At 40.6% G+C, this 57,671-nt stretch carries 57 protein-coding genes, 1 pseudogene and 3 riboswitches (2 of these 61 cut by a window edge); of the genes and pseudogenes, 14 read left to right on the forward strand and 44 right to left on the reverse strand.

From position 1 onward, the window contains the following. The 14 genes and pseudogenes from leuB to metX all read right to left on the reverse strand — a co-directional run. Nucleotides 1-237, reverse strand: partial view of a 3-isopropylmalate dehydrogenase gene (gene leuB, locus JI666_RS14345; RefSeq protein ID WP_206893005.1) — the 5' end (the start) only. Its footprint begins 870 nt before the window's first position; 237 of the gene's 1,107 nt are visible here — the first part of the coding sequence; its start codon is at nucleotides 235-237; its stop codon lies beyond the left edge, outside the window. A gap of 16 nt (nucleotides 238-253) precedes the next feature. Then, nucleotides 254-1,795, reverse strand: a complete 1,542-nt coding sequence (locus JI666_RS14350; RefSeq protein ID WP_206893006.1) for a 2-isopropylmalate synthase — start codon at nucleotides 1,793-1,795, stop codon at nucleotides 254-256. Beyond that, on the reverse strand, nucleotides 1,782-2,807 hold the full coding sequence (gene ilvC / locus JI666_RS14355) for a ketol-acid reductoisomerase (RefSeq protein WP_136947991.1): 1,026 nt from the start codon (nucleotides 2,805-2,807) through the stop codon (nucleotides 1,782-1,784). Before ilvC ends, JI666_RS14350 begins: the two co-directional genes overlap by 14 nt. 273 nt (nucleotides 2,808-3,080) lie before the next feature. Continuing rightward, the gene (gene ilvN, locus JI666_RS14360; RefSeq protein ID WP_136947992.1) at nucleotides 3,081-3,602 is read right to left on the reverse strand and encodes an acetolactate synthase small subunit; all 522 of its coding nucleotides are present in this window, start codon (nucleotides 3,600-3,602) and stop codon (nucleotides 3,081-3,083) included. Continuing rightward, the gene (gene ilvB, locus JI666_RS14365) at nucleotides 3,599-5,320 is read right to left on the reverse strand and encodes an acetolactate synthase large subunit (protein WP_414635145.1); all 1,722 of its coding nucleotides are present in this window, start codon (nucleotides 5,318-5,320) and stop codon (nucleotides 3,599-3,601) included. Before ilvB ends, ilvN begins: the two co-directional genes overlap by 4 nt. Before the next feature lie 364 nt (nucleotides 5,321-5,684). Continuing rightward, on the reverse strand, nucleotides 5,685-6,590 hold the full coding sequence (gene ilvE / locus JI666_RS14370) for a branched-chain-amino-acid transaminase (RefSeq protein ID WP_206893008.1): 906 nt from the start codon (nucleotides 6,588-6,590) through the stop codon (nucleotides 5,685-5,687). 334 nt (nucleotides 6,591-6,924) lie between these two features. Then, the gene (locus JI666_RS14375) at nucleotides 6,925-8,130 is read right to left on the reverse strand and encodes a homoserine dehydrogenase family protein (RefSeq protein WP_349769342.1); all 1,206 of its coding nucleotides are present in this window, start codon (nucleotides 8,128-8,130) and stop codon (nucleotides 6,925-6,927) included. A gap of 14 nt (nucleotides 8,131-8,144) precedes the next feature. Continuing rightward, nucleotides 8,145-9,800 (reverse strand): acetate--CoA ligase, encoded by a 1,656-nt coding sequence (acsA, locus tag JI666_RS14380; RefSeq protein ID WP_206893016.1) that lies wholly within the window; start codon nucleotides 9,798-9,800, stop codon nucleotides 8,145-8,147. A gap of 17 nt (nucleotides 9,801-9,817) precedes the next feature. After that, entirely contained in the window at nucleotides 9,818-10,552 is a 735-nt protein-coding gene (locus JI666_RS14385) for an ABC transporter ATP-binding protein (protein WP_206893018.1), read from the reverse strand. A gap of 12 nt (nucleotides 10,553-10,564) precedes the next feature. Beyond that, the gene (locus tag JI666_RS14390; protein ID WP_206893019.1) at nucleotides 10,565-11,398 is read right to left on the reverse strand and encodes an ABC transporter permease; all 834 of its coding nucleotides are present in this window, start codon (nucleotides 11,396-11,398) and stop codon (nucleotides 10,565-10,567) included. 15 nt (nucleotides 11,399-11,413) lie between these two features. Further along, complete coding sequence (locus JI666_RS14395) at nucleotides 11,414-12,415, reverse strand: aliphatic sulfonate ABC transporter substrate-binding protein (protein WP_206893020.1); 1,002 nt, start codon at nucleotides 12,413-12,415, stop codon at nucleotides 11,414-11,416. Nucleotides 12,416-12,437: 22 nt separating this feature from the next. Continuing rightward, nucleotides 12,438-14,206, reverse strand: a pseudogene (locus JI666_RS14400) (PLP-dependent aspartate aminotransferase family protein). A 71-nt stretch (nucleotides 14,207-14,277) separates the two neighbouring features. Next, nucleotides 14,278-14,388: riboswitch (SAM riboswitch) on the reverse strand. A gap of 26 nt (nucleotides 14,389-14,414) precedes the next feature. Beyond that, nucleotides 14,415-15,713: an O-acetylhomoserine aminocarboxypropyltransferase/cysteine synthase family protein gene (locus JI666_RS14405; protein WP_206893021.1), complete on the reverse strand. Its 1,299-nt coding sequence runs from the start codon at nucleotides 15,711-15,713 to the stop codon at nucleotides 14,415-14,417. Nucleotides 15,714-15,728: 15 nt separating this feature from the next. Beyond that, nucleotides 15,729-16,805 (reverse strand): homoserine O-acetyltransferase MetX, encoded by a 1,077-nt coding sequence (gene metX, locus JI666_RS14410; protein ID WP_206893022.1) that lies wholly within the window; start codon nucleotides 16,803-16,805, stop codon nucleotides 15,729-15,731. Nucleotides 16,806-17,035: 230 nt separating this feature from the next. Next, nucleotides 17,036-17,146: riboswitch (SAM riboswitch) on the reverse strand. A gap of 176 nt (nucleotides 17,147-17,322) precedes the next feature. Between metX and JI666_RS14415 the strand changes: the two genes are divergently transcribed. Continuing rightward, nucleotides 17,323-17,742: a TlpA disulfide reductase family protein gene (locus tag JI666_RS14415; RefSeq protein ID WP_206893025.1), complete on the forward strand. Its 420-nt coding sequence runs from the start codon at nucleotides 17,323-17,325 to the stop codon at nucleotides 17,740-17,742. Between the two features lie 69 nt (nucleotides 17,743-17,811). On the opposite strand, the gene JI666_RS14420 is transcribed toward JI666_RS14415, so the two are convergent. From JI666_RS14420 to JI666_RS14440, 5 genes are all read right to left on the reverse strand, one after another. After that, nucleotides 17,812-19,125: an anti-sigma-I factor RsgI family protein gene (locus JI666_RS14420; RefSeq protein ID WP_206893029.1), complete on the reverse strand. Its 1,314-nt coding sequence runs from the start codon at nucleotides 19,123-19,125 to the stop codon at nucleotides 17,812-17,814. Nucleotides 19,126-19,146: 21 nt separating this feature from the next. Then, on the reverse strand, nucleotides 19,147-19,902 hold the full coding sequence (sigI, locus tag JI666_RS14425; protein WP_286170840.1) for an RNA polymerase sigma-I factor: 756 nt from the start codon (nucleotides 19,900-19,902) through the stop codon (nucleotides 19,147-19,149). Nucleotides 19,903-20,242: 340 nt separating this feature from the next. Next, nucleotides 20,243-20,551: a thioredoxin family protein gene (locus JI666_RS14430; RefSeq protein WP_206893031.1), complete on the reverse strand. Its 309-nt coding sequence runs from the start codon at nucleotides 20,549-20,551 to the stop codon at nucleotides 20,243-20,245. 75 nt (nucleotides 20,552-20,626) lie between these two features. Beyond that, a complete protein-coding gene (locus JI666_RS14435; protein WP_136948006.1) occupies nucleotides 20,627-20,956 on the reverse strand; it encodes a toprim domain-containing protein in 330 nt (109 codons plus the stop codon). 137 nt (nucleotides 20,957-21,093) lie between these two features. Continuing rightward, nucleotides 21,094-21,621, reverse strand: coding sequence for a TraR/DksA C4-type zinc finger protein (locus JI666_RS14440; protein WP_206893033.1), 528 nt, complete (start codon nucleotides 21,619-21,621; stop codon nucleotides 21,094-21,096). A 139-nt stretch (nucleotides 21,622-21,760) separates the two neighbouring features. Between JI666_RS14440 and JI666_RS14445 the strand changes: the two genes are divergently transcribed. After that, a complete protein-coding gene (locus JI666_RS14445; protein WP_206893034.1) occupies nucleotides 21,761-22,264 on the forward strand; it encodes a peroxiredoxin family protein in 504 nt (167 codons plus the stop codon). 28 nt (nucleotides 22,265-22,292) lie between these two features. On the opposite strand, the gene JI666_RS14450 is transcribed toward JI666_RS14445, so the two are convergent. From JI666_RS14450 to JI666_RS14490, 9 genes are all read right to left on the reverse strand, one after another. Further along, entirely contained in the window at nucleotides 22,293-22,541 is a 249-nt protein-coding gene (locus JI666_RS14450; protein ID WP_206893035.1) for a YusG family protein, read from the reverse strand. Nucleotides 22,542-22,660: 119 nt separating this feature from the next. Then, nucleotides 22,661-23,047 carry a glycine cleavage system protein GcvH gene (gene gcvH, locus JI666_RS14455; RefSeq protein ID WP_136948010.1) on the reverse strand — a complete coding sequence of 129 codons (387 nt, stop codon included), beginning with the start codon at nucleotides 23,045-23,047 and terminating at the stop codon, nucleotides 22,661-22,663. Between the two features lie 95 nt (nucleotides 23,048-23,142). After that, complete coding sequence (locus JI666_RS14460; protein ID WP_206893036.1) at nucleotides 23,143-23,502, reverse strand: arsenate reductase family protein; 360 nt, start codon at nucleotides 23,500-23,502, stop codon at nucleotides 23,143-23,145. A gap of 209 nt (nucleotides 23,503-23,711) precedes the next feature. Then, on the reverse strand, nucleotides 23,712-25,496 hold the full coding sequence (locus tag JI666_RS14465) for an acyl-CoA dehydrogenase FadE (RefSeq protein ID WP_206893040.1): 1,785 nt from the start codon (nucleotides 25,494-25,496) through the stop codon (nucleotides 23,712-23,714). A gap of 39 nt (nucleotides 25,497-25,535) precedes the next feature. Continuing rightward, the gene (locus JI666_RS14470; RefSeq protein ID WP_206893042.1) at nucleotides 25,536-26,711 is read right to left on the reverse strand and encodes an acetyl-CoA C-acetyltransferase; all 1,176 of its coding nucleotides are present in this window, start codon (nucleotides 26,709-26,711) and stop codon (nucleotides 25,536-25,538) included. Nucleotides 26,712-26,730: 19 nt separating this feature from the next. Then, complete coding sequence (locus tag JI666_RS14475) at nucleotides 26,731-29,127, reverse strand: 3-hydroxyacyl-CoA dehydrogenase/enoyl-CoA hydratase family protein (protein ID WP_206893044.1); 2,397 nt, start codon at nucleotides 29,125-29,127, stop codon at nucleotides 26,731-26,733. A gap of 181 nt (nucleotides 29,128-29,308) precedes the next feature. Beyond that, nucleotides 29,309-30,223 (reverse strand): proline dehydrogenase family protein, encoded by a 915-nt coding sequence (locus tag JI666_RS14480; protein WP_206893155.1) that lies wholly within the window; start codon nucleotides 30,221-30,223, stop codon nucleotides 29,309-29,311. A 902-nt stretch (nucleotides 30,224-31,125) separates the two neighbouring features. Then, nucleotides 31,126-31,392: a YusU family protein gene (locus tag JI666_RS14485; protein WP_206893046.1), complete on the reverse strand. Its 267-nt coding sequence runs from the start codon at nucleotides 31,390-31,392 to the stop codon at nucleotides 31,126-31,128. 45 nt (nucleotides 31,393-31,437) lie between these two features. After that, on the reverse strand, nucleotides 31,438-31,770 hold the full coding sequence (locus tag JI666_RS14490; RefSeq protein ID WP_206893047.1) for a hypothetical protein: 333 nt from the start codon (nucleotides 31,768-31,770) through the stop codon (nucleotides 31,438-31,440). 517 nt (nucleotides 31,771-32,287) lie between these two features. On the opposite strand from JI666_RS14490, the gene JI666_RS14495 reads away from it, so the two are divergent. From JI666_RS14495 to trhA, 3 genes are all read left to right on the forward strand, one after another. Continuing rightward, nucleotides 32,288-33,751: an FAD-dependent oxidoreductase gene (locus tag JI666_RS14495; protein ID WP_286170841.1), complete on the forward strand. Its 1,464-nt coding sequence runs from the start codon at nucleotides 32,288-32,290 to the stop codon at nucleotides 33,749-33,751. Between the two features lie 228 nt (nucleotides 33,752-33,979). Beyond that, nucleotides 33,980-34,162 (forward strand): hypothetical protein, encoded by a 183-nt coding sequence (locus JI666_RS14500; protein ID WP_206893049.1) that lies wholly within the window; start codon nucleotides 33,980-33,982, stop codon nucleotides 34,160-34,162. Between the two features lie 71 nt (nucleotides 34,163-34,233). After that, the gene (trhA, locus tag JI666_RS14505) at nucleotides 34,234-34,878 is read left to right on the forward strand and encodes a PAQR family membrane homeostasis protein TrhA (RefSeq protein WP_206893158.1); all 645 of its coding nucleotides are present in this window, start codon (nucleotides 34,234-34,236) and stop codon (nucleotides 34,876-34,878) included. Between the two features lie 90 nt (nucleotides 34,879-34,968). Here trhA and JI666_RS14510 read toward each other — a convergent pair whose 3' ends face one another. Together JI666_RS14510 and JI666_RS14515 are read right to left on the reverse strand one after the other, a co-directional pair. After that, nucleotides 34,969-35,979 carry a S8 family peptidase gene (locus JI666_RS14510; protein WP_349769344.1) on the reverse strand — a complete coding sequence of 337 codons (1,011 nt, stop codon included), beginning with the start codon at nucleotides 35,977-35,979 and terminating at the stop codon, nucleotides 34,969-34,971. Nucleotides 35,980-36,109: 130 nt separating this feature from the next. Then, nucleotides 36,110-36,883, reverse strand: coding sequence for a GNAT family N-acetyltransferase (locus tag JI666_RS14515; protein WP_206893052.1), 774 nt, complete (start codon nucleotides 36,881-36,883; stop codon nucleotides 36,110-36,112). A 128-nt stretch (nucleotides 36,884-37,011) separates the two neighbouring features. Here JI666_RS14515 and fbpA point away from each other — a divergent pair, with 128 nt between their 5' ends. Together fbpA and hbs are read left to right on the forward strand one after the other, a co-directional pair. Further along, on the forward strand, nucleotides 37,012-37,170 hold the full coding sequence (gene fbpA / locus JI666_RS14520; protein WP_084006575.1) for a Fur-regulated basic protein FbpA: 159 nt from the start codon (nucleotides 37,012-37,014) through the stop codon (nucleotides 37,168-37,170). A 108-nt stretch (nucleotides 37,171-37,278) separates the two neighbouring features. Next, nucleotides 37,279-37,584 (forward strand): non-specific DNA-binding protein Hbs, encoded by a 306-nt coding sequence (gene hbs / locus JI666_RS14525; protein ID WP_286170842.1) that lies wholly within the window; start codon nucleotides 37,279-37,281, stop codon nucleotides 37,582-37,584. A 154-nt stretch (nucleotides 37,585-37,738) separates the two neighbouring features. On the opposite strand, the gene JI666_RS21940 is transcribed toward hbs, so the two are convergent. Both JI666_RS21940 and JI666_RS14535 read right to left on the reverse strand, forming a co-directional pair. Continuing rightward, nucleotides 37,739-38,380 (reverse strand): MOSC domain-containing protein, encoded by a 642-nt coding sequence (locus JI666_RS21940; RefSeq protein ID WP_206893053.1) that lies wholly within the window; start codon nucleotides 38,378-38,380, stop codon nucleotides 37,739-37,741. Between the two features lie 86 nt (nucleotides 38,381-38,466). Then, nucleotides 38,467-38,586, reverse strand: a complete 120-nt coding sequence (locus JI666_RS14535; protein WP_136948021.1) for an FbpB family small basic protein — start codon at nucleotides 38,584-38,586, stop codon at nucleotides 38,467-38,469. A 527-nt stretch (nucleotides 38,587-39,113) separates the two neighbouring features. On the opposite strand from JI666_RS14535, the gene JI666_RS14540 reads away from it, so the two are divergent. The 3 genes from JI666_RS14540 to JI666_RS14550 all read left to right on the forward strand — a co-directional run bounded on the left by JI666_RS14540 (nucleotide 39,114) and on the right by JI666_RS14550 (nucleotide 41,272). After that, entirely contained in the window at nucleotides 39,114-39,995 is an 882-nt protein-coding gene (locus tag JI666_RS14540; RefSeq protein ID WP_206893055.1) for an ABC transporter ATP-binding protein, read from the forward strand. Further along, a complete protein-coding gene (locus JI666_RS14545; RefSeq protein ID WP_286170843.1) occupies nucleotides 39,992-40,711 on the forward strand; it encodes an ABC transporter permease subunit in 720 nt (239 codons plus the stop codon). The genes JI666_RS14540 and JI666_RS14545 overlap by 4 nt, the downstream gene beginning before the upstream one ends. A gap of 108 nt (nucleotides 40,712-40,819) precedes the next feature. Beyond that, the gene (locus tag JI666_RS14550; protein ID WP_206893057.1) at nucleotides 40,820-41,272 is read left to right on the forward strand and encodes an NUDIX hydrolase; all 453 of its coding nucleotides are present in this window, start codon (nucleotides 40,820-40,822) and stop codon (nucleotides 41,270-41,272) included. 135 nt (nucleotides 41,273-41,407) lie between these two features. On the opposite strand, the gene JI666_RS14555 is transcribed toward JI666_RS14550, so the two are convergent. After that, complete coding sequence (locus JI666_RS14555; RefSeq protein ID WP_206893059.1) at nucleotides 41,408-42,832, reverse strand: alanine/glycine:cation symporter family protein; 1,425 nt, start codon at nucleotides 42,830-42,832, stop codon at nucleotides 41,408-41,410. A gap of 288 nt (nucleotides 42,833-43,120) precedes the next feature. Between JI666_RS14555 and JI666_RS14560 the strand changes: the two genes are divergently transcribed. Further along, the gene (locus tag JI666_RS14560; RefSeq protein WP_206893060.1) at nucleotides 43,121-44,224 is read left to right on the forward strand and encodes a hypothetical protein; all 1,104 of its coding nucleotides are present in this window, start codon (nucleotides 43,121-43,123) and stop codon (nucleotides 44,222-44,224) included. A 146-nt stretch (nucleotides 44,225-44,370) separates the two neighbouring features. Here the strand turns inward: JI666_RS14560 and JI666_RS14565 are convergent, their stop codons facing one another. Continuing rightward, complete coding sequence (locus tag JI666_RS14565; RefSeq protein WP_206893062.1) at nucleotides 44,371-44,820, reverse strand: GNAT family N-acetyltransferase; 450 nt, start codon at nucleotides 44,818-44,820, stop codon at nucleotides 44,371-44,373. A gap of 125 nt (nucleotides 44,821-44,945) precedes the next feature. After that, entirely contained in the window at nucleotides 44,946-45,137 is a 192-nt protein-coding gene (locus JI666_RS14570) for a hypothetical protein (protein WP_206893064.1), read from the reverse strand. 204 nt (nucleotides 45,138-45,341) lie between these two features. On the opposite strand from JI666_RS14570, the gene JI666_RS14575 reads away from it, so the two are divergent. Further along, the gene (locus JI666_RS14575; protein WP_414635146.1) at nucleotides 45,342-45,671 is read left to right on the forward strand and encodes a hypothetical protein; all 330 of its coding nucleotides are present in this window, start codon (nucleotides 45,342-45,344) and stop codon (nucleotides 45,669-45,671) included. Between the two features lie 52 nt (nucleotides 45,672-45,723). Here the strand turns inward: JI666_RS14575 and JI666_RS14580 are convergent, their stop codons facing one another. After that, on the reverse strand, nucleotides 45,724-46,446 hold the full coding sequence (locus JI666_RS14580) for a YebC/PmpR family DNA-binding transcriptional regulator (protein WP_206893066.1): 723 nt from the start codon (nucleotides 46,444-46,446) through the stop codon (nucleotides 45,724-45,726). Between the two features lie 262 nt (nucleotides 46,447-46,708). Here JI666_RS14580 and JI666_RS14585 point away from each other — a divergent pair, with 262 nt between their 5' ends. Continuing rightward, nucleotides 46,709-47,776, forward strand: coding sequence for a DmpA family aminopeptidase (locus JI666_RS14585; RefSeq protein WP_206893067.1), 1,068 nt, complete (start codon nucleotides 46,709-46,711; stop codon nucleotides 47,774-47,776). A 42-nt stretch (nucleotides 47,777-47,818) separates the two neighbouring features. Here the strand turns inward: JI666_RS14585 and JI666_RS14590 are convergent, their stop codons facing one another. The 5 genes from JI666_RS14590 to JI666_RS14610 all read right to left on the reverse strand — a co-directional run bounded on the left by JI666_RS14590 (nucleotide 47,819) and on the right by JI666_RS14610 (nucleotide 54,630). Continuing rightward, the gene (locus tag JI666_RS14590) at nucleotides 47,819-48,580 is read right to left on the reverse strand and encodes an SDR family NAD(P)-dependent oxidoreductase (protein ID WP_206893068.1); all 762 of its coding nucleotides are present in this window, start codon (nucleotides 48,578-48,580) and stop codon (nucleotides 47,819-47,821) included. A 234-nt stretch (nucleotides 48,581-48,814) separates the two neighbouring features. Continuing rightward, nucleotides 48,815-49,921, reverse strand: coding sequence for a glycerate kinase family protein (locus JI666_RS14595; protein ID WP_206893070.1), 1,107 nt, complete (start codon nucleotides 49,919-49,921; stop codon nucleotides 48,815-48,817). A gap of 36 nt (nucleotides 49,922-49,957) precedes the next feature. Then, nucleotides 49,958-51,049: a glutamate 5-kinase gene (proB, locus tag JI666_RS14600; RefSeq protein WP_206893072.1), complete on the reverse strand. Its 1,092-nt coding sequence runs from the start codon at nucleotides 51,047-51,049 to the stop codon at nucleotides 49,958-49,960. 297 nt (nucleotides 51,050-51,346) lie between these two features. After that, entirely contained in the window at nucleotides 51,347-52,384 is a 1,038-nt protein-coding gene (locus tag JI666_RS14605) for a ribonucleotide-diphosphate reductase subunit beta (protein WP_206893073.1), read from the reverse strand. A gap of 14 nt (nucleotides 52,385-52,398) precedes the next feature. Further along, a complete protein-coding gene (locus tag JI666_RS14610; RefSeq protein ID WP_206893075.1) occupies nucleotides 52,399-54,630 on the reverse strand; it encodes a ribonucleoside-diphosphate reductase subunit alpha in 2,232 nt (743 codons plus the stop codon). A 134-nt stretch (nucleotides 54,631-54,764) separates the two neighbouring features. Further along, nucleotides 54,765-54,940: riboswitch (cobalamin riboswitch) on the reverse strand. Nucleotides 54,941-55,163: 223 nt separating this feature from the next. Here JI666_RS14610 and JI666_RS21775 point away from each other — a divergent pair. Then, complete coding sequence (locus JI666_RS21775; RefSeq protein ID WP_255436171.1) at nucleotides 55,164-55,292, forward strand: hypothetical protein; 129 nt, start codon at nucleotides 55,164-55,166, stop codon at nucleotides 55,290-55,292. Here the strand turns inward: JI666_RS21775 and JI666_RS14615 are convergent. The 3 genes from JI666_RS14615 to JI666_RS14625 form a co-directional block, all read right to left on the reverse strand. Further along, nucleotides 55,289-56,611 (reverse strand): sensor histidine kinase, encoded by a 1,323-nt coding sequence (locus tag JI666_RS14615; protein WP_206893078.1) that lies wholly within the window; start codon nucleotides 56,609-56,611, stop codon nucleotides 55,289-55,291. The genes JI666_RS21775 and JI666_RS14615 overlap by 4 nt on opposite strands. Continuing rightward, a complete protein-coding gene (locus JI666_RS14620) occupies nucleotides 56,598-57,332 on the reverse strand; it encodes a response regulator transcription factor (protein ID WP_206893080.1) in 735 nt (244 codons plus the stop codon). Before JI666_RS14620 ends, JI666_RS14615 begins: the two co-directional genes overlap by 14 nt. Nucleotides 57,333-57,643: 311 nt before the next feature. After that, on the reverse strand, nucleotides 57,644-57,671 hold the 3' end of the coding sequence (locus tag JI666_RS14625; RefSeq protein ID WP_206893082.1) for a hypothetical protein. It continues 503 nt past the right edge of the window; the window shows 28 of its 531 coding nt (coding positions 504-531); its start codon lies off the right edge, out of view — the gene reads right to left on this strand; its stop codon occupies nucleotides 57,644-57,646.

Genomic DNA, 57,671 nt, shown 5'->3' on the forward strand with positions numbered 1-57,671 from the left:
CCACTTTGGACCGCCTACAGCACCTAGAAGAACAGCATCGCTTTCTTTACAGATGCGAAGCGTTTCATCTGGTAGAGGCTCGCCATCTTGATCAATAGCGTCCCCACCGATTCTCCCTTTGTGAAATTCGAACGTATGGCCAAATCGATCTGCTACGGCACTGAGAACTTTCATCGTTCCTTCCATTACTTCTTTACCAATTCCATCACCGGGTAATACCGCAACTTTTCTCTTCATCCATCAAACCTCCTTGTTATACGTGCGCTTGTTTTTTCACTTGATAACTTTCACGTGCAAGAATGCGATTAATTGCATTCAAGTAAGCAATAGCTGACGATTCAAGCACATCCTGTGCTGTTCCTCGTCCGTTCGACTCCACTCCGTTATAGGTTACGCGTACATGAACTTCAGCAAGAGCATCTCTTCCTCCACCAACGGAGTTAATGCGGTAATCTTGAAGTTTAAGCGTTCCTGGAATCATCTCTTCAAGTGTATTGTAAATCGCTTCAACACTTCCTGATCCAGTGCCAGCTTGCTGCATCATCGTTCCATCTGGGGCTTCAATTGAGATGGTCGCTGTCGGGATATTCGCAGTACCATATTGTACCTGAATGCTCTGAATCTCATATTTCTCAACGATTTCATCCGTTTGAATATCTGTTAATAGGGCGAACAAGTCATCCTCTGTCACTTGCTTCTTCTTATCAGCAAGGTCTTTAAATTCTTTGAAAGCTTCATTGATTTTCGCGTCATCCAATACAAAACCTAGCTCTTTCACTCTATCTCTGAAAGCATGCCTTCCTGAGTGTTTACCAAGTACAAGACTAGTAGATTGAACGCCAATAAGTTGAGGACTGATAATTTCATAAGTTGTTTTTTCTTTTAACATACCATCCTGGTGAATTCCGGATTCATGCGCAAATGCATTCGCTCCTACAACCGCTTTGTTTCCTGGAACAGCCATGCCTGTGAGCTTACTAACAAGATTGCTCGTTCGCTTAATTTCATCAAGTTTCAAACGAGTTTCAGCTTGATAGAAATCATTACGGATGTGAAGTGCTACTGCGACTTCTTCTATGGCAGCATTACCGGCTCGCTCTCCTATGCCGTTAATGGTTCCTTCTATTTGAGTTGCCCCACATTCAATCGCAGCAAGCGAGTTGGCAACGGCCATGCCAAGATCGTTATGGCAATGGGCAGAAAGGTCAACACCTTCAATATTCGGAACGTTATTTCTTAAATAAGTGAACAGCTCTCCGTATTCCTGTGGACTTCTGTATCCCACTGTATCTGGTATATTAATGACAGATGCACCAGCATCAATGACTTCTTTAATAATCTTGGCAAGAAAAGAACGATCTGATCGGCTTGCATCTTCAGCCGACCACTGGACTTTCGGGAAGAATCGCTTTGCATATTTCACAGCTTCCACTGCCGTTTCCACGACTTCGTCCGGCGTTTTCTTAAGCTTATGCGTCATGTGAATGGGAGAAGTGGCTAGAAAAACGTGAAGTCTTGGATCAGCACCGCCTTTCAACGCATCCCAGGCTGCATCAATGTCGCTTACATTCGCTCTTGCAAGTCCGGTTACAGATGCATTTCGAACGGTATCTGCAATGTTTTTCACACCCTGGAAGTCACCACTGGAAGCAGCAGGAAAGCCTGCTTCCATAATGTCGACTCCAAGTCTTTCTAGTTGTTTCGCGATTTCCAGTTTCTCTAATGCATTCAGATTGACTCCGGCTGACTGTTCGCCGTCACGAAGCGTTGTATCGAATACATTAATCTTTCGCACTGGCAACCACTTCCTTCTTCGATTTTGGTTTCACAAACGGCATCATTGCGCGAAGTTCTTTCCCAACCTGTTCAATTGGATGCTGTTTTTCTTTTTCATTGATTGCATGGAACTCGGGACGATTTAATTTATTTTCTAAGATCCATCCTTTAGCGAACTTACCAGTCTGGATGTCTTCAAGAATGTCTTTCATTCGTGCCTTTGTATCAGCATCTACTACGCGTGGTCCTGATACAAAATCGCCCCATTGGGCTGTATCGGAGATCGAGTAGCGCATACCAGCAATTCCATCTTCATACATCAAGTCAACGATTAGCTTAAGTTCATGTAGACATTCAAAGTAAGCAACTTCTGGCTGGTATCCTGCTTCTGTTAACGTTTCAAATCCAGCTTTGACAAGGGATGATAGTCCACCGCAAAGGACAGCCTGTTCGCCAAAAAGATCTGTTTCCGTTTCTTCTTTAAATGACGTTTCAAGAACACCTGCACGTGCACCACCGATTCCTTTTGCGTAAGCAAGTGCCAGTTCTTTTGCGTTTCCTGAAACGTCCTGATAGACACCGAATAGTGCAGGTACACCAGCCCCGTCCTCAAATGTTCGTCTAACTAGATGTCCTGGACCCTTAGGGGCTACTAGGAATACATCAACATTTGATGGTGGTACAACTTGATTGAAATGAACGTTGAATCCGTGTGCGAATACAAGAGCATTGCCTGCACGAAGACCAGGCTCAATTTCTTCCTTATACACTTCAGGTTGATACTCATCCGGAAGAAGAACCATGATGACATCAGCTTCATCACTTGCTTCTTTTACCGTTTTTACATCAAAGCCATCTTGTTCGGCTTGATCCCATGAACGTCCTTTTCGTAATCCAACTGTTACATCAAAACCACTTTCACTTAGATTTAGCGCATGTGCATGGCCCTGAGAACCATAGCCAATGACTGCGATTTTCTTCCCCTTTAGAGTTCCTTCGTTGATATCACCGTTATAATATACTTTTGCCATTTTGATTCATCCCTTCTCGATTTGGTTTAGTGGTTAATTTAGGGTATTTTCGTAAACATTGTTGCCGTGAGAGTAGTTGTTGATTTCCGCTCCAGGATGCTCGCTTTCCGCGGGGCGGGCGGTGAGCCTCCTCGGCGCGCTTGGGCGCGCCTGTGGGGTCTCACCTGTCCCGCTAATCCCACAGGAGTCGAGCACCTTCCGCTCCAATCAACTTTGACATGTGAATTTGTTTACACTATCTCTTCAATAATTAAAGCTTTGCTTATAAAAAATTTAATTTAATATGGAATATTGCTTTATATCTGTAACTGATTTTTGACTTCCTCGTGGGAAGGCTGTGATTCCTGTTCGAACCATTTCCTTAATTCCGTAAGGTCTTAGGAGATCAATAATCGCTTCAATTTTCTCTGAGTCCCCTGTCACCTGTACGGTAATGCTCTCACGACTTACATCAATGATGGATGCACGGAATGGCTCGATAATTCCTGAAATCTCACTTCTGATCTGTGCGTTACTAATGACTTTAATTAAAGCGAGCTCTCGTACTACGATCGCCTGATCTGTAATGTCAGACACTTTCAAAACATCAATTTGCTTATTCAGTTGCTTGATTAGCTGCTCAATTTTCCCGTCTCCGTCTACGTTTACAACAAATGTCATTTTCGAAACACCTTCTGTTTCCGTATGACCAACAGTAATACTTTCGATATTAAACTGCCTCTTTGTCATCAAGCCTGTAATACGATTTAGAACACCGCTTTGGTTGATCACTGTCGCGGTTACGATTCGTTTCATGGTTTCACCCCAATCATCTGATGAAGCCCTTTACCAGGCGCAATCATTGGATACACATTTTCCTTTCCACTAACTCGACAATCGATTAATACGGGATCACGATGTGAAAATGCTTCTTCAAAAACAACTCTAGCTTCTTCTTGGGTTTCTACTTTATAAGACTTAATTCCATACGCTTCACCAAGCTTCACAAAATCAGGTTGAACAGGAAGTAATGAGTGAGAATAACGCTCTTCATAGAAGGCTTCTTGCCACTGCCTTACCATACCAAGTGTGTGGTTATTCATGATGACCACCTTAACTGGTAAGTTCAGCTCTTGAAGAGTCGATAGTTCTTGGAGCGTCATTTGAAAACCACCATCGCCTGTTAGCGCAACAACCGTTTGATCTGGGAATGCTAGCTGTGCGCCAACCGCTGCTGGGAAGCCGAAGCCCATTGTTCCTAATCCGCCGGACGTTACCCATCGATTGGCATCTGTAAAGGCGTAATACTGAGCGGCCCACATTTGATGCTGTCCAACGTCTGTCGTAATAATCGCGTCCCCTTTTGTATACTCATGGACAAGTTCGACAACCTGCTGCGGCAAGAATTCACCTGTATTCGTTTTTTTCCAGAGAGGATAATTCTTACTGTTCTCTGTTAATTGATTTCGCCATTCTTCTGTATCTGGTGTTTCTGAATCAACATCTACTAATTTCCTAAGCGCTTCTCTTGCATCAGAAACGATTGGTATTTGAGTAGGTACGTTCTTACCGATCTCAGCTGGATCTACATCAATATGTGCAACGACTGCATTCTTAGCAAAATGAGCAAGGTTTCCAGTTAGTCGATCGTCGAAACGTGCGCCGATACTAATTAACAGATCACATTCATATAAGGCCATATTTGCTGTATACGTTCCATGCATTCCTCCCATTCCAAGGAAGAGCGGATGCTGTCCGGGATAGCTCCCTAAACCGAGAAGTGTGTTAACGACCGGAATCTTATGTTTCTCAGTAAATGTTAAAAGCTCTTTACCAGCATTGGCATGGAGGATACCAGCACCGGCTAGAATAACTGGTTTCTTTGCCTGACCAACCGCATCTGCAAGCTTTTTAATCTGCAAGATATTCGGTGAAAACGTTGGTTGATAGCCAGGTAAATGAATAGTCGAATCGTAGTCGGGTGAAATCGTTTTATTCGCTACATCCTTAGGAATATCAACAAGAACTGGTCCGGGACGTCCTGTTGTCGCAATGTGAAACGCTTCTTTAATAATTCTAGGGAGGTCTTGAACGTCCCTAACTTGATAATTATGCTTTGTAATTGGTGCCGTTATCCCCATGATATCTGCTTCCTGAAAAGCATCTGTTCCAATGACAGTACTTGCAACCTGCCCTGTGAAAATAACGAGGGGCAACGAATCCATCATGGCATCTGTGATACCCGTTACAAGATTAGTAGCTCCTGGTCCTGATGTTGCAATGACAACACCAGGCTTTCCACTAACCCTTGCATATCCTTCAGCTGCATGGATCGAACCCTGTTCATGTTTTGAGAGAATGTGCTTAATTGGTGATCGATACAACGCATCATAGATTGGAAGAACTGCTCCTCCCGGATATCCGAATAGCACTTCAACATTTTCTTTTTTTAACGAATGAATTAATACTTCTGCCCCGGTCATTTCCGCTGTTACTGCTTCGGCTTCTGGTTTCGCCTTCGCCCGCATACTCATACCCTCCAATGCTTTATTGTCTTGCATTATCTTTGATTAGTAGAAGAAACGTATAATTATAAAAAAGCCTTCTCATCCCTACGCCGCATCTTACGGTCCATAGGGGTGAAAAGACTTCACGGTACCACCCTATTTTGCGACCTATTAAACTAGTCGCCTCATGAACAGCATATGCTGCTCGCTTTGATAACAAGTGTCCAAGAACACTTGGTTGATCCTATCTTACTTGTTTCAGATCAACACTCGGAGGGGATGTCGATTCAGGGGGTAATACCGGCTTCCACCACTACCGGCTCTCTGGTTACTACCAAATCCTGATTCTTTTGCCTCGTCATCGATTTTAAATATTTATTTGTAGACTTTCTTATCCTGCTTGCACATCACGTTTAGATGGGTAAACGCTAACGCCATCTACAGTGACAATGTTTCGAAATGCTCCAAGAAGATCATTAGTTGTTTTACCAGGTTTTCCTTCGCCGATTACACGACCATCTACTTTCACAACCGCAATGACTTCCGCAGCTGTTCCAGTTAGAAACACTTCATCCGCAACATAAACATCATGTCTAGTAAATGTCTCTTCTCTCATGTCATAGCCTTTCTTACTTGCGAGCTCCATGATGGCATTTCTCGTAATGCCTTCAAGTGCCCCAACGTATCCAGGTGGTGTTTTGATTACGTTGCCTTTCACAATAAAGATGTTATCTGCCGATCCTTCAGCAACATATCCTTGATCATTTAACATCAAAGCTTCGCTAACACCAGCAAGGTTGGCTTCGATCTTAACTAGAATGTTATTGAGGTAGTTCAATGATTTAACCTTAGGACTAAGTACATCCGATCGGTTTCTCCTACTCGCTACCGTTACAATATCAATCCCTGATTCATATAGATGCTTAGGGAACAAGGCCAGTGATTCTGCAATAACAATCACTTGAGGTTCCTTACATGTAAATGGATCAAGACCAAGATTACCAACACCACGTGACACTACGATACGAACATACGCATCTTGAAGTTTGTTCTTCTTCAATGTTTCAACAATAATGTTAGTCATTTCCTCCTTGGTCTGTCTGATTTTAAGCATAATCGAATGAGCTGAATCATAAAGCCGGTCTAAATGGTGCTCAAGTCTGAAGACGTTGCCGTCGTACATTCTAATTCCTTCGAACACCCCATCGCCATAGAGGAAGCCATGATCGTATACCGATACTTTGGCGTCTTCTTTTTTCACAAATTCGTTATTAAGGTAGATCCACTGTTCACTCACCTTGTTCACTCCTTTCTGTTTATTAGATAGACGCAGTAAAGCGTCAGGATGTTATTTTAGGACCATTTTTTAAAGTTCGGTCCCTCGTTTGTTTTGTGTGAGTTGTTTGAATACTTTGTTTAATTGAGGATTATATTACGCCGGTTTGAAGTATAGGTCAACACCCCTTTTGAAAGTTTTTAGATAATTTAGATATATCAGTCTTTTTGGAACCGCTTACATTGTTGTCACGCGTGAGATTTCATTCCATAAAATTTTTTATTGTAAATTTTAATAAAGCGCTTACACTATTGGAAATGAAAAAACCCCTCTAACATCTGAGGGGTATGAATACTTATACAAGAGCCAGATTAGATATGTCACTCTTCTCAATCGGCCCTTTGATTGGATATAGCTTTATGAAAGGTTTTTGCTCGAGATAAGATTCAATATCGCTTCTTTTACCGCTAGCATAGTATGCATCTTTTTCTGATAAAGGGAGAAGTTCAATCATTAACCCTTCTGGAATATCACCTAACAACAACCAATCATCAACTTCAGATTTATTTTCCTGTGATCGAGAATAAAAGACACCTTCCGAACTGTTTCGATAGAGACTAAGTAAATCCTCAATCATAGCGCTAGCTGTTGGATAGGCACCAGCACCAGGTCCGTTTAACGTAATACTTCCTGCTAGGTTACCAGATACCTGGAGTGCATTGTTTACACCCGTTATGTGGAAAAATGGATGGGAAGAAGTGACTGCGACTGGCTCCACTGAAATAACCGGTCCATCAACAGTTGAAGTGAGCGAAGCGATATGCTTGATTCGGAAGCCAAGCGCTTCCGCCTTCTTGATATCGGCAGACGTCACTTCGTTAATTCCTTTTCTAATAATTCTCTCCCATTCAGGCTGCTCGCCATAGACAATATCAGAGAGAATGAGAATTTTATAAAAAGCATCCCATCCTTCAATGTCATTCGTAGGATCAGCTTCCGCATAGCCTTTTTCTTTAGCTTCATTAAGCGCTTGTTTAAATGAAATTCCTTCCCGTTGAAGTTCGCTAAGAATGAAATTCGAGGTTCCGTTTAAGATTCCATTGATTTCTTGGATTTGATTGCTCTTCAATCCTTCTCTTAATGTGCTTAGTATCGGAATAGAAGCTGCCACCGCTGCTTCATACCTTAAGCCTACTTTGTGTTTGGTCGCAAGGCTCCTTAGCTCTTTCCCTTTATGTGCTAACAACTCTTTATTTGCCGTTACAACATGGCAACCTTTTTCGATAAATTTAGCTAAATACGTTCGAGCAGGTTCTACACCAATTATCGCTTCAAAGACAACATCAAGCTGAGGTAGACTCAGTAGATCCTCGACATTCGTAGTTAACATGAGCTTGTTGTCTACTTCTCTTTCTAGATCTCCGTCTTTAATTAATATGGCATCTATTGAAACCTTCTTATCAAGCAGGCTTTCTAACTGCTCGCGCTGTTCTTCGATGCTCTCGTATATCCCTTTACCGACTGTGCCGAAACCAATCAGTGCTACATGAAGTGTTTCCACTGACTTCACCTCCATTATTGAATTGATCTTTCTTTCAGTACTCTTCGTAAAATTTTACCGCTGATTTTTGTTTTCGGAAGCTCATCAAGTACTTCTATTTCTCTAGGTGCAGCATGTGCAGCGAGGTTCTTTCTTACGTGCAGCCGAATATCTTGGATAAGTTCATCCGTTTGTTCGTAACCCGTTCGTAACGTGATATAAGCTTTGACAATTTCGCCCCTTAATTGATCCGGTTTACCCACAACGCCTGCCTCAGCTACTGCAGGATGGGTAATGAGCGCACTTTCGACTTCAAATGGTCCAATTCGCTCGCCAGAAGAATTAATCATATCGTCGTCACGACCTTGGAAGAAGATATATCCTTCCTCATCTTGATAAGCAAGATCTCCTGAGACATACCATCCTTCATATGGAAAATAACTTTCGAATTTGTCGGGATTGTTCCAGACGGTTTTCATTAACCCTGGCCATGGTGCTTCAATTGCAAGCTGACCCGTCTGTCCTATCGGCAATTTGTTTCCGGCTTCATCAAGTATCCCGACCTTTACACCTGGAAAGGGTCGCCCCATTGAACCAAGCTTAATGACTTCACCTGGAAAGTTAACAATCAGATGCCCTCCCGTTTCTGTCATCCACCACGTGTCGTGAATTCGCTTTCCCCATACTCTGGATGCCCATTCAATCACTTCTGGATTCAATGGCTCGCCTACACTTAAAATGTGTCGTAACGAATTCAGGTTATAGTTTTGTACTCTATCTTCATTTGCCATTAACATCCGAAATGCAGTAGGTGCACTATACCAAACTGTGACATTCAATTGATCGATCAGGCTATACCATTGATCTGCATCAAATCGTCCTCCAGATATAACAATCGTTGCACGGTTTAACCATGGAGCAAAAAGTCCATACACACTCCCTGTCACCCAACCTGGATGAGAAGTACACCAGTATACGTCCGATTCCTTAAGATCAAGAACCCAATGTCCAGTCTGATAATGATGAACAATAGAGCGGTGAACGTGTAACACACCTTTAGGCTTACCTGTTGAACCGCTCGTATAATGAAGAATTAAACCATTTTCTGGATCAACCCATTCAACTGGAGTAGTTTCATTCCCAACTTCTGTGTTCTCCACTTCCTTTGCTGTAAGAATAAGTCTAAGCGAAGGAATATCTTTCACTGGGACACGTTTCTTTAGCTCCTCATCTGTAAGTAAAACGGTTCCTCCACAGTCGTTAATACGGTCTTTCACTGCTTCTTCCATAAATGCTTCAAATAGTGGAGCGGCAATAGCACCGACTTTAATAACAGCAAGAATGGCGATGTAGCATTCAGGATTTTTGGATAGAAAGATGAAAACTCTTTCTCCTTTTTCTACTCCATGCTTTTTTAATACAGCTGCATAATGATCTGTTCTTGCTTTTACATCATTAAAAGTAATTGATTGTTTCGTGTCTCCATTAACATAATGTAATGCTGTTTTATTTCCATAACCGTTTTCCACATGACGATCAATGCATTCGTAAGCGGCATTCATTTTCCCAGTAGAACGATTGATATAACGGTTCTCTTTATTCTGCCACTCAAATGTAGAGTAGACTTCTTCATAGCTACCTAGATTTGTTTCTAAAGCTTGTGAAGGAATTTGGTTTGTCGGTATGGTCATATGCTGACTCCTCCTGGCTAGTTTACAGGTGTAGTTAATTCTAACCTATTTAAAATATGTTCCTTATACGCGGCTAGCTTTGCGCTCCCGCGAGATCGAGGTCGTGGTTCATCAATAAATAGTTCTTCATCTATTGTTCCAGGCTGCCCTTTAAGGATAATGAGTCGGTCACATAAATAGAGCGCCTCTTCAACATCATGGGTTACGAGTAGAATCGTAGTTTCGTATGCTTCCCAGATCTCTAATAATAAATCCTGTAGTTTCATCTTCGTAAAAGCATCAAGTGCACTAAATGGTTCATCGAGCAATAAGTATTCAGGGGAAGTGACAAGAGCGCGTGCAATCGCAACGCGCTGTGCCATGCCACCTGAAAGTTGTTTAGGGTAGTCACCTTCGTTTCCTTTAAGGCCAACAAGATCCAGGTACCTAGCTGCTTTCTCTTGCTTATCTTTTTTTCCATTTTTCAAGCCAAATGAGACATTATCTATGACCGATAACCACGGCATCAGTCTTGGCTGTTGAAAAATAAACCCTAGTCGTTCATCGACATGTTTGCAAACATGACCATCGAGGAGTACATCTCCACTATAGGACGTATCTAACCCTGATACCGCTCGTAGCAGCGTGCTTTTTCCACATCCGCTTGTTCCTAGAATGCCGATAATTTCTCCGCGCTCTGTACGAAATGAGATATTTTCAATCGCTTTTCTATTCTCGAATTCTTTACTGACGTTCCGAACTTGTAGACTCATCTTAAATCCTCCTCACAGTTGTTCCATCCGATCCTGCCAATGGAGTGACTTACTTTCAACCTTCTTTAATACAGCATCAGTCAGCTTACCAAGGACCGCAAACAGGACAATGCTTGCAATAATAAGTTCAGGAGAGTAGGTGTTCTGTCCAAGAACAAGCAAGTAACCAAGTCCCTGACTCGCTCCCATCAATTCAGCAGCTACTACAAACATCCAACCAAGTCCAAGTCCACTTCTGAGTCCTACTAGAAAAGAAGGAAGTGATGCAGGAAGAATAATTCTTTTAACGAGTTGAAAGCTGCTTAATCCATACATTTTTCCTACTTCAATTAATTGACGATCGACATTCAAGATCCCGCTCACAACATTTAAATAAACTGGGAAGAAAACACCAACTGCAATTAACGTAACTTTCGATGCCTCGGCAATACCCATCCATAAGATAAAAAGGGGAACCCAGGCAAGAGATGGAATGGAGCGAAACGCCTGAATAATCGGATCAAAAAACTGCTCCGCCTTTCGATAAAAGCCAACAAATGAACCTAGTATTAATGCCGCAAAAGACCCTAAGAGAAACCCAAGAAAAATACGATAAAGTGTAATCCCGATATGCCCCCACAGTGACCCATCAGCCCCCAACTCTATGATGGTGTTTACGATTACTGTTGGAGCTGGCAATAAGTATGTTGGGAGAACGTTTAATCGACTTAGTCCTTCCCAGATTACAAGCAATAAAATTGGAAGGGTACTGCCGATAATGGCAGGGTGTACTGTTAGTTTCTTTTTGTTCGGAACCGTCTTAATACGCCTAAGCGGTAATGCTTCTGAATGTCCTTGTCTCGCCATATCCACAGCTCCTTTCTATTTCGTAATGACTTCTTCTGCGAAGGTTTGATCAATTAACTCATTCGTTAATTCTTTTACATCTGCTTTTGCATCAATAATCTCGCTTTCTTGAAGAACGTTACCTGCTGCTATAATTGCCTCTCTCTGCTCTTCTCCTGGTACTGGGTTTGAGAAATCATTGCATTCTAACTGCTTCTTGGCTACATCAACCTGGATATCAGCTTCCTCTGCTAGAAGCTCAGCCGCTTCTTTAGGGTGATCAAGGATCCACTGTCTAGCTTTCTCGTAGGCTTTAATGACACGCTTTACATGTTCAGGGTACTTTTCAGCAAACTCAGTGCGCGTATTCAAGAACCCATATGTGTTCAAATCTGCATTACGATAGAAGAGCTTTGCACCTGTCTCAAGTTCGACCCTTGCCATGTGTGGATCAAGGCCAGCCCATGCGTCAACTTGACCGGTGCTTAGTGCCGAAGCGCCATCTCCGTGCTGGAGGTTAACAAGTTCAATGTCATCCTGAGATAATCCCACTTCATTTAAGGAGCGTAGCAAGAAAATATATGGATCTGTCCCAAGTGTTGCAGCTACTTTCTTACCTTTTAAATCTTCTACACTACTAATGTCAGAATCTTTATTTGTGACGAGTGCTGTCCACTCAGGTTTTGAATATATATAAACGTTTTTAATAGGTGCTCCTTTAGCTTTTGCCATTAATGCAGCAGCACCTGCCGTTGAGCCAAAGTCAACACTGTTACTCGTTAGAAATTCTAATGCCTTGTTGCTTCCCTGACTGAGTACATAATCGATTTTAATATTGTCATCTTTAAATTCTTCTTCTAGAAAGCCAAACTTTTTCACAACTAAGCTAGTTGGTGAGTAGTAAGCATAGTCAACTCGAATTTCTTCTGGTCCAGACGAGTTAGCTTCTGATGATGAACACCCTGCACTAATGAGAACGATAACGGCAAGCACGATGAAACTTAAACTTCTAAAATCAATCCATGGAATTTTTGTCATAATGGTTTCTCCCTCTCCTTATTTAGATCTCACATGCATAAGTTGATATCGTTCCTCTGAGCCTCTGGGCTTCTTTATAGGTGCAACGATTATGAACCACCTGTAAACCAGCATCTGCTGCTATTTGTGCTGCTTTTTCTGAAACGACACCTTCCTGAAGCCAGAACACGCGCGGTTTAACCTCTGCTGCTTCTTTCGCTACTTCAATGGCTGCTTCAGGGCTTCTAAATACTTGAACAACATCTATTTCGTGAGGAATACTACGTAAATCTGGATATGCTTTTTCTCCGAGAATTGTATCAGCCTTTGGATTGACTGGAATGATTTTATAGCCGAGTCTCTGCATCTTACGTGCTAGGCGATGGCTCGGGCGCGCTTCATTACCACTCAGACCCACAACAGCCAGTGTTTTTTGTCTTTGACTTTCTTTCCCATTGATTACTTCTTTTGTGTAAGGACTTTGCAATGCCCACCGAATCTCACCTTCATCATTCACTACAATTCGACTCCCATTCTCAAGTCCAGTCGCTTTTCGAAGTGCTTGATCGAGGTCATTAATTAAATCATCCGCACCCTCTACTCCAACAGATAGACGGATAAGTTCTTCTTTTACCCCGGCTCGTTCCAATTGTTCCTTATTCAGCTGTTGATGTGTTGTACTTGCAGGGTGAATAATTAAGCTTTTAGCATCTCCTACGTTGGCAAGATGTGACCAAAGCGATAGAGCTCTCTACCCGCTGGTTTTCCACCTTTAATTCCAAAGTTTACAACTGCGCCAAATCCATTAGATAGAATCTCTAGCGCATCTTGATGGGATGGATGAGAAGACAATCCAGGATAGCTTACCCAATCGACAGAAGGGTGGTTCTGCAAAAACTCAGCTAGTTTCATTGCATTTTGATTATGTTTTTCGGCTCGCAGATGTAGCGTTTCGAGTCCTTGTAGAAGTAGAAATGCATTAAATGGACTCAGACATGATCCGAAATCACGAAGCAGTTGAACACGAAGCTTTGTGCTGAACGCTAGTGTTGCAAAATCAATTGCATAGCGTATGCCGTTGTAACTTTCATCAGGTTCAATGAACGCTGGATACTTTGAAGAGTTCCAATTAAAGCGACCACCATCAACCACCACGCCACCAATTGAAGTTCCGTGTCCCCCAATCCACTTTGTAGCGGAATGAACAACAATGTCTGCACCTAGAGTTAGCGGCTTGCATGCATATGGAGTAGCAAACGTATTATCCACGATTAGTGGCACACCTGCTTCATGTGCAATATCTGAAACCTTTTCTACATGAAGGACAGATAAGCTCGGATTTCCTATTATCTCGGCAAACACCGCTTTCGTTTTGTCAGTAATGGCTGCTCTGAAATTCTCTGGATCTGTAGGATCCACGAAGGTAACGTTAATCCCATACCTCGGAAGCGTAACGGCAAATAGATTATAAGTGCCACCGTATAAGTTTGAAGCAGCTACGATTTCATCACCTGCGCTAGCGATGTTCATAATAGATAGGGCAATCGCCGCTTGCCCCGAAGACGTTGCAACAGCAGCAACACCTTCTTCAAGAAGAGCCATTCGTTTCTCAAACACATCAACCGTTGGATTTCCTATTCTTGAATAAATGTTTCCTGGTTCATCAAGAGAAAATAGTCTTTCTGCATGCTCACTGTCATGAAATACATAAGAACTTGTTTGATAGATTGGTACGGCTCTAGAACCTGTAGTAGGATCCGGTGACTGACCACCGTGTAGGGATAATGTGTCAAATTGATATGATTGAGTCATTGCTATTCCTCCAATTATTAGTTAAAAGATCTAAAAAATGCCCTCTTCAATAAGAAGAGGGCATTAGCCTCCCCTTATCTCTCAGAATAGTAGCTATTCTGCTGGAGTTAGCACCTTATTAAGCAATGCTTAATGGTTGCCGGGCTTCATCGGGCCAGTCCCTCTGCCTCTCTGGATAAGAGTGATCTATTTAGTTTGTCTATATAAATTAAACGTTCGCTTCGACTCTTGCCTTTACAATAGCTTGATCAAGATCTTCAATAAGATCATCAATGTGTTCAATTCCAACAGAAAGTCGAATGAGATCATCTCGAACGCCTGAAGCTTTTAGTTCATCGGCACTTAACTGCTGGTGCGTTGTACTTGCTGGATGGATAATTAAGCTTTTAGCATCTCCTACATTCGCCACATGCGACCAGAGGTCAACTGCATTAATAATCTTCGCTCCTGTTTCTCGCCCGCCTTTTATTCCGAAAACAACGACAGCTCCAGCTCCCTTAGGGAGATATTTCTGCACAAGCTGATTGGAAGGATGGTTCTCCTCTTCAGGATAGCTCACCCACTCTACTGCATCATGATTCTTCAGATATGAAACTATTTTGCGAGTGTTAGCCACATGTTCCTTCATGCGAACGTGAAGTGTTTCAACGCCAAGAGCGATTTGAAATGCATTAAATGGACTTAATGAAGCTCCTGTATCCCGTAACAGTTGAACGCGCGCCTTCACAATATATGCCGCTTCAGGTAGTGCTTCAGCAAACACAATGCCATGATAGGAGTGATCAGGCTCTATGAACCCTGGAAACTTGGAAGAATTCCAGTCAAATTTACCACCATCAACAATAAGACCGCCCATTGTAGAACCATTACCACCAAGCCACTTTGTTGCAGAGTGAACGACAATGTCTGCTCCATGTTCAATTGGTCTACACAAGTAAGGGGTAGCAAAGGTATTGTCTACAATTAACGGGATTCCTGCTTCATGAGCAATTTCTGCTACTTTTTCAATATCCAGCACGTGAAGTCCTGGATTTCCAATTGTCTCTGCGAAAATCGCTTTCGTATTCGATGTAATTGCATTTCTAAAGGATTCCGGATTTTTCGGATCTACAAAGTTGGTTTTGATTCCGTATTTAGGGAGCGTAGATGCAAAAAGGTTATATGTTCCTCCATAAAGCGTTGAGGCAGAAACAATTTCATCACCACTATTCGCGATGTTTAGAATGGAAGCTGTAATGGCAGCCATGCCACTCGCAAATCCTAGAGCACCGATCCCGCCTTCAAGCTGAGCTATTCGTTCTTCAAGTGTACCGACAGTTGGGTTACCAATACGAGAATAAATGAACCCTTCTTCCTTTAATGCAAACAAGTCTGCGGCATGATCCGTATTATTGAATCGATAAGCATTGGATTGATAAATCGGCAATGCTCTTGCTCCTGTAGCGGGGTCTGCCTGTAATCCACCATGAATCCCAATCGTTTCTAAATTGTAACGTTTCTCTGCCATTCTCCATTCACTCCTTCAAATTTTTAAGGTTTCCTTTAACTGTTCTTTAATCAATGGGCCCCATTTATCGAATTCGACAAGGAAACCATCATGACCAAATTTGGTATCAACAATATAGAATTTCGCTAAGCTTTCTAGTGTGAACATGCTCTCTAACTGATAAGGAGGATAAATTAAATCTCCCTTAAAGCTAATTGCGAGCACGTTTGAGTGAATCAGTTTCGCCGCCTCGGCTAGATCTCCTCTCCCTTTACTAATGTCATGCATATCCATTGCTTTCAATAAATACAAGTAGCTATTTGCATCAAAGCGACATGTAAGCTTCTTTCCCTGATAGTGAAGGTAGGATTCCACATCATAAGATGTTTCTGTGTGACTCTCACCAGGAGGTTCATCTCCATTTCGACCAAATTTCTTTTGAAACATATCATCTGTTCGATAGGAAATCATCCCAATCATTCTTGCTGTTGCAAGTCCTGTTGCTGGAGGATGACTGAGGTTATAATATCCATCTTTCCAATCTGGATCATTTGTAATGGCAAACCTCGAAATAGCGTTATAGGCAATACCATATGCGCTAAGAGATGGTGTGACCGCTAAGGGAACTAAGTGATCCATCCAATCCGGATAAAGAATTCCCCATTCTAATACTTGCATTCCTCCAAGCGAACCTCCAATGACGGCATGAAGATGATGGATACCTAGCTGCTCTAGTGCTTTTTTCTGAGAATGAACCATATCTCGAATCGTTACGAATGGAAAATCTGACTGATACGGTTGCCCGGTATCAGGGTTTGGAGACAGCGGTCCAGTAGATCCATTGCATCCACCTAGTACGTTAAACGTTATAACTTGAAATTCAGATGTATCAACGTACTTACCACTGCCAATCAAACCGTTCCACCACCCAGGTTCCGATGAACCAACTGTATACTGGTTTCCTGTTAAAGCATGACATACTAGGATGACTGGTGCTTCAGTTGATCCAACCCTCTCATAAGCTAGTTCTACTCTAGGAAGTTCTACACCAGACTCAAGTATGAATGGCCCAATAGATACGTTTCGATCCTCGTATCTCTTCTCTCTCTCCAAACCCTTATCACTCCTTTCAAGCAATTACCATGCTTCGCAAAACTCAATTAATCATGATATAAGGCTGTTTTCTATTAGGTTGTTGCTTTGGAAAGAATTTTTTTGTGAATACTACACCTAGCTAATTGGAGCGGAAATTCCCCCACTCTTATAGCAACAATGTCAAAGAAAAGATCCAAAAATAAAAAGCCTCTCTGAAAGACAGAGAGGCTTGATTTAATCATCAGCTCCGCTTATCTTCCAGGATTTCTCCTGCAGGAATTGGCACCTTTTCAAACCACGAATGGTTTGACGGTTGCCGGGCTTCATAGGGCCAGTCCCTCCGCCTCTCTAGATAAGAAAGAATATTTCGTTTTCATTTAATTTTCATTTAATTGTGTTCATTTTAGCAAGGTACCGTATCAGTGTCAAACAATTTCTGCAATTTTATTTAGAATCATTGTACGATAGGATTATTTTGATTAGAACTAGAATTTTGATAAAGTGATACTAGTATAAATCGATGAGGTGAGAAACGTTGGATGCGCCATATTTTGAATTAGAAGAACTTAGCAGCGGTGAAATCATTCGTCTATCCGACTTTGAAGACAAGCCAGTTATGATTACATTCTGGGCTTCCTGGTGTCCAGATTGTATGAGGGATTTACCAATGAAGGAGCAATTCTACCAGCATGCAGACCTAGATAAACTTGGTTTCATTACAATTAATGTGACCGGCCGAGAGCGGTCTGAAGAAGCCGGAAAAGCATTTACCAATACACATCAACTTCCCTTCCCTGTCTTAGCAGATATCGGTCGTGAAACGTATGACAAATATAACTGCAAAGGAGTACCTACAACGGTGTTACTTGATAAACAGCATCGTATTTTTAAAGTATTTGATGATCAATCGTCATTTCTTGATATTGTAGGAGCACTTCCAGAAATTATGCTCTAGAATCATAAAAAGCCAGAGGGAATTCCCTCTGGCTTTTCTAATAAATAATATAAATAATAGCGTGAAACGTTATTTGTCTTTCTTGTCTTTCTTGTCATTCTTGTCTTTCTGTTCTTTCTTCGAATCCTTTGATTCATGTTCTTTTTGATGTCTATCCTCTATCTTTTCTTGCTTCTTATTCTTCTTATCCCTATGATCGTGCTCTTTCTTTTGGACTTTTTTGTGCTCTTTCTTATCTTTTATATTTTCTTTTTGATAATCTTTTTGATTCTTTCCATCATTTTTTTCGTTCTGTTTATCGCTCTTCTTTTCTGCTTTTTTTATTTGATTTTCATTTTTTTTTTCAGCATTATTGATTTCTTTTTTATTAATTACGTCCGTTTTGTCTTTATCTAATTTGACAGATTCCTTTTTGATCGGTGGTTCTTCATCCTCAATTTCTGGAACCGTCTCTTTAGGTTTATCTCGCTTTTGGTTATTGTTCGGCTCATCCGGTTCTTGTACTATCAATTCGTTATTCGTTGTTTTACCTTTAGGTGTCTTTTTATCGTTCAATTGCACAACTGAATCGTCTAACTCTGATGATTCTTTAGTTGGATCTTGTGGACCTGTTTCAGCAGCAGTCATGCTATCGGATTCCAATGCTTCAATTTTTTTAACGGATAAATTGCGCACGTCACTTAGGGTAAGAGAGACGCCTCGATCTAAAGCACTTAAGTACGTCACATATTTACCAGGTGAAACACCCTTTTTCACAGCTTCTTGACGTGTATTGTAATCTGAATTTAGAACCGTCGTGATTGCAATTGACTGATTCTTTAGCGCTTCATTTTGTTCAATGTTACGAATTGCTTTTTCAAGGGCATCCTTAATATTCTCAGAACGTTCCTGTTTCTCAACATCTGAGGCTACAATTAACAGCTTTCCCCCATCTGAAAGGTACCCATCCTTATCCAAACGTGATACAAGAAGACCTGTAAATTCACTAAGTGGCATGTTCTTGGTTTCCTTGTTTAAATTCAACCCTTCACCGTCTGAGTTCCATGCTTGATATTGAACAACTTCAAGATCAGAATTTACTCCAACCTCAATACTAGGGTTAATATCAAAGCTAATATAGGCTGCAACTGCGTTGTTCTGTGTTACAGGTATGATGCCTGTGACAAGAACAACTAACAGCAAAAGCGCCGTCATTCCGGCCAGGGTTGGCATAGAGGGGGTAAAATAACCCTTTTTCTGTTTCATTGGTTTTGGTGCAAGTTTAATTTCAGAGCCTATTGTTAACGTATGATTTCGCTTAAGATTAATTGTTGTAAATTCACCATCAGGTGTTAAAACAACAGCTTTTCTACCACGAATGTCCATAATGACCCCTTGTTTCATCCCCTGGCCCCCTTAATTCAACTACTGTATATAAGATTTCAGAGCATTAAAACCACCGAGATGGATTAACGCAACTGCTATTATATACTTTCGATTACGTTCGATCGTTTTGCGACTGCACGTAACGAGCGCTAACAAATCTTTTATTGGGAGCTGCTTTTTTTCCAACAAATAGCTTGATAATACGTCATCGTCTGCAATTAACTTTGCAATCATTTTGGCGTTTTCTCTGGCATCAATATGTTTCGGGCAATTTTTGCTAAGCACCTTGAACGTAATACTGAATTTCTTAAGCAATTGTTCATATTCTTCAATTTCATACATACGCATTTCACTTTGCTTGTCCATTTCATAGACATCAAGTGCTGCTTTTTGTTCTGCAAAACTATCTTCAAGACGCCCTTCTTCATCAAGTTCTTCAGGTTCAAGATAGATGTATTTGTTTTGCCTTGCTTCCTTACGAATGTAATCTATGACTCTTCTTCTAATGACCATATCTGCAAAAGTAAGAAAGCGGCTACCCTGCCCTCTTCGGAATTGATCCATCGCTTCGTTAAACGCAGACAGTCCAATACTGAACTCGTCCATCGTATGATTAATATAACGATTGCAAACTTTTGATGTGATTTTCTTAATAAACGGTTGGTAATCTTCTAGTAGTTGGTTTCTTAGTAGTTGATTCCCATTTTGGATACTATCGATTTTATCTTCTAATGTAATGCTATCTTTGTTATTCGCGAAATTTCCCATTTTCGTGCTGATTGAAATGGTTGTCATGTTTTACACCTCTCATTTTGCAATCAATTTCACATTGAATGCTTATACGGGTTGGATTCTTAGATGTTATAAATTTAATTATTAAATCAAAGCTATGAAAATGAAACGTGCCACCGTTCGAAAGGAATGGTGACTCTATATTCAGTTATACCATTCAATCAGCATCAACGAAAATACAATTTTATGACAATGTTACTGTTTCTTTACTGGCTGTTATATTAATTTATCATTGTTAATATTACGCAATTTTCAGCATATTAACTATCTTTAAAATCCCTCTCTGGAGGCATTTGTCACATTTGTTAAGTAACAAACGAATGGTCAAATATAATCAAAGTAATTATTCATTACTCAAAAAAGTATCTACCTTAACAACCGATTCAAAAGCGAAAAGGGTGTCACCTGGAATTCCATTTCTAAAAACCGTTAATGCAGGTACACTTTGTATTTTAAGGTTTTCAGCCAACCATGGGAAGTAATTTAAATTACAAGCATAAACCTTCTCTTGAAGATCTTTTGACTCGATAACAACTTGAAGCATTCTCTTGGCAATTTTGCACGTTCGGCAAAATGGAGTATAAAAAAAGAGAATACATTGAGACTCAGCCATCAGCTCTCGCATCTCATTCTCCTCTGTCACTTCTTTCATTGCTATGCTCCTAACTAGATAAGACCCCAGGGAAATTTAATTAAGTTTCCCTGGGGTAATATGTTCAATTCCACGCTAGATGGTCATGACTTTAAATTTGGCTGCTCTTAATATTCGAGTTAAATAGTTCAGTGGTGTTTCCGCCACCTCACGATGAAGCATTGTGATGTACAGATGTTCTGCGTGAGGAATTTCCTGTGATAGCTGCCTCCGGAGTTTCTCACCAGCGTCATCTGCATCGACTAGCACATATACGTCCATTTCCTCAAGCTCTTCACTAAGTTCCTCGAGCCTTTCAAAACTAATCGTACCATACGTACAAATAATACTGACAGGTTCATCTAAAACCCTCATCAATTGCTCTTTGTCCGTCTTTCCTTCTACAATTATTACTTTATCATTCATGGCACAACGCTCCATTTCAAGCTGTCGTATCAATGCTTTTACTATAGCATATGGATGTGGAGGCAGATCGTTTCTATTTTTAAAATTTGATTTAATTGAATATCATGAGCAACAGCTATTCATTAGAGCTTTAAAGATTACTCATCCCTGTTATCAGGATTATCTTCTTCCAAGTACGTCTCTGATGTCGAATTACCGTGCTCATTTTGCAGATCGTCGGCTGTTCGAATTCGATCATCCACTCGATTACCTGGTGTTTCAAATGTTGCCTCATCATCCGGTCTGCTATCTTCTTTTGTTTCTTCTAGTTGATCTTGAGCCTCTTTCGTCCGAATTGCATAAGGAATGGCTTCTAGACGTTCTTTATTAATTTCTTCTCCTGTATCAACACATATACCATAATTACCTTCACGAATTCGATCCAGCGCTGTATTAATTGCACTTAACCTCTCTCTAGCAGCATCCTCTAACGTAATATCTTTTTCACGTTGATCCAACTCTGATGCCATGTCAGCGAAATGATTATCGTATGAAGTCAGTTCACCCGTTTCATCAGATAAAGCTGTATTCTCATCATGTTTTGTTGCTCCACTATCTAAAAGTTCCTTTTTTAAATCAAGTAGCTGTTTTTTAAAGTGCTGTAGTTCTTCTTTCGACAAAGCCATTATAGTTCCCTCCATTGGTCATTTTCTTTTCTACTATCTATTTTCCCTTAACATTGATGCAGTTAAACCATTCAATTATGTTTTAGCATGCTCAACTGGTGGAAATAGGACCATAAGAATAAAGATTGGAGTGTTTGTAATGACAAAATTAAACCTTGGACAAGATGCACCATCTTTTTCTCTCGTCAATACAGAAGGAGAGCTATTTCAATTCGAAGAGCATCAGAAAAGCGATAACCGCTGGCATATGCTCGTTTTCTTCAGAGGAGAATGGTGCCCTGTATGTAATGAACAATTGGAAGAGCTTCAGGAACATCTTGGTGCATTCCAGAAATTAGACGTTCATCCGATCGCCATCGCAAAAGACAGTTTAGAGTCTCTCAGAAAAATGAAAGAAAAGCATAGCCTGCAGTTTCCCGTATTAAGTGACAATGAAAATGCTGCAATTGATGCTTATGGTGTCATGATGCACAGTGAAGATGATCCGTACGAAGATCATGGTGAACACGGTGAACCCGCCATCTTCCTTATTGACGAGAATGGAAAACTGATGGCACAGTATCTGCAGTCAAGCCCATTTGGTAGACCTTCACCTGATGGTCTTATTACGACAATTAAGTACATTAGAAAAAATAAAGCATAAGAAAAACCGGCCTAATAGGCCGGTTTTTCTAACACCATCCAAGGTCACAATCTTCTACATACCTTCCGTTTTTCTCCATCACGCGTTCATAACGAAAGATTCTGTCCTGGTCGAATTCAAACCCATCGGAGAATTCATACTGATTTCCCTCATTGGTAAATAAGATGCGGCCGATTTTTTCCTTGTTTAAGAAAAGGTTCATCGAGTTCTGATCGAACTTGCCATATACCTTACTTGTAATATCGATTCGCTCCATAGGAAGAGATTGATCATTCATCGACATCATCCCCTTATTTATAGTGTGATTCATTAAAACCGTCATTTGATAGAAGCTTTAAATACATGCACTTTTAAAGGTTAATGATGAAGATTTTCTTTCCCTGGCCGATTCGTCTATTAGTCTTCGCTTACCATTTTCTCATAAGCTTCAGCTGTCATAAGTTCTTCAATCTGAGAAGGCTCAGTTGGTTCTACTACAACCATCCATGCTTTTTCATATGGAGATTCGTTAACGAATTCAGGGCTATCTTCTAATTCTTCATTTACAGAAAGAACTTTTCCTGAGATTGGTGCATATAGTTCGGAAACAGTTTTCACTGACTCAACACTTCCGAAAGGCTCGTCCGATTCAATTGTGTCGCCTTCTTCTGGAAGCTCCACGAAAACAATATCTCCTAATTCTGATTGTGCAAAATCAGTGATACCAATGCGGATGTTTCCATCCTCTTGTACTTGTACCCATTCGTGTTCTTCTGAGTAGCGAAAATCTTTTGGTAAGTTCATTTGTAATTCCTCCCTGAAATAGTTTCTCTAGTTAAGTTATTAATATTATTTACAATAACTATCGTATAATAGTTATTATTAAATAAGCAACCATTTTATCGTTTCCATATTTCCTCAAATGTATCTTCTTTAAACCCTACCGTTACTTCTTGTCCATCCGTTACGATCGGACGTTTAATTAACATACCATCTGATGCTAACAATTCAAGCAACTCATCCTGAGTGGACGTAGAAACGCGATCTTTTAGACCCAGTTCACGATACTTCTGGCCGCTAGTATTAAAAAACTTTTTAATTGGTAGTCCACTATGATCGACTAACTGTGCCAATTCATCTTTAGATGGTGGATTTTCTACGATATGAACCTCATTTACTTCTACATTGTTTTCTGCGAACCATTTTTTTGCTTTGCGACATGTTCCGCATTTTGGATAAGCATAAAATGTGATGGCCAAATCTGTTCCTCCTTAAAACACGTCAATGTGATGATGACGTTAGTTTACCATATGTGATGAGTTCGACAAATTCAGACGCATCTAAAAGTAGCTTTCGTCACCCAAAGAAAAAATCCTCTTTTTACCCCAATCTTTATATTTCCTTAACGAGATAAAAAAATCCCTCCAAATTCTTGGAGGGATAAGAGAGAATATGGTTTGGAGGTTATTTACACTGTGTAACGCTGGTTATTAAGGATAGTAGCAGCAATTTCTCGCTTCTTAGCAATAACGTTAATTGGTGTATAACGCGTTAGCTTACGTAGCGCAGAAATCATCATTCGAAGAGTATCACCAGTTTCAACAGCAAGTAGTGTTTCCTTCGCATGTGCTTCAATTCTATTGAAAGCTTCTTGACAGAATACTTGGGTAAGAAGTAGCTTATTCTGTTGCTTCTCAGCACTAGATTTGTTCAATGCTTTTTCGGTACGTAATACAGCAGATTCCATAGAATAGATCTCGCTCACGATATCAGCAATGTTTGATAGAACTTCTTGCTCTTTATCAAGTGCTTTACCGTATTTCTGAACTGCCGTTCCTGCTGCCATTAGCATAACCTTTTTAGCCATTGCAACAAGGTACTTCTCTTGCTCAAGCGGTGCGTCGCCAATTTCTTGAGGAGTCAGCATCATCAGTTCTTCTTGAAGTGCCGTTGCTTTCTCAAGTAATGGAAGTTCACCTTTCATCGTTTTACGGATTAGCGTTCCTGGAACGAGAAGACGATTAATCTCATTTGTTCCTTCAAAAATACGGTTGATCCGTGAGTCGCGATACATTTTCTCTACTTCATACTCAGACATAAATCCGTATCCACCATGAATTTGAACAGCTTCGTCTACTACGTAGTCAAGCGCCTCAGAAGCAAATACTTTATTTAGTGAACACTCGATAGCATATTCAGCAATAGCTTCAGCTACCTTCGCTCCATCTTTTTGTTCCTCATCTGACAGCTTCCCTAGCTTCTGTTCAAAAAGACCACCAGTACGATAAGTAGAGCTTTCTGTTGCGTAAGTTGCAACAGCCATGTTCGCAAGCTTCTCTTGGATTAAAGAGAACTTTGCAATTGGTGTGTTAAATTGTTTACGCTCAGTTGCGTATTTAGCAGAAAGCTCGATACCACGCTTCATTCCACCAATTGTACCTACTGCAAGTTTATAACGACCAACATTCAGAATGTTAAATGCAATAACGTGACCTTTACCAGCTTCACCAAGAAGATTCTCTTTTGGTACAGCTACGTCATCTAGGATTAGAGTTCTTGTAGAAGAACCTTTAATACCCATCTTCTTCTCTTCTGGACCTGTTGAAAGTCCTTTCGAATCGCGTTCCACGATGAATGCTGAGAAGTGCTCTCCATCAATTTTTGCATAGACGATAAAAACATCGGCAAATGCTGAGTTTGTGATCCATTGCTTTTCACCACTTAGAAGGTAATGAGTTCCTTCTTCGTTTAGCTTAGCTGTCGTTTTGGCACCAAGTGCATCAGATCCAGAACCAGGCTCAGTTAGAGCATATGCCGCAATCATTGCTCCTGAAGCAAGACCTGGAAGATACTTTTGCTTTTGCTCTTCATTACCAAAGAAAACGATTGGAAGAGAACCAATTCCAACATGTGCACCATAGCTTAATGAGAACGAACGAGCGCGAGCGAACTTCTCTGTAATAACAGAAGAACTAATTTTATCAAGACCAAGACCACCGTATTCTTCTGGTACGTCTGCCCCTAGCAGTCCTAGATCACCTGCTTTTTCTAAAAGCTTACGAGAAATTTCGAATTCGTGTTCTTCAATCTTATCAAGCTCTGGAACAACTTCTTTAATAACAAAGTCTTCTGTCGTTTTCCCCATCATCACATGCTCATCAGAGAAATCCTCCGGTGTGAAAATGTCCTCAGCAGATGGGTCCTCAACTAGAAAGCTCGCACCTTTAATAATTTTGTTCATTGTATTAGACATGCTTGTGTTCCTCCCTTTTCATCGTTATAAATCTTCACTTTAAAGAATTTCAAACACACCGGCAGCACCCATTCCGCCACCAATACACATCGTTACGACACCGAACTGTTCTCCTCGTCTCTTCATCTCATGAATCAAACTAAGTGTAAGCTTCGTACCCGTACATCCTAGTGGATGACCAAGTGCAATCGCACCTCCATTAACATTTACCCTGTCTTCATCAAGACCGAGCTTTCGGATTACTTGAAGTGACTGCGATGCAAATGCTTCATTTAATTCAAAAAGACCAATGTCTGATAGCTCAAGACCAGCTAGTCGAAGCGCCTTAGGGATCGCTTCAATTGGTCCAACACCCATGATTTCAGGTGCTACACCAGCAACTGCAAAAGATCGGAATTTCGCCATTGGCGCTAGCCCTTCACTTTCTGCTTTCTCACGATCCATCACTAGAACGCTTGCAGCGCCATCACTCGTTTGTGATGAATTCCCGGCAGTTACAGATCCTCTTACGTTAAAAGCAGGTCGTAATTTTGCAAGTACCTCTAATGAAGTATCTGCACGAACGCCTTCATCCTGAGAGAAAAGGAATTTCTTCTCCTGAAGTTTGTTTTTCTCATCAACCCATCGTTTTGTTACTTCGACAGGTACGATTTCATCATTAAATTTACCGTCTTTGATTGCCTGTGCTGCACGTTGGTGACTTCTTAGAGCAAAGGCATCCTGATCTTCTCTGCTAATTTCAAAGCGTCTTGCTACTTCTTCTGCCGTGTGTCCCATTCCCATAATGTACTCTGGCTTTTCTTGTACAAGAGTAGGATTTGGTTTAATCACATGCCCACCCATTGGGATAAGACTCATAGTCTCTACACCACCGGCAATGATCGTTGCCGATTGACCAAGCATAATTCGCTCCGAAGCATATGCAATACTTTGAAGTCCAGATGAACAATAGCGATTGATTGTAATAGCAGGAACAGTCTCAGCAAGCCCTGCTCGTGCACTTATCATTCGAGCCACATTTAGCCCTTGTTCTGCTTCTGGAATGGCACATCCCATAATGACATCATCTATCTCACCATCATATCCGCCCGCACGCTTCAACGTTTCGGCAACCGTAATCGCTCCTAGGTCGTCGGGACGCATTTCAGCAAGGGTTCCACGATTTGCTTTTCCAACAGGTGTTCTAGCACCAGATACAATAACTGCTTCTTTCATCAAACTTCCCTCCTCCATACTAGTTGCGCAGCGGTTTTCCTTTTACTAACATGTGCTGCATTCTTGCTTGCGTTTTTGGCTCTCCTAGCAGGCTGAGGAACGCTTCGCGCTCAAGATCTAGAAGATATTGCTCATCTACATAAGTGCCTTCTTTAACTTTTCCACCAGCAATGACGTGCGCAAGCTTTTCTGCAATCTTTAAATCATGATCTGATAAGTAGCCGCTCCACTTCATCGTTTTCGCTCCCATTAGCATAGCTGCGTATCCAGCTTCTCCAGCTACAGGAATCTTCTTAGCTACCGGTGGCTGATATCCCTGCTCAGCAAGGAAAAGCACCTTTTCTTTCGCATCATGGAGAACATGATCTGCATTTGCACTAATGCCGTCTTGAGGACGAATGAACCCTCGTTCCTGGGCTTCATGTGCGGATGTTGAAACCTTCGCCATTGCAATTGTTTCAAATACGTTTGCTGCAATATCGGTAAGGTTTACATTTACGCCAGGAGGAATTTGTTCAAGCTGGCGTAAGTAAAGTTCTTTATTACCGCCTCCGCCAGGAATTATTCCAACGCCTACTTCGACAAGTCCCATATAAGTTTCAAATGATGCTTGAATGGATGCAGCAGGCATACACACTTCTGCCCCACCACCAAGTGCCATCTGGAAAGGTGCTGCAACGACCGGTTTCTTCGAGTAACGAATACGTCCCATTGACTGTTGGAACTTCCTTGCAACCATTTCAATTTCGAAGAAGTTATCATCCTGAGCCTCCATCAACATATATGCAACGTTAGCTCCAACACAGAAGTTTTTCCCTTGGTTACCAATTACAAGCCCTTCGAAATTTTTCTCCGTTTCATCAACTGCTTCGTTAATCATTTGGAGAATATCCATTCCGATTGCATTGTTTGGTGAGTGGAATTCAAGTCCAGCTACCCCATCTCCAAGGTCAAGAAGTGTGGCACCTGTGTTCTTTTTAATCACCCGATCCTGAGCTTTTAGCCCTTTAAGGTGAATAATTTTTTTACTCTCTACTACTTTTTTGTGATCACCTTTATGGTAGAATGATTGACTTCCACCGTCCTGGTTGTAGAAGGAAGTAATACCTGAAGCGAGCATCTCGTCTACCCATGCTGGAATCGTTTCGCCTTCATCCTTCATACGTGCAACTGACTTTTCCACTCCGAGTGCATCCCATGTTTCAAAAGGACCCATCTCCCAGCCAAAGCCCCATTTCATGGCACGGTCGACTGCATCGATATCATCAGCAATTTCGTATACCTTCTCTGCCGAATAAAGCAATACAGGTTTCATAATGTTCCAGATTAACTCACCAGCGCGATCATTCGCATACGCAAGCGCTTTCAGTTTATCTGCTTTGGATTTGGCCTGCTTACTTGCCTCTACAGACGCCGTCTTCAATTTCTGTCTCTGTTCGTATTCCATAGTAGAAGGGTTTAATTCGAGAATTTCGCTTCCTTTTGCTCCTTTTTTCTTTACAAAGAAGCCTTGCCCTGCTTTAGCTCCAATCCATCCTTGTTCCTTCATTTGTTGCATAAAGTCAGGAATGCGGAAAACTTCTTTCTCTTCACCTTCTACTTGATCGTAAACATTGTTCGCAACGTGGATAAATGTATCAAGTCCTACAACGTCAAGCGTTCTAAATGTTGCACTTTTTGGTCGGCCTATAGCTGGACCTGTTATAGAATCAACTTCTCCAACAGAGAAATTACGAGCTAACATCTCCCTAACCGTTACGAGAAGACCGTATGTTCCAATTCGATTGGCAATAAAGTTTGGCGTATCCTTGGTTTCTACTACACCTTTACCAAGTACATCCTCACCAAATGTCTTCATATATGAAAGCACTTCAGGACTTGTGTCCTTTGTTGGGATCACTTCAAGAAGCTTTAAATAACGAGGCGGATTAAAAAAGTGTGTGCCTAGAAAATGCTTTCTGAAATCCTCGGATCGCCCTTCAGCCATTGCCTCAACAGAAATACCTGAGGTGTTTGAGCTAACAATCGTTCCAGGACGTCTGCATTCATCAACTTTTTTGTATACTTTCTTTTTGATTTCTAGATTTTCAACTACAACTTCAATAATCCAATCAACTTCTTTAAGTCGCTCCATGTCATCTTCCATATTCCCTGCTTCAATTAATTGAATATGGTCTTTCTTAGAAAGTGGTGCTGGCTTTTGCTTCTTCAGCTTCTCAATCGCATCAGCTGCAAGGCGGTTTCGAACTGCCCGATCTTCAAGCGTCAGGCCCTTTGCTTTTTCTTTTTCATTCGGTTCTTTTGGTGCAATATCTAATAAAAGACTTGGTATCCCTACATTCGCCAGGTGGGCGGCAATGCCTGATCCCATTACTCCTGCTCCTAATACAGCGACTTTATGAATGCTACGTGTCATAGCGAACCTCCCCTGTTGAATGAATGCTCATTCATTTTTAGTTCAAAAAAAAGAGCGAGATTATTTCCTCTGTTTATACTATAAAATATATTCTGAAATTTAGCAATATGATGCGAGGATTTTTTTGACAAATTTCATTCTTTTTCAAATTGGTTGAAAGCGGACATTGGTCCGCTCTCCTTTATTTCATCATTCCTTTTAGAACAAATGCTACGTTTGCTGGACGTTCAGCAAGACGTCTCATAAAGTAACCATACCAATCTTTCCCATAAGGAACATACACTCTCATCTTATAGCCGTCTTTAAGAAGATCTTCCTGCCGATCTACACAGATACCATATAACATTTGAAATTCAAATTGACTACGCGGAATATTATATTCCTGAACAAGCTTCTTCGTGTATTCGATAATCTGATCATCATGTGTTGCAATCGCAGTATAATTCCCATTCAATAAATGCATTCTTATAATCTTCTTAAAGTTCTCATCCACATCTTTTTTGTCTGGAAAAGCAACTTTAGGTGACTCTTTATAAGCACCTTTTACTAGTCTCAAATTAGGAGAAAATTCGTTCAAATTTGCTACATCATCAGCTACTCGATAGAGATAGGCCTGAAGAACTGTACCAATGTTTCCAAACTCTTTCTTAAGCTCAGTAAACATCTCAATTGTCTTGTCGCATCTTTCGAAATCTTCCATATCAATTGTGACAAAAACATCGTGCATATCGGCGGCTTCAAGAATCTTGCGCATGTTCTTTAATGTCATATCATAATCAATGTCTAGTCCCATTGACGTTAGTTTAAGTGAAAGCTGTGAATCAAGGTTCTCTGCAGCAATTCGTTCGATTGCTTCGATACAATGTTTCGTCATTTCGTCAGCTTCTGCTGCGTTATCAACAAATTCGCCAAGGTGATCAATTGTGACAGATAGACCTTTTTGGTTTAACTTCTTAATCGCATGAACAGAGCTATCAAGAGAAGCACCTGCTACAAAACGACTCGCCCCAAAACGCATACCGTATCGCTTGGCTACTTTAGTGGCTACTCTGTTCTTCCCCATGTATAAAAAGAAATTACGCATTACTTGTTCCATCATAACCCCTCCATGAAAACGCATACATTGCGTCATAAAAATATATAGTGGAGAAAAACGGCATATAAACCCAAAAACCGCCATATTTCGCCTTTAATGCTATTCTACCATGTTATGCTATGAATAGGTCTATATTTGATAGATTTTCTCTTGAATTAATTCTGTTAAATAATGACTGTTTTATCTAACAATACCCTATAAAACCAAATCTAAAAGGCTCTTTTCGTAAACTTTGTGGCTATAAGGGTAGAGGTTGATTTCCGCTACAGGATGCTCGCTTTCCGCGGGGCGGGCGCTGAGCCTCCTCGGCGCAAGAACATCGCCTGCGGGGTCTCACCTGTCCCGCTAGTCCCGCAGGAGTCGAGCATCCTTCCGCTCCAATCAGCTAAGTGGGCACATTTACACAGAAAATTCTTTCAAAAGTAAGAATTTTTTAGAAAAGACCCATTTAAAAACATAGAGATAGAATAGTATATTTCATTCTTTACTTAGTTGATACTTTAATAGCCCTTATCAAAATGGTTTTTCATTGCAATTGTAGCTATAAAGCGGGTGTTTTCCGCTAAAATCACCTTTGAATGTAAGTTTCTATGAAAGGCTTTTTTCGTAAACATTGTTGCTATAAGAGTGAGGGATTTCCGCTCCAGGATGCTCGCTTTCCGCGGGGCGGGCGGTGAGCCTCCTCGGCGCACAAAAACATTGTGCCTGTGGGGTCTCACCTGTCCCGCTAGTCCCGCAGGAGTCGAGCACCTTCCGCTCCAATCAGTCATGTTTGATTCTTTATTCAAAAATTCTTTCAAAAGCAACTATCTTTGAGAAAAGAGCCTTATAAAAAAACCTCTTAAATCAAAAAATCATTAGAAAAAAGACAACAAAAAAGAAACCAGGTTAACCTGATTTCTTTAATCTGATTTACGTTCTTCCTGCGTTTTGCGATGCTCTTCATTCATGGTCTTGATCTCAGACACTAGCTCTTTCATTGCATCTTTCGCTTCAGGATATGTTTGATTCCAATGCTTTGCAAGCGGCGGCATTGTCTTAGATAGATGTGTGTACATGGCCCAGATTTTCACTTTCTCCTTAAGCTCATCATTGCTTTCACCTAGGAGCAGTTCTGTATACTTTTCCATTAACCCATCGACTTGTTCCTGAAGTGTTTCTATACTCATTTCAATCACTCCAATCACGAGCAGAATATCCTGATTATAACATAGTTAATGTGATACTCGACCGTTCAACTGTAGATCTCGTAACCTTCCGTAATCAATTCGTTCCTGATTTTCTTTAATAGCTATAATCAATTCTTCAATGAGTACTTTCTCGTCTGTCACAATAAAAAAGCGACATGAAATCATTGCAAAGTCTCCGAAAAATGCCTTACACCCAGCATATCTTTTTGCATCTCGAACGGGCTGATATGGAAAAATGAAATTTCCGCTCTGCTCAAAACCCGGGTCAAGAGGATGGTCTTCAAGTTTCTTAATCAACTCACGGATGGTTAACTCACGACCGTGTTCATTTTTCCCTATTTCAATTATTTCTAGCAAGGTCATTCCCCCTTCTTAAAGAGGATTCGTAGAAACTCTGTTGTGATAGAGGGCAGAACGTTGGAAACAGTCGAATCCTGTTAAATAAAACGCTGTTTTCGTAGATGTTTTTTTGTAGGCATGGTTGCTATAGGAGAGAGTTAATTTCCGCTTCAATTAGCGAAGTGTGGCTTTCTAGCAAAAACTCATTCAAAACCAACTCTTATCTTAGGAAAGAGCCTTTCAAAAAGGATGTTGTTATTGAATTTAAAAAAAGCCAGGGAAATCCCTGACTCAATATGGGCCACATAGAGTGAGTTTTGCGAAGGGGGGGACCTAACCTCACTCTTACCTTATCTTATGTTCTATAGTATAAGTTGGCTGGACAAGTACCATGGTACAAACATGGAATTTTCATATTATTCTACTCTATATACATGTTGTGAGTATAAGCTACACACATTCATACATGCTTGTAAGAAGTGCTACGTTTATAATAGAAAATAAAAGAAGGTTCGTTCATCATGGGGGGATTATTTTGGAAATCATCATTATTGGAGGCGGCATTGGTGGATTGACTGCTGGTGCTTTGCTTACGAAAGATGGCCACCACGTTACAGTATTAGAAGCTTCAAATGAATGGGGTGGCTCTGCAGGCAAGTTCAGTAGAGGTAAGTTTCTGTTTCCAGTTGGGGCTACGATGGGAATGGGTTTTGAAGAAGGTGGCATTCATCACCGCATATTCAAAGAGCTAAATTTGTCTTTTCCTGCTCTTGCACTTGACGAAGTTATGAGAGTTTATAATGGTAGTCTTGTTATGCCTTATTATGCTGATCGTAATCGACACCTATCCGAGTGCTCATCTCAATTTCCTGAACATGCAAGTAAAATCATTTCCTTCTATAAAGAAGTTTGGAAAATTGGTGCTGAAGTCAGGAAATTAATTGAGCCGCTCCCTGTTGTTCCTCCCGTTACCCTTTCTGAGTGGACAAAGTTATTTTTTTCTCTTAAGCCTGGCACTCCAATTCTCTTACCATATTTACGAAAAACAGTAGGCGATCTGTTAAAGAAACATGGTTTAGATGAAGCTCCTTCGTTTCAGCATTTTATTGATGGCCAATTAATCGATAGTATGCAAACAACCAGCCTGGATTGCTCAGCATTAATGGGTGCACTTGCGCTTGATATTTATCATGAGGGAGCCTATTATACTGAAGGCGGATTATACAAAATTGCTGAAACGCTTCAGAAGTATATTGAGGATCATGGAGGGAGAACCTTCCGAAGAAAACAAATTCAAACGATACGAAAAGAAAACGGACGGTGGGTTGCTATTGATCAGAAAGGCGAAAGCTGGCGAGCAGATCATCTAGTATGTAACTTACCTATACAGGGCTTCGTTCCCCTTCTCCCAGAGCCTCTCCAAGACCAGTTACCTGCTAAGCTAGTGAAAAGGAGCAAGATAGCACAATGGGGTGCTTTTACAATGTATCTTGCAATAAATGAGAACGTTATTCCTGAGTACACCGCTCTCTTTAACCAAGTGCTAACCGACGGATCAATGACAGAAGGGAATCACCTGTTTCTATCGCTTTCCAAATCAAATGATACAAATCGTGCACCACAAGGTTTCCGTACCCTTACAGTTAGCACACATACAGAGCTCCATCATTGGGATACGAAAGAGAAATATGATCAATACAAAGAAACGTTAACTGAAAAAATGTTGTCAGGGATTGAACGAGTTATACCTCATGTAAGGGATGGCATTGAGTTGCAGATGACGGGTGCTCCTCGTGCTTGGGAAAGGTTCACAAAACGACCAAAAGGAATGGTTGGTGGCTTTCCACAAACAAATGAATATAGTTTATTTAACAGCCTCTCTCACAGAACTGGAATAAATGGTTTGTGGCTTTGTGGAGATAGCGTCTTTCCAGGTGCTGGAACAATTGGTGTATCAACAAGTGGATATCATGTGTATCGTTCCATCGTAAAAAAATAAGACAGTTTCGTAGAGGGAGTTGCGATAAAACGGTTGATTTTTTACAGAATCCCTTTAAGTGAGGGGGATTTCTATACAAAAATTCTTTCAAAAGAAACAATCTTTAGAAAAGAGTCAAAAATCAAGAAGCATCTTGTGTTCAGTGTGAACTTCTTGCTTATTCGAATAAATTTCGCTTCCTTAGGCAGAATGATACTATCATTCATTTGGTAAAGGAGCGTATTTATAATGATGGATCCAAAAAACAAATTGGTAACGACCGATAGTGAGAAACTTCTAGCGTCTGTTCGGGAGGAAATTGCAGAGGAGTTTCTCGTAATGGAAGCCGTAACCGAACAAATAGAGGAAAAGGATTTCTACACATACCATTTATTAAATGAAGCCGAAAAACTAAGAAAGAACAAGAATTAATTCTTTCTTAACATGACTAACATGGTTCCATGTTGTATACTGCTTATAACTGATTTAAAGGAATGATGCGAATCATGACAACTCATACGTTTTCTGTTGGTGAAGAGCGTGCGAATTATATTACTCACGGAATTGGCGCTCTAATTAGTATTGCTGCCCTTGTCATTTTAATTGTTTTTGCATCACGTTATGGAACTGCGTGGCACATTGTCAGCTTCACACTGTTTGGAGCAACGATGCTATTGCTATATACAGCATCCACTCTTGTGCATAGCTTCCCCGAAGGAAGAGCGAAAGACTTTTTTGAAATACTCGACCATTCATCCATCTATTTTTTTATAGCTGGAACGTATACGCCATTTTTGTTTATCGTCATTGAAGGCCCCCTTGGCTGGACGCTATTTGGAATCGTATGGGGGCTTGCGATAGCTGGAACGGTCTTTAAAGCTTTTTTCGTGAAAAAGTTTCTATTTATTTCTACCATTCTGTATGTACTAATGGGATGGCTGATTGTTCTAGCCTGGAATCCTCTGACTCAGAATCTACATCCGAACGGTATGTTGCTTCTAATTATCGGAGGAGTTCTTTATACCATTGGTGCTATCTTCTACGTTTGGAGAGCTTTTAAGTATCATCATGCTGTCTGGCATTTATTTGTTGTAGGAGGAACGTTAGCTCATTTCTTCTGTGTGCTGTTCTACGTTCTTCCACTCTAGGACATAAATCCCTCTGCGTTATTAGCGCAGAGGGATTTATGTCCTAACAGAAAGAAGACCTTTTCGTTCTACGAAAAGGTCTTCTTTCTGTTAATTCGATTTAGTTACTTCTTCGTTTTTCACTTCTTGCTTATTCCACGTTGTTGTATAGATACTAAAGAGTGATTCCAACTGTTTAATTAACCCTAATGCAAGCAGTCCATTACCTTCAGCTTGCTTAGTAGATCCCATTGGTATAGTCCTTCTAATTAACTGTGCATAAATTTCAGCTTCACTTAACGAACGCTTGAATTCACTTTCTGATACGTTCATTATAAGCGCTAAAGCACCTGAAACATGCGGAGTTGCCATAGATGTTCCAGAGAGTACAGCATATTCACCACCAGGATATGTGGATAGAATATTAACGCCTGGTGCAATTAAATCAATCTCGTTATTTGTGTTAGAGAATGGTGCAAGCGTCCTTTGAAATGACGCAGCTCCTACTTCAATTACTTCATTATAAGCACCTGGATAAGCAAATTCTGGCGTATCCTCTCGTGCATCACCTTCATTACCAGCTGCGCATACAACAGAAATATTTTGGTTAACAGCATCCTTAATGGCTTCATGGAGCTCAGGCAAATCCGACGGTCCACCAAGTGACATTGAAATTACGTTAACACGCTCACCATTTGGACCCTTCCAATCAGTTGCATAACGAATGCCTTCAATAATGGATTGATAGGATCCGCTACCTGCTCCATTAAGCACCTTTACGATTAAAAGCTTGGAATTAGGCGCTACACCTTTTACACCTTTTTCTCCACCTACCGCCGCTATCGTTCCAGCAACGTGCGTTCCATGACCATTATTATCATCGAAACGGTCTTTGGCTCCACCAAAATCTTCTGTGAAATTTCTACCGTCAATGATACGAGATTGAAGATCAGGGTGGTCGATCTGACAGCCTGTGTCAACAATTGCAATAACTCTATCTTTCCCTTTTTGAGCTGCATCCCAGATAGCAGGAGCTTGTATCATCTCAACTCCATCTGGAAGAGCATCAGCTTGTTTTACGACAGCATTAACAACGAATGGTATTAACTTTATTTCACTAATAATCAGCGCCTCCCTTTCCTTTACCAGAATTATCTGATAAAAGTGGCTCGTATGTCCAGTCCTTTATGGTCTATTTTCCCATCTAATTTCTTAGCAGCTTTCGTTCTATTTTACTAAAGCGTTTCGATCCTTAGTGATTTGTTACAAATTGTTTATACGTTGCATACTCAATGAAACCAGCTTTTTTCAGAATTGGCTCAGACGTCCCCCGCTTTGCTTGGGTCACGACTAGCTGACATCCTATTCGAATTGCTTCGTTTAATCTTCTTGCAACCATTTCGCGGTAGACCCCTTTCCCTCTATATGGTTCGATTACCCCGGCACCATTCAAATAAAGAACAGTGTAATCGTGACTATAACGATAATTAGAGTACGCGATAGGCAATTCATCAAGTACAATCATATACCCTCCTCGTCGATTAGAAAGCTTTACATATTTCCTTCTTTCAGAGAAGGCAGCCTGTTGCGTGTTTTTATCATAATTCCATATTTGACTTGCGACCTGAGCATGCAGAAGAGCATCCTTTTCTGTCGTTACTTCTCTATAAACGTACTTTGAATCGACCTCTTCCTCATTCTTATAAAGTTCTTTCGCTAACCCAATATAGGTATCGAAATGACGCATTCCTCGATTAGCTAACTCAGCTTCAAGTTCACTAGATTGTGAACCTACACGAACCCACCATGAAAATGGACATCCTTCAAAAAAAGCAAACACTTCGTCTATTTCTTCATAACTTTTATCGAATCTAACCACCTTATTCGCATAGATACTCGTTGATTTTTCATTTTTTATCATCACAACGTCATCTTTTTGAATATAGTGAATAGATTCAGGTACAAGAGCTTCTTCATAATCCCATTGAATCGCCTCAATGGCTTGAACGATTTGTTTCTTATTCATTACGTAACATCCTTTATCTATGTATTACACAAACTGAAAAATTGTCGATACTGTTACATCGGATTCCGATTAAAGGACATGATCTCAGGACATACTGGGAATAAAAAATTGATAAGGAGGTTGTGCTCATGGAAGTAAATCAGCTCAGAAAAGCTCTTGAACAACGACGCCACTATTACATCTCTAAACTTATTGAAGCAGGAGCTTATTCTACCGCAGATCAACACCTGTATCACTGCACGCTGACTGACCTCGAAAAAGAGTACAAACAACTTTCCAACTACTAAGTTAACAAATAAGCCAGAGATTCGCTTTAGAATCTCTTTTTTTATGCGATTAAATCATGAATTCGATGTATAAAAACGCGATAGACTGGTGAAAATGGAGCTATAGAAATGAAACTAGCAAAATCAGAAAGGATGAATGTGATGAATAAAGCAGAACTATTGACGACTGTTGCAGAAAGAGCAGAACTATCAAAAAAAGATACTGCGAGAGTTGTAGACACATTGATGGATACGATTGCTGAAGCGCTTGCCAAAGGTGAAAAGGTTCAACTAGTAGGTTTCGGGAACTTCGAGGTAAGAGAACGTTCAGCACGTAAAGGACGCAATCCACAAACAGGTGAAGAAATCCTGATTCAGGCTTCTAAAACACCTGCCTTCAAGCCAGGGAAAGCATTAAAAGAAAAAGTAGTTTAACCTTTAGAGAAGCTGGATCCTTTTGGTTCCAGCTTTTCTCGTTAGGAGAAAGCCATGGAACTTATGCAACTCGTTAAATATACTGTTACAATCGTTACGATTATCATGTTGATCATCTTCTATTATCGTATGGCCAAAAAATAAAAGCGCGCTGTCATAGCGCGCTTAACTGTTTACTTAACTTGTTATACCAGCTCTCCGATAGTTCTTTCGCAAGCATTGCCTGTTCAAGACCTACTCGGTCATTTTTATCATGATACGTTAATCGATTAATAAGCGCGACCGTTACCCCATGAGATGGTCGATGTTCAACCACTATGTCATCCTCTTCCTTAACATAGCCTTCCTCCAACACGCGAAGGTAATAGCCACTATATCCATTTTCCATTACCAAAAGATGCATATTGTCGACCTCAAACTTCTTCGCAAGCTTGAAACACGGCTGCCTTGGGAGGCTAACCTGTACTCTCGTTTCACCAATTCTGTAAATATCTCCAATATGTGCTTCATTTTCATCTAAACCAGAAAAAGTGAAATTCTCACCAAACGCGCCTGGCTTCAATCGACATTGTAACTCCTCTTCCCAGTAAGAATAATGCTCGTTAGGATAGACACATATTGCTTTTTCGGAACCACCATGATGAACAAGATCTGCCTGACCATCTCCTTCTACTTGTTCACGAGATACATAAACCTTTTCGCTTACTGGCTGTTTGTAAATTCCTGTTTGAATGTTCTTTCCTTTATAATCCGTCTCAATCGGCTTGCCAACATTTACACTAAGTAACTTCACCACTCGCTCGCCTCCTTATCGTTATTTTAGCACAGGATTTATTTTCCACTATATACAAAAAAGCAGCCCGCAGGCTGCTTTTTCAACTACTATACGTGTTTATTATCAATTCGCTTTTCAATTTCAGCAAGTTCTTTTTCATTCTTCAGAAGTTCTGCTCTATTTTGATCGACTAACTGCTTAAAAGTCAATTTCTTTAGTTTCTTCAACAGAATTCACCAACTTTCCCTCTGGATGACTTCATTATACAATAGGAATGGGTAAGATTACGTTACAAACTGTTAAAATTTTGTGAAAATTTACACACATTTAGTTTATGAACAGTAATTCAGAATTATGACTGGTCGTTGCCTTTCCATTTAACCCATAAACATTGGTCCTATAAAAGTAGTGGTTGATTTCCGCTTCAGGATACTCGCTTTCCGCGGGGCGGGCGGTGAGCCTCCTCGGCACGCTTAGGCGTGCCTGTGGGGTCTCACCTGTCCCGCTAGTCCCGCAGGAGTCGAGTACCTTCCGCTCCAATCAGCTGAGTTTGATTCTTAATACAAAAATTCTTTCAAAAGCAACAACCTTCACGAAAATCGTCTATAGAAAAGAGACTAGAAATAAGAAAAACATTAAAATACCTTTCAATTATTCATTTCATCATGCTCCTAGTATATCGACATTTTGTCATTTATTATCAAAGTGAAAGATAAGTATGATTAACGTCCAAAATCAATTGAGGAGGAACCTTATGATTGAATTAAACGGGCTGACGAAAGAGTTCTCTAATGGAAAAGGGATATTTGATGTTCGTTTCTCTATTCCAAAAGGTGAAGTGTTCGGATTCCTTGGACCAAATGGAGCTGGTAAGTCTACGACGATTCGTCATTTAATGGGCTTTATGAAGCCAACCAGTGGATCTGCTTCGATCTTTGGCTTGGATACGTGGAAAGATGCTGCAAAGATCCAGGAACGGGTTGGGTACCTTCCAGGTGAGATTGCTTTTCTTGATGGAATGGATGGAATAGAATTTCTTAAACTAATTGGTGGCATGCGAGGTCTGAAGCAAACGAACTACCGTGATGAATTGATTCAACGACTTCAACTTGATGTCAAAACACCTATACGAAAAATGTCCAAAGGAATGAAGCAAAAAGTAGGTATTGTTGCCGCTTTTATGCATCAGCCAGAAGTTATTATTCTAGATGAACCTACCTCGGGTCTTGATCCTCTCATGCAACGAATCTTTATTGATATTGTCAGCGAACTGAAAGATAAAGGCACCACTTTTCTCATGTCGTCTCATAGTTTCTCAGAAATTGAACGAACTTGCGATCGAGCTGCTATTATTAAAGATGGCAAAATTGTCATTGTTGAAAACATCCATGCTCTTCAGCAGAAACAGAGAAGGTTGTTCGAAGTCACTTTCAGTTCTGCCGAAGAAGCGCAACAAGCGAGAAATCACCTTAACGTGATTCTTGTTAGCGATAACCGAGCTGAAATTGCAGTGCAGGGAGATTACAATCAATTTATACAAGTACTTGGAGCTTATGAGATCCTTAACATCGATCTTCATGAACAGCACCTTGAAGACGTCTTTCTGAATTACTATGACAGGGAGGCGCAAATATGAACATGACGCTATACTTCAAAATGCTTAAAGTCCACGCTAAATCAATCTCAAGCTATGCGATTGGATCTGCCCTTTATTTACTTCTTATAATAGGCATCTATCCTTCTGTTGCAGATGCGCCTGGCCTCAATGAATTAATGGACTCTATGCCTGATAGTTTCCTAGCTGCATTTGGTATGGAAGGTGGATTTCAGCACGTTAGTGACTTTATTGCTGGGGAATACTACGGCTTATTGTATATTGTCATCCTTTCGATTTTCTCATTGATGACTTCATCTCAACTCATGGCACGTCTGATTGATCGTGGCTCGATGGCCTATATACTAGCCACACCTAATTCCAGAAAGAAGGTCGCCTTTACTCAAAGTCTAGTGCTAATAACAGGTCTGCTCATTATTGGTTTAACAACGATAATGGCAGGTGTTATCGGGACGGAACTAATGATCGACAATAAACCGTTTGAGGCTATGACTTTTATTAAAGTGAATCTTGTTGGATTGTTATTGTTCTATGCCATATCCGCCTACTCTTTTCTCTTCTCTTCATTACTAAATGATGAACGCCAAGCACTTGGAATATCAGGATTAATAACAATAGTATTCTATGGTATTGATCTGATAGGAAAAATGAGTCACAAGCTCGATTGGTTGGTAAATCTCTCTCTATTCGCAACATTTAGGCCTGTTGGAATAGCAAGAGGTTCTGTCGAGATATGACCTTCTGTCACGTTTCTATTCATTCTTGGGACAGCTCTATACGCACTCGGTATCATTCTCTTCTCAAAAAGAGATCTTCCTTTATAATAGGTTGGAGGGGGAATTCATTTGAACTATATAAAAGAGCTACGTGATTTGGTTGGCCACCGCCCGCTCATTCTTGTTGGTGCAGTAACATTAATCCTTAACAAGAATGACGAGATCCTCCTGCAGTTACGGAATGAACGAAGTAAGAGATGGGGCTTGCCTGGTGGATTAATGGAACCTGGTGAATCAACAGAAGAAACGGCAACAAGAGAGACTTTTGAAGAAACTGGCTTAACTGTTGAAAACCTTACTCTCTTCAAACTTTACTCAGGAGAAGCATTTTTCACTAAAGCTGATAATGGCGATGAGTTCTACTCTGTTACAACTGCTTACTACACGAAAGATTGTTCAGGATCGATTAAAGCAAACCCAGATGAAAGCTTGTCATGCAAATATTTCTCCTTTGATGAGCTACCTGAAAATATGGTAGGCAGTCACAGACGCATGGTTAGTGATTATTTTAATAAGAACTAGTCGAAAGCAATAGAGGGCTACGCCTTCCATTGCTTTTTTATTTTGTACTAAACCGAGATTTTGATTATGGCCACGAAAAAGAGCCTGAACTCCAGGCTCTATCAAAACGATATTACGTTGGTTTTCCGATTGCTATTATCCTGCCACTTTCTTCTCTTCACGCTTTTCTTCCCATGCTTCTGTCCCCTCAATTCCAAGTGCAGTAGGGTTGAAAACAGGGTTCTTTCCTGCCTTACGTTGCATTTCATAATCCTTTAATACCTTCATTGCGACTTTCGCTAACATTCCGATTGCGATCAGGTTAATCACTGTCATCAGCGCCATGAATAAATCTGCCATTTTCCATACAAGACTTAGACTAGAAACAGAACCAATCAACACGAATGCCATTGTAGCAATACGGTAACCGAGAATCGCTTTCTTGCTTTCTTTGATAAATTCAATGTTCGTTTCTCCATAATAGTAAGAACCAATAATAGAGCTAAATGCAAACAAGAAAATTGCGGCCGAGATGAAAACAGCTGCCCATCCGCCAATATGTGAATCAAGAGAATTTTGTAGTAATTCAATTCCTGATACTTCTCCTGTTTTGAAAACCGGAGCAAGTAAGATGATAAATGCCGTAGCAGAACACACAAGAATTGTATCTACGAATACACCTAATGATTGAATAAGACCTTGCTTCGCCGGATGTGAGGTCGTTGCAGTAGCTGCTGCGTTTGGCGCACTACCCATACCAGCTTCGTTAGAGAACAGTCCACGTTTTACTCCGTTCATGATTGCTGCACCAATTGCACCGCCAACCGCTTGTTCGAAACCAAACGCGCTTTTAACAATTAATGCAATAACAGAAGGTAGTTCTGTAATGTTCATGAACATTACTACTGTTGCGATGGCTAGATAAAGAACCGCCATCACAGGAACAATTACACTTGATAAGTTTGCAATACGGTGAACGCCACCAAAGATCACTACGCCTGTAACGGCTGTGATGATTAAACCAACTACCAGGCGATTCATACCAAACGCGTTTTCAAATGCTAGCGCGATCGTGTTACTTTGAACAGAGTTAAAGATGAGTCCGAAAGTGATCGCTATTAGAATGGCAAAGATTATTCCTAACCATCTTTTCTTGAGACCTTTTTCTATGTAATAGGCAGGCCCACCACGGAACGCTTTCGAATCTTTAATTTTGTATACTTGAGCCAATGTACTTTCAATAAATGCTGTTGCCCCACCTAGAAGTGCTACGATCCACATCCAGAAGATTGCCCCGGGACCACCGAGAGTGATTGCTACTGCAACACCCGCTAAGTTACCAGTTCCTATACGAGTAGCTGCGCCAACACAGAAAGATTTAAATGGTGATATATTCTTCGAACCATCTTTAAACTCTGGTTTTTCTCCAAGTACTCTTACCATTTCCCCAATATAACGGAACTGCACAAACCGTGAAGCAACCGTAAAGTAAATCCCAATTCCGAGTAGTCCTGCGATTAAAACATAACCCCAAAGAATTCCATTCCATGCATCAATCATACCATTCAAAAATTCCGCCATACCCCATTCTCCCCTTAGTCATTTTGTTATAATTATCTGAAATTTCTATACTTTTATTATACAAATAAACAGAACAAAAGCAAGACATATTTCGACGAAGTTTTTAACTTTGAATAACATGCCGCTTTATTATGTAGGAACGTACAAGTTTACTCTTCATTCTCCTTGAACTACTTATTTCGACCTATTTTTACTTTTAATCACTAAAAGTTGGTTTTTATGTGATAGAATGGTGGAATTATTTCAATCGAAATACATCACCATAACTGTTATAAGGAAGTGAACAGCATGAGGAAATTGTACCTTCTCCTTCTTATTGCTCTTGTTGCAATCATCTCTGCTTGTTCTGACTCTACAGCCACTTCATCCAATAAGGATGATAAGAAGTCTGAACAACAGGCAATGAACGAAGAAGACACGCAAGAAGCATCAACAACCACAGAAGAAGAAACAACACAACCGTTTGAACCAATGGAACCATCCGAAAATGCCAAACCACTAGAAGAAACCATGTCCAAAGAAGAGTTAGCCAAGATGCCAGTTGTTGAAGCACATGGTGCCGACCGTACAAGAACCACCCCTGTTGGGCAAACATTAATGGAAGGTACGACTGATCAAACGGACGGTTTGTTAAAGGACTATCGTCTTGTTGCTTATTATGGACAACCAAACTCAACCAAAATGGGCATATTAGGTGAAATGGAGCCGGATGCATTAATGGCGAAATTAAAAAAACAAACACAAGCTTATTCCGACGCTGATCCCTCTCACCCTGCCATTCCGACAATCGAACTCATTACAACAATTGCTCAGCGTGATCCCGGACCTAATGGATTATATTATCATATGACTTCTGAGTCTGACATCGATGAATACGCTAAACTAGCGAAGGAGAACAACGCGCTACTCATGCTTGACGTTCAGTTAGGCCGCGATACCGCTCTTCATCAGGTAAAGTTACTTGAGAAATGGTTAAAGCTTCCTTACGTTCACGTTGCAATCGACACAGAATTCCACGTTGATAAAGGCCAAACACCAGGCATCGATCTTGGAAGTGTTGATGGTGCTGAAGTTCAAGAGGTAGTAGAGTACGTATCCAAACTCGTTAAAGAACAAGATTTACCTGATAAGATTGTACTTGTCCATCAATTTACAGATCATGCGGTGACCAACAAACAGAGGATCAAACCAACTGACAATGTGGAGGTAGTCCTCAATTTCGATGGCTACGGAGACTATGCCACTAAAATGTCGCTCTACCGAAAGTTCGTTCGCAATGACCCAGTGCAGTATGGTGGCTTCAAGGTCTTCTATAACAAAGACAAGCCAGTGCTGTCGCCTGCAGAGGTTTTGAAGCTCGATCCAAACCCTGCGATTATTAATTATCAATAAAATCAAAAGCTCAGTTCTCCTCTTAGTGGGGAGAACTGAGCTTTGTTAATGGATAAGTAGGTTTTCGAGGTTCAATTATTTCAATATGGTCTTTTCACTTACATGAAATAAACGCATTTAGGCGCCTCCGTAGAATAAATATATAGTCAGTTTCGGACTAGCGATTTCACCATCGTATAATAACTACTTCCTGGAGGATAATCCTTGACTTCACCTACTACCTCATACCCATTCATTTCATAGAAAGTTCTCGCTTGAAATTCAAATGTTGTTAACAGCGCGTTCTTTGCACCCTTTTCTATTCCAAGGGTTTCAACTTTTTTAAGTAGTTCTGTACCGATTCCGTGGCCTCTGAGTTGTTCACTTAACCAAAAAACATCTATTTCAACCCAACTCCAATAAACTTCGGCCGTTATGCCGCCAATCCATGTGCCACTTTCATCAGAGACAATAAGATTGATTGGTTCAACATAGCCTTTTGTTCTCGATTCTTTGTGATGAAAAGACTGCTCATTGTTAAATTCTTTTATCTGATCTTTCATAAACAATGAGAACTTTTTATCTTCCTGAAGTAAAACCTCTACCTTATAGTCCATCGTCATTCTCCTCTCTACACTACATTCCAATTATTTCAAAATGTTGAAATGACATCAATCTTTAATAAACAAAGAGTGAGCTTATCCATTCAGAATAAGCCCACTATATACTATTTGGTTCTGCATCAATAAAATGTAGACGATATTCCCGTAACTAATAAATATATTGTAAAGAGCGTAAGTAAGATGGTTGTTATGACATATGAGCGCTTCGACTTGAAATCGATTGCGACACCATTGTTAGCATCGAAGAACCAACTGTACTGCACAAGCCCATTCGCTAACAATAGAACTATTCCAAATGCAATATTCGTCATTGTTATCTTCCTCCTTGCTTCGAATCTATTCCACATTGTATTCTTCTAGTATGTTCTACGACAGAACGACAAAAAAGTTTCATCATTTTACTTCATCATCAGTCTCCTTTTACCTTTTAAATCTAGCTTTCACATACACCTGTAAACAAGTCAAATCCTCATGACACTACTTAGGATAAAGCATGATAGATAAGGAAATAATAGGTGGTAATCATTAAATTGGAAAGGAATTTGGATATGACATTTCCTGTTATCCATACGAATTTTTGGGACGCTGTTCTTGCTGTGCCCCTTGTTATGGTGCTGACTCAATTAATTAAAATTTTCTCACCGATCCCTCGAACCTATATTCCAACCGTGGCCATTGTATTAGGTCTCTCTATTTCGATATTTTATAGTCATTCCCACCATCTTTTGGCAGGTATTTTCATGGGTTATTTTTATGGTTATGCAGCTATTGGAAATTATGCTGCTTTAAAAACTTCGCTCATTGCTCTAAAGAATAAATTTGCTCAGAAAGAGAAATTTACATAAATTCAAAAGAGAGGGAACCCGAAATTCGGATTCCCTCTCTTCGCTCACTCTCTTACTCGTCACCTAAGTCTACATTGTGATACACCTGTTGAACATCTTCTAACTCTTCAAGTGCATCAATCATTTTCAAGAACTGCTCCTGATCTTCTTCTGAAAGCTCGACATCATTTTGGGCAAGCATCGTCAATTCTGCAATGGTGAATTCTGAAATTCCTGCGTTCTTAAATGCCTCTTGAACAGCGTGGAACTGATCCGGTTCTGCATAAACAATCACAACATCGTCTTCTTCCATAATGTCGCGTACATCAAGATCCGCTTCCATTAACAATTCAAGTACTTCATCAGCAGATTTCCCCTCGATACCAAAAACAGCTGTTGCATCAAACATGTAGGCAACGGAACCGTTCACACCCATGTTGCCGCCATTCTTGCCAAATGTAGATCGTACATCAGATGCTGTACGGTTCACGTTGTTCGTTAACGTGTCGACGATAACCATTGATCCGCTTGGCCCAAATCCTTCATACCGAAGCGTGTCATAGTTCTCATCCGCTCCACCTTTTGCTTTTTCAATCGCACGATCAATGATTGCTTTTGGTACGTTGTATGTTTTCGCTCGTTCTAGTACCAATCGCAGTGCCTGATTAGCAACCGGATCCGGTTCTCCCTGCTTCGCAGCTACATATATCTCACGACCAAATTTTGCATATATCCGACTTGTATTCGCATCTTTTGATGCTTTCTTTTCTTTAATATTGTTCCATTTACGACCCATATTCTTTCACTCTCTTCTACTGTAATCTATTATCGATACCTTACTTTACTAGCACTCTACGTCCTCTCAATTATACCATATTTTTCAGGGCTTATTCTTTAGTAGCTTCGTTCTTCTAGACGTGTTTTGGAAAGGCTCTTTTCGTAGACATTGTTGCTATAGCGAGTTGATTTTATCAAAAATTCTTTCAAAAGCTACAATCTTCTAGAAAAGTGCATTTGAAAAAGTGGAAAGAATAGTAAGATGAGAGTAGAGGGGGGCGATGGCATTGAAACAAAAAAGGTTAAGAGATTTTGGGGTTGAGATCGGTGAATTGGATCCTGGAACGAGGAATTCAATTACGGATGTAGAGGGTGTGACGGTTGGTCATACAACACTAAGCAATGGAAATATTCAAACAGGTGTAACAGCAATACTTCCGCATCAAGGGAATATATTTCAGGAAAAACTCATCGCATCTAGCTATGTTCTAAATGGCTTTGGGAAAACGATGGGGACCATTCAAATGAATGAACTTGGAACCATTGAAACACCGATTGTCCTGACGAACACGTTAAACATTGGCACAGCTGCAGATGCAGTAATTGACTATATGCTTGAGCACAACCCTGAAATCGGAAGAACGACAGGTACCGTGAATCCAATTATCGGTGAGTGCAATGATATGTTTCTAAATGATATAAGGGAACGAAACGTCCGTCAGGAACATATTCATGAGGCGATCTCATGTGCTACATCCAAAATCGAAGAAGGTTCAGTCGGTGCTGGAACAGGTATGCTATGTTATTCGTTAAAGGGTGGCATTGGGACTTCTTCTAGAAAAATGAAACTAAAAAATGGTACATACACAATCGGGGTATTGGTTGTTACAAACTTTGGAATTCTACGTGATCTACGGGTGAACGGAAAGGCTGTTGGGAAGGAACTAAAAGATGCTTTACTTCAATCATGGGAAGAAAAAGATAAAGGATCGGTGATGATAATAGTCGCGACAGATCTTCCCGTCTCAGAACGTCAGCTTCACCGAATTATCAAAAGAGCTTCCAATGGGTTAGCACGAACAGGGTCTATTATGACCACCGGTAGTGGTGAAATCATACTTGGTTTCTCAACAGCTAACAAAATTCCTCATCACGTCACGTCTACCACTCTTTCCATGGACACCATTCACGAAGAGGAGATTGACACCGCTTTTCGTGCAGTAGGAGAAGCAACGGAAGAAGCCGTTTTAAATTCGCTACTTACAGCTACTCACGTGATTGGGCGTGATGGAAATGAGAGACCTACTTTATCGGATCTGCTGGATCAATTTAATATTCAGCTCACATAAGACAAAGCCCTGTCATTTAACTGACAGGGCTTCGCACTCTATTTATTTCCGATTTCTTTCAGCATAAGGATAGATCGGATCTTTTAATTCAAAATTATATGTTTGTCCATCAACAATACCTACTACTTTATTGCTGTCGTAAAGATCAAGCATAAAGTCTGCCATTTCTTTCGCCGTATGGAACTTTGGCACAGTGCCTTCATATTCAAAATTGTCTATATCCATTGAACGGTTTGCAAATTCTGTTTCTGTTGCAGCCGGTGCTAATACTTTCGCTTGCATCTTCGCGCCCTGTCCTTTAAGTTCCTGGGCCAAGCCTTCTGTGAATGCACTAACAAAGAACTTGGTTGCACAATAGGTCACTGCATCTGCTACAATCGTATATCCTCCGCCAGATGATACGTTAATCAATTGTGTTCCTTCAACATTAGCGTAATCACGAACAAATAGGGATGAAAGTATCGTTAATGCCTCATTATTCAATCGTAGCATTGTCTCAATTTTAGGAAGCTTCTGCTCGGCAATTGAATCGAAATTACCAAACCCTGCATTGTTGATAAACGTTTCAATCTCAATATTCTCAAGGCTTTCATAGAACGCATACACATTGTCATTGAGAGATAAATCTGCTTCACGAATAATCACATCAAGATCCGCATTCATTTCGTGTACTTCGTTTTTCAATTCTTTCAATTTCTCTGTTCGGCGTGCAGCAATGACAAGGTTCTTTCCTCTTGCGGCAAACTTAAGCGCTGTTTCATATCCAATACCTGAACTTGCACCTGTAATCACAGTGTACTTCATGATAACCCCTCCACAAATTTATAGTTGACGCTACGATCCTATTGTAGACGTTTGAGTGCACTCTAAGTCAAACGATAACTAATAAAAGTTAGGGCGATTGAAAGTACACGTTAAGTGAAATAGTTGGAAAAGTTGAAAAAAACACCTATACAGAAGGTGACAACTTATAAAGAGCTCATGCAGAAATCATCTGAGAAAGAATAAAACCGCCCAGGAAGGGGGCGGTTGATCATTTTATACTCCTCTACCACTACTAAAAATGCGCATGACCTGCTCAGCTGAAAAAGCCAACTGTGCCTTTGTGACGTCTGGCTTCATCGCATGTTCTATTGCCATGCATCCTTGCTGGATCGAAAGAACGCCTGTTAACTTCTCAAAAAGGTTATCTACTGGTTCAACAACCTGACCTGCTAAAGCAAAACATGGCACATTGTGCTTTTTAGCAAGCTCACCCACACCGGCTGGTACTTTGCCATAAGCTGTTTGATCATCGATTTGTCCCTCACCGGTAAAAGCGATATCAACTTTGGCAAGCTTTTCTTCTACTTTTAGAAGGTGAAGCATCCACGTGATGCCGGGTACATAATTCGCACCTAAGGCATACATCGCTCCCCCTATTCCACCCGCAGCACCTGCACCTTTTTGTAGGTTGGATATAGAAAGGAGGTTTGCCACTCTCTGAAGACCAGCATCATATGAAGGAACGTCTTCTTTCTTCATGCCTTTTTGCGGTCCGAACACATAAGCCGCTCCTCGCTCACCTGCATATGGATTATCCACATCCGTCACTAAATAAAGATTTGCGGTAAGTTTGTACCGACTTTCACGGATCGTTTCTATATCGAGTAAAGGGTTTTGGTGAAGCGGGATTTCTTCGTTCGAGCGATTGAAACATGCATAACCAAGTGCCTGTAACATCCCAAGGCCACCATCGGTTGTTCCCGTTCCACCAAGGAAAACATAAATGTCTTTCACGCCTTTTTCTTCAGCATCCTGAATTAATTCCCCTACTCCATAACTTGTTAATTGTGATGGGTCTAAATCCTCCGAAGGAATTAAGTGCAATCCTACCGCTTCAGCTGATTCGATATAAGCAGCTTCATTCGTTCGATAATAGCGCGCTTTTCGCTTCTTTCCATTTAGTTGGTGTATAGACACTACCTCGAACTGACCTGGGATTGTTTGCATCGCCTCTAATGACCCTTCGCCTCCATCAGCTACTGGGATCACGTCAACGATACTATCAGGGAATACTCTCTTAATACCTAGCTTAACCGCCTCTCCTGCATCCTTCGAAGATAAAGAGCCTTTGAATGAGTCCATTGCGATCAATACATTCATTTCTCCACCCCATTTCAATTTGAGAATTCGCCGTTCTTACTTCATCGCATCAGCCACCCAATGATCTCTATGAATCACTTCGACCATTGGACTTTCTTTCTCATGATCTTGAATGACTTTTTCTAAAAAAGTAGATGAATATTGAACTTGTCCTTTTCCAAGCTTCCCGTTCTTCCCATGAACTTCAACAACATCGCCTTCGCTAAAGGGACCAACGACGTGATGAATGCCACTGTAAAGCAAACTTCTCCCATTCCATAGAATCGCATCTTCTGCTCCTTCATCAATGTAAAGTTGACCTGATACATGAGAGTGCATTGCAATCCATTGTTTTTTAATAGGGAAAGATGTTTGTTTCTCCCGGTTAATATACGTTCCATCACCAACACCTGAAAGGATTCTAAGTAATTTATGACTACCAGTCTCGTGGCCAATAAATATTCTAACACCTAAATTCAAGGCTGTCTTCGCTGCAATTAGCTTAGACTTCATGCCTCCTGTTCCGGCGGTTGATCCAGCTCCTCCTGCCTGTTCAATCATTTGATCAGAAATCTCTGTAAGAGAATGGTATTTCATTGCGGCAGGATTCGCTGCAGGATTCGAATCATAGATGCCGTTCACATCCGTTAGAATGATTAGTTCATCAGCGTGAACAAGCCCACTAACAAGACCTGAGAGCATATCATTATCACCAAACTTTAACTCTTCCGTTGAGACAGTATCGTTTTCATTAATAATCGGCATGATACCTCTTGCCAGCAATTCAGACAGCGTATCAAATGCATTTTTGTATCGTTCTTGATTAGAGAAATCAGGACGAGTTAAAAGAATTTGAGCGACAGAAATATTCTGCTGGTTGAATTCTTCAATATAAGATTTAATTAGTAAACTTTGCCCTAAAGCAGCAGCAGCCTGCTTTCCTTTTAAAGTAACGGGTCTAGAAGGATAACCTAGCTCTTTGAACCCGGCAGCTACAGCTCCTGAAGACACAAGCAACACCTCATGTCCTTCCTTGCGAAGCAATGCAAGGGCGTTGACATGATCGATCAGCTTAATACGATCAATTTCTCCTTTGCCGTTTGTTAAGGAGCTACTCCCAATCTTTACTACGATTCTCTTCTTTCCCATGGTACATCTCCTTATAAAAACGTTCGATGACGTTTGTGACGATGATTAAATTTCTCAAATTTTATCACAAAAAAGGAGGGTTGTATTGTTTTTTTCCCAATAACAGCACTGATTCTAAGGTTATGTGAATGAGTGCTGTTGATTTTTGGCCATCACAGAGCGACCTTTCAGCAAAGCAGAAAGGCGAGAAACCAACAATGGAAGCTAACATAGCCTATTCTAATAAAATATTAAAAAAACACTTAGCACTTCCATCCGCTTTTAATCTTCTAATTAAACGATTCCTTTTCAATACATCTATAGATCATCAAACCCATTATCATCAGACACCTTCGTATACTGACGCGACTTCTGTTCAAAGAAATCACTTTTTCCTGCGTTCACATCCGAATACGCTTTAATCCAACGCATCGGATTTTCTCGATGGCCTTCAAACGGTCGCTCGATTCCAAGCTGATTCACGCGATTGTTCGCCATAAATTTAATATAGTCTCTAAGCTCATTCATCGTAATACCTGGGAAACGATTGCCAATGATGTACTCTCCCCATTTCATTTCAAGCTCCGCTGCTTCATGAAATGTGTTGGTGATGAAATCATGGTTTCCTTTTGTATTTAACTCAGGATGTTCGTTGAATAATTCTTTCACAATGTTCACGAACAATGTAACATGAAGCTGCTCATCACGGTTGATGTAATTAATCATTGTTGAAGTAGACACCATTTTTTGATTGCGGGCAAGGTTATAAAAGAAAGCGAACCCTGCGTAAAAGAATAGTCCTTCAAGAATGATATCAAACACAATTGATTCGAAAAACGTCTGCGGTGATGGATCCTGCACAAATGCTTCATAGCCTGAAGCGATAAATTGGTTTCGTTCTAGTAGCACTTCATCATGCTTCCAATATTCAAAAATTCGATCCTGTTCATTTTTATTTACAATCGACGAAAGCACATAGCTATACGACTGGTTGTGCACAACTTCCTGGAACGAAAGCACTTGCATGAGCGCAGAAAGGCTTGAATCTGTTAAATAATTTGCAACCTTACTCGAGTAGTCTGTCTGAATTGAATCTAGAAAAGCGAGAAGTCCAATGATTTTCTTAAACGTATCTTGCTCTTCTTCATTTAATGCGGCCCATTGCTTCACGTCGTTTGACATATTAATTTCAAACGGTGTCCAGAAGTTACCTAGCATGTTTTTATACATCGGATACGCCCAGGTAAAGCGAACATCATCCCAATTTAGTATGTTTGAGCTCTCTCCGTTAATAATTCCTGTTGAGCTATTCGGTGCAGACACGTCATAGAGCTTTCTCTTCTGTATCGTCGCCATACTGACCTCCTCCTTTAGCTTGCGCAGCTTTCACAGTCATCAATGTCCACTGATGTACTTCTTGTGTAATACGTTGTTTTCAACCCTTTTCTCCAGGCAGTCATATGAAGGTTCAGTAAGTCCTTCGCTTTAACCGTGCTCTGCACGTAAATATTAAAAGAAATTGACTGATCGACGTGGCGTTGTCTTGCCGCGTTCTGCTCAATACTCCAAAGCTGATTAATGTGATAGGCCGATTTATAATACCAAGTCGTATCAGGTGAAAGATCCGGTGCGGTAACAGGAATTTTATAATTCTTCTTTTCCTCAGAGTATTCTTTTTGGAAAATTGGATCGATGGATGCTGTTGATCCAGCTATTAAACTTGTTGAACTATTAGGTGCAACCGCTAGAAGATAGGCGTTTCTGACACCATCCGCTTGAACTTTTTCCCTAAGCGACTGCCATTTTTCACTAGCGTAACCACGATGATGAAAGTACTCTCCATTTTGCCAATCAGAGCCTTCAAAGAGAGAATAACTTCCTTTCTCAACAGCAAGCTCATAGCTCGCCTGAATGGTAAGGTAATTAATCGTTTCATACAATTCATCTGCATAGTTTGCCGCTTCATGACTTTCCCAAACAATCCCCTTTTTCGCAAGGAGGTGATGCCAGCCAAACGTACCGAGACCGATGCTTCGGTACTTCTCATTCGTCAACTGCGCTTGAGGCACTTCAATCGTATTGATATCAATCACGTTATCTAGCATTCTCACTTGTATTGGGATTAACCTCTTAAGTACATTAGCTGTAACAGCTCGCCCAAGGTTAATACTTGATAGGTTACAAACAACATAGTCTCCAGGCGTTTTCGTAATGATAATTTTACCGTCTTTGGTGATCTCTTCTTCAACAGTTGTGGCGCTCATATTTTGCATAATTTCCGTACAAAGGTTTGAAGCATAGATCATACCTGCATGTTTATTCGGATTCGCACGGTTCACCGTATCGCGATAGAACATGTAAGGCGTCCCCGTTTCCAATTGCGACTTCATTACACGCTTCATAATTTCAATAGCCGGGACGGTTTTTCTTGAAAGCTCAGGATGATTCACACACTCTGCATATTTCATGCGAAACTCTCCTGCTCCCTTTTCTTTGTCATACACATCTTCAAGAGAGAACCCCATTATCTGGCGTACTTCATGCGGATCAAACAAATGCCAGTCTGCTCGATTCTCTACCGCTTCCATAAAAATATCTGGGATACAAAGACCGGTAAAAAGATCATGCGTCCTCATTCGCTCGTCTCCGTTGTTTAGCTTCGCATCGAGAAAATCCAAAACATCTTTATGCCAGACATCAAGATACACGGCGACTGCTCCTTGGCGTTGCCCTAATTGATCGACACTAACTGCAGTGTTATTTAACTGTTTCATCCACGGCAAAACGCCTGAGGAATTCCCTTTGAATCCTTTTATGTCACTACCCCGCGAACGAATTTTACCAAGGTATGCTCCTATTCCTCCGCCATTCTTGGAAACTGTTGCAACATCTGTATTGCTGTCATAAATACCTCGCAAACTATCATCAACCGTATCTATGAAACATGAACTAAGCTGACCATAACTTTTCCCAGCATTAGAGAGAGTTGGAGTCGCTACAGTCATATACAAGTTAGATAATGCCCAATAGGCTTCCGATATGAGATTCGCTCGCTTGTCTTTTGGTTCATTCATCATTAGTGTAAGTGCGATGACAAGAAACCGTTCTTGAGGAAGTTCGTAATGATTCTTGTTATGATCTGTTGCAAGATAACGATCAGCAAGCGTCCGTAATCCGATATATGTAAAAAGACGGTCTCTTGATGGAATTATTAACGCTTCTGCCTCTTCAATTTCTTGTTGAGAATAAGAACGAAGAAGCTCCTTTGTGTATATCCCTTCTTCTGTTAGTTTTTGGAGCAGTCTGTAGAAACTCCCTTTTCCATAGGCTCTTGACTCACAACGGTTGCTTAGTGCAGCACGATAGATGGATTGAAGATGGAAAGCCGCCGCAATGTAAGTCCAGTCAGGCTCTTCAGCAGTGATTCGTTCAAGAGCATTTAGAATTAGAATGTTCGCAATATCATCTTGAGTTGATCTTTCTGTCACGCTCGCCATTGTTTTCTCAATAAAGCTTTCACCTGAAAGCATTGGATATCCTTCAATTATTGTCTTCGCTTCATTCAGCAAGTCGCCCTTTGTGAATTCTACGATTGTACTCATATCATTCTCTCCTTTTTTAACCAAATTAAAAAGCTCACCCCGGAAAGAGTGAGCTAAGAGTAAATGACAAGTTAAGAATGCAGATAAACCGCATTCAGTCTGCCATTTCTCATCCTCAATCCCCGAAGAATAGAAACGTTCTTGAATACACGGCAGGTCTACTGGCTTGTGCTTCCTCCTCGGTAAGCCTTCCCGGAGAAATCTCCAGTGGCTTCTTACCTCGTCCACACGACAGTTGCGGGGACAGCTCCGGATTCAGACCGGATTCCCTATTAAGTCGTTATACGACACCGCATACTCAATTAGTTTAATATGATGGATTTAACCCATATATAGTATTACGAAATTAAAAAACACACTAAATGTTGATATCCTCATCTTACATCAATCGATCATCTCATACAAGTTCTATTTTTGTATTGATGCAAAATAAATTCTACTATCAGGACTAGAACCTATCACTTTCACTTTGTTAATGCATATATTGTTGGTACTAAAAAAAGTTTCCCTAAGGAAAAAGGAGGATGAGCATTGTGAAGAAACCACTTGATTCTTGCTTTAAAAAACTAGCTGGTTACACACAGCTTTGTCAGAAGATCGGATTACTGAGCGAAGAAGAAAGCAAAGATATTCTTGAGAAATTAACACAACATAAGCACTAGTTCGAGTTTGGAAGTGAAATGACAACTCTTGCGCCTACGTCATTGTCACTCGCAAGAATGCTGCCTCCATGCTTTTCTACTATTGTTTTTGTAATGGAAAGTCCAATTCCTGAGCCTTTTTGATCGCCTGTAAAGAAACGGTCGAAAACTCGGTCAGCAGCATCACCAAAACCCGGTCCATCATCTTGAATTTCGATACAGACAAATTCTTCATTACGATAGACACGAACTTCTATAAAAGCTGATGCAAACCGTAGAGCATTTCCAATAAGATTGATCAATGCTTGCGTCATTTTGTCAGGATCCATCTTTACATCAAATGACGTTTCATTATTATAATTAATCTTAATATGACGCTTATTGGCAAGAGGTCTCATCGTTGTTAAAGCAGCACTTATAACATCATCAACTTCGATCAGTTCATACTTGAAAGCTTCTTCTATCGTCTCAAGTCTTGTTAAATAGGAAATATCCTGAACAATTTTCTTTAATCGTTGGGTTTCTTTTACGATGATTTCTAGACTAGCATCGATATCGTCTCCAACAATGACTTCATCCAAAATTCCTTCTGCATTTCCTTGAATAGCCATCAGTGGCGTCTTCAATTCATGTGAGGCATTCTGAAGAAATTCTTTTTGATCAAGATCAAACTTATAGAGTTGCTCGCTCAAAACTTGAAATGTTTCAGCTAGTTCATTTATTTCATCATTTGTTTTTAGATTTAATGGCTTTTGCTTTTTCCTCATTGAGAACTGTCGCATGTGCTCAGCGAGTAACGAGATCGGTCCTGTAAGTCCTTTTTGCAAAAAGGCTGCTAGAATGACAGCAACAGCTGCGGATGCAATCAAGCTAATGGTCTGCGATTGCTGAATGATCTGATTAAACCCTGCAAGACTCTCCACCTTTGTGAAAAGCACAACGCTACCAATTTGTTCACCTAATCGCTTAATGGCGACTTGCTCTGTGACGAAGGACTTACCTTTGTTTTCTTCATATTCTGTCTGAACATCTTCATCTACATTAGCATAGATAACGTTATGATCACGGTTATAAATAATAAATTGGGACGAAATTAAGTTACCTGCTAAATCAATTCTTCTTCGATCTAGCCACCCTCCTGGAGATCTTTCTCCATTCCACCGTTTATCTTCTAACATCTTACTGATTTGAAGACCTTCCTTATGTAGTTGATCTCCTGCTTCACGGACAAGGTATTCTTGAAAAAGGTACCGAAATGAAAAGGTCGTAATTAGAAGAATAACGGCTATGAGAACAAGATAACTTAGAAATAATTTCGTACCGATATTAAATTTCTTCATCAAGTTTATAACCATACCCCCAAACCGTTACAATCTTTACAACTGAGTTAGCCTCTGACATCTTCTTCCGAAGCCGTTTAACAAGGTCATCTATTATTCTTCCGTCGCCTGCATACTGATAGCCCCATATCTTCTCAATTAACTTCTCTCTAGTAAAAGGTTGACCTGGATATTGAATAAGATAAGACAGCACGTCGTACTCTTTTGGTGTTAGAATTAATTCTTGATCTTCAACTAAGACCTGTCGCTTTTGTTTAAGCAACTGAACGTTCCCAACTTTCCAACCGTCAGATAATGCCTGCTGACCTGTTCCATTTACGCGTTTAAACAGGTTCTTAATTCTTACAACAAGCTCTCTTGGGCTAAAAGGTTTCGTTAAATAATCATCAGCACCGAGTTCGAGCCCAAGAATTCGATCAAGCTCTTCGTCTCGAGCCGACACAACGATTACTGGTACAGTCGAATGCTTTCTAAGCTGTCTCATTAACTCTAGTCCATCTACTTTCGGCATCATAATATCTAGCACTAATAAATCCGGTTCAATTGTTTCTAATGCCTTAAGAACTTCAGCACCATCAGTAAACGATGATACTTCATGGCCTTCCTTTCTAAGGTACTTCTCTAAAATATCACGTATATTCTGTTCATCATCTATTACAAAAATATGAGGAATGTTATTCAACTCCGTTTCTGGAATCCAGATGCGAGAACCTTTTTTCATAGTTTATCCTAATGTGAAGAGGCAGTAAATCCATCATAAGTACGTCTTACTTAATCTAAAGGCTTTCAATTAAAAAGGATTTTTGAAAGTAGTTGTTGATTTCCGCTACAGGATGCTCGCTTTCCGCGGGGCGGGCGCTGAGCCTCCTCGGCGCGCAAGAACATCGAGCCTGCGGGGTCTCACCTGTCCCGCTAGTCCCGCAGGAGTCGAGCACCTTCCGCTCCAATCAACTCTGATGTGTGGTTTCTTCACAAAAAAAGTCTACAAAAACAACATAAAAAAGAGATAGGTTCCCCTACCTCTTCCGTCAATTAGCTAAGTTTCTTAATTAACGCATCC

Source organism: Bacillus sp. NTK071 (assembly GCF_017303315.1).
Lineage (GTDB): Bacteria > Bacillota > Bacilli > Bacillales > Guptibacillaceae > Guptibacillus.

Excerpts from the sequence above, each read along its gene's own strand:
- ilvN (WP_136947992.1), bottom strand. The coding sequence starts at position 3,602 with ATGAAACGAATCGTAACCGCGACAGTGATCAACCAAAGCGGTGTTCTA.
- JI666_RS14605 (WP_206893073.1), bottom strand. The coding sequence starts at position 52,384 with ATGGCGACGATACAGAAGAGAAAGCTCTATGACGTGTCTGCACCGAAT.
- JI666_RS14485 (WP_206893046.1), bottom strand. The coding sequence starts at position 31,392 with ATGAGTATAGAAACACTTCAGGAACAAGTCGATGGGTTAATGGAAAAG.
- JI666_RS14540 (WP_206893055.1), top strand. The coding sequence starts at position 39,114 with ATGATTGAATTAAACGGGCTGACGAAAGAGTTCTCTAATGGAAAAGGG.
- fbpA (WP_084006575.1), top strand. The coding sequence starts at position 37,012 with ATGGAAGTAAATCAGCTCAGAAAAGCTCTTGAACAACGACGCCACTAT.
- JI666_RS14420 (WP_206893029.1), bottom strand. The coding sequence starts at position 19,125 with ATGAAACAAGGGGTCATTATGGACATTCGTGGTAGAAAAGCTGTTGTT.
- gcvH (WP_136948010.1), bottom strand. The coding sequence starts at position 23,047 with ATGAACTTACCAAAAGATTTTCGCTACTCAGAAGAACACGAATGGGTA.
- JI666_RS14555 (WP_206893059.1), bottom strand. The coding sequence starts at position 42,832 with ATGGCGGAATTTTTGAATGGTATGATTGATGCATGGAATGGAATTCTT.
- JI666_RS14585 (WP_206893067.1), top strand. The coding sequence starts at position 46,709 with ATGGCATTGAAACAAAAAAGGTTAAGAGATTTTGGGGTTGAGATCGGT.
- JI666_RS14480 (WP_206893155.1), bottom strand. The coding sequence starts at position 30,223 with ATGGAACAAGTAATGCGTAATTTCTTTTTATACATGGGGAAGAACAGA.
- JI666_RS14500 (WP_206893049.1), top strand. The coding sequence starts at position 33,980 with ATGATGGATCCAAAAAACAAATTGGTAACGACCGATAGTGAGAAACTT.
- JI666_RS14560 (WP_206893060.1), top strand. The coding sequence starts at position 43,121 with ATGAGGAAATTGTACCTTCTCCTTCTTATTGCTCTTGTTGCAATCATC.
- JI666_RS14590 (WP_206893068.1), bottom strand. The coding sequence starts at position 48,580 with ATGAAGTACACTGTGATTACAGGTGCAAGTTCAGGTATTGGATATGAA.
- JI666_RS14390 (WP_206893019.1), bottom strand. The coding sequence starts at position 11,398 with ATGGCGAGACAAGGACATTCAGAAGCATTACCGCTTAGGCGTATTAAG.
- JI666_RS14405 (WP_206893021.1), bottom strand. The coding sequence starts at position 15,713 with ATGGCAGAGAAACGTTACAATTTAGAAACGATTGGGATTCATGGTGGA.
- ilvC (WP_136947991.1), bottom strand. The coding sequence starts at position 2,807 with ATGGCAAAAGTATATTATAACGGTGATATCAACGAAGGAACTCTAAAG.
- JI666_RS14395 (WP_206893020.1), bottom strand. The coding sequence starts at position 12,415 with ATGACAAAAATTCCATGGATTGATTTTAGAAGTTTAAGTTTCATCGTG.
- sigI (WP_286170840.1), bottom strand. The coding sequence starts at position 19,902 with ATGACAACCATTTCAATCAGCACGAAAATGGGAAATTTCGCGAATAAC.
- JI666_RS14615 (WP_206893078.1), bottom strand. The coding sequence starts at position 56,611 with ATGAAGAAATTTAATATCGGTACGAAATTATTTCTAAGTTATCTTGTT.
- JI666_RS14440 (WP_206893033.1), bottom strand. The coding sequence starts at position 21,621 with ATGGCTTTGTCGAAAGAAGAACTACAGCACTTTAAAAAACAGCTACTT.
- JI666_RS14450 (WP_206893035.1), bottom strand. The coding sequence starts at position 22,541 with ATGAATGATCAATCTCTTCCTATGGAGCGAATCGATATTACAAGTAAG.
- JI666_RS14515 (WP_206893052.1), bottom strand. The coding sequence starts at position 36,883 with ATGAATAAGAAACAAATCGTTCAAGCCATTGAGGCGATTCAATGGGAT.
- JI666_RS14580 (WP_206893066.1), bottom strand. The coding sequence starts at position 46,446 with ATGGGTCGTAAATGGAACAATATTAAAGAAAAGAAAGCATCAAAAGAT.
- JI666_RS14570 (WP_206893064.1), bottom strand. The coding sequence starts at position 45,137 with ATGACGAATATTGCATTTGGAATAGTTCTATTGTTAGCGAATGGGCTT.
- JI666_RS14610 (WP_206893075.1), bottom strand. The coding sequence starts at position 54,630 with ATGAGTACAATCGTAGAATTCACAAAGGGCGACTTGCTGAATGAAGCG.
- JI666_RS14545 (WP_286170843.1), top strand. The coding sequence starts at position 39,992 with ATGAACATGACGCTATACTTCAAAATGCTTAAAGTCCACGCTAAATCA.
- JI666_RS14470 (WP_206893042.1), bottom strand. The coding sequence starts at position 26,711 with ATGAAAGAAGCAGTTATTGTATCTGGTGCTAGAACACCTGTTGGAAAA.
- ilvB (WP_414635145.1), bottom strand. The coding sequence starts at position 5,320 with ATGAGTATGCGGGCGAAGGCGAAACCAGAAGCCGAAGCAGTAACAGCG.
- JI666_RS14595 (WP_206893070.1), bottom strand. The coding sequence starts at position 49,921 with ATGAATGTATTGATCGCAATGGACTCATTCAAAGGCTCTTTATCTTCG.
- hbs (WP_286170842.1), top strand. The coding sequence starts at position 37,279 with ATGAAACTAGCAAAATCAGAAAGGATGAATGTGATGAATAAAGCAGAA.
- JI666_RS14620 (WP_206893080.1), bottom strand. The coding sequence starts at position 57,332 with ATGAAAAAAGGTTCTCGCATCTGGATTCCAGAAACGGAGTTGAATAAC.
- JI666_RS14565 (WP_206893062.1), bottom strand. The coding sequence starts at position 44,820 with ATGGACTATAAGGTAGAGGTTTTACTTCAGGAAGATAAAAAGTTCTCA.
- JI666_RS14385 (WP_206893018.1), bottom strand. The coding sequence starts at position 10,552 with ATGAGTCTACAAGTTCGGAACGTCAGTAAAGAATTCGAGAATAGAAAA.
- JI666_RS14445 (WP_206893034.1), top strand. The coding sequence starts at position 21,761 with ATGACAAAATTAAACCTTGGACAAGATGCACCATCTTTTTCTCTCGTC.
- JI666_RS14430 (WP_206893031.1), bottom strand. The coding sequence starts at position 20,551 with ATGAAAGAAGTGACAGAGGAGAATGAGATGCGAGAGCTGATGGCTGAG.
- acsA (WP_206893016.1), bottom strand. The coding sequence starts at position 9,800 with ATGACCATACCGACAAACCAAATTCCTTCACAAGCTTTAGAAACAAAT.
- JI666_RS14435 (WP_136948006.1), bottom strand. The coding sequence starts at position 20,956 with ATGAATGATAAAGTAATAATTGTAGAAGGAAAGACGGACAAAGAGCAA.
- proB (WP_206893072.1), bottom strand. The coding sequence starts at position 51,049 with ATGGGAAAGAAGAGAATCGTAGTAAAGATTGGGAGTAGCTCCTTAACA.
- JI666_RS14475 (WP_206893044.1), bottom strand. The coding sequence starts at position 29,127 with ATGACACGTAGCATTCATAAAGTCGCTGTATTAGGAGCAGGAGTAATG.
- JI666_RS14465 (WP_206893040.1), bottom strand. The coding sequence starts at position 25,496 with ATGTCTAATACAATGAACAAAATTATTAAAGGTGCGAGCTTTCTAGTT.